This is a genomic window from Mannheimia massilioguelmaensis (assembly GCF_000940515.1).
In the GTDB taxonomy this organism is placed as follows: Bacteria; Pseudomonadota; Gammaproteobacteria; order Enterobacterales; family Pasteurellaceae; genus Basfia; species Basfia bettyae.
This window is the reverse complement of record NZ_CDQL01000002.1, coordinates 1-52,709: the sequence shown is the minus strand read 5'-3', so window position 1 is coordinate 52,709 and position 52,709 is coordinate 1. Positions and strand designations below refer to the sequence as shown.

The window sequence follows — 52,709 nt, the reverse complement described above, 5'->3', positions numbered from 1 at the left end:
GTGATTTAAGGGGCGTTTCTATTAGCTAAATTTTATCGGATATAACCGATTAAAATGATAATAATGCACTAAACTCAAATTCTCATTTTAAGCGGTTGCTATTCTCAATTTTGGCGGCTGGCTACAGTCATATGTCCTTTTTTCACATTAAATTGTGGTGCATCGTATGGGCAAGCCATACTACAATAACGACAGCCGATACATTTTTGTTCATCCACAATCACAAAACCATCTTCATTTTTATGCATTGCGGCACTTGGACAAACCTTAGTACAAGCAGGATCTGAACAATGGTTACAAGAAATCGACATATAATAAGTAAATACATCTTGGTTCCAACAGCCATTATTATCTTGCACCCAATTTCCACCCGCATATTCATAAATACGACGGAAATTCACATCTGTACCTAAATCTTTGTAATCTTTACACGCTAACTCACAAGTTTTACAGCCAGTGCAGCGTTCAGAATCAAAATAAAAACCATATTGTTCCATAGCTCACTCCTATAATTTTGCAACTTGAACTAAGTTAGAATGTTGAGGATTACCTTTGGCTAAAGGTGAAGGGCGTTGTGTGGTAAGGACATTAACGCAACCATGATGATCGACTTTATCTCCAAACATATTCGCTTTATGCCAAGAACCTTGCCCCATACCTAGCACACCAGGAATAATTCTTGGTGTAATTTTTACAGGTAACCGGGTTTCACCAATTTCATTAAAAACTCGTACTGTTTCACCATCTTTTAGAGCTAGTTTTGTAGCATCAATTGGATTTATCCACATTTCTTGAGGACAAGCAGCTTCTAAAATATCAATATTGCCATAACTTGAATGAGTTCTAGCTTTATAATGGAAACCTATTAGTTGGAATGGATATTTTTCACGTTTAGGATCATCCCAACCATTAAAACCACTGTGATATACAGGCAAAGGATGGATCACTTCATCTTTTTCTAATTCCCAAGTTGCTGCTATTTTTGCAAGTTGTTCAGAATAAATTTCGATCTTACCTGATGGCGTTTTTAATGGATTTGCTTCTGGATTTTCTCTGAATTTCTTATATGCAATAAAATGTCCAGAAGGGTCTTTTCGTTTATATACCCCCATCTTTTTAAGCTCATCATAACTTGGTAAAGCTGCATCTTTAGCTTGCATTTGGCTATATAAGAACTGTAACCATTGTTCTTGAGTTCGACCCTCTGTGAATTTATCAAAAACATCTTGTCCTAAGCGTTTGGCAATTTCACAACAAATATCATAAATGCCACGACGTTCAAATTTTGCAGAAGTAGAAGGCTGACCAAAAATCAAATACCCCATATTGCCTGCATAATCATTCGGGATCAGATCTTCTTGTTCGGTGGTCATTAAATCAGGCAGTAAAATATCCGCATATTTTGCTGAATCTGTCATAAAATTTTCAATGACGACTATCATTTCGCATTTCTTATCGTCTTGTAGTATTTCATGAGTACGATTAATATCACTGTGCTGATTAGTAATACAGTTGCCAGCATAATTCCACATAAATTTAATTGGAACATCAAGTTTATCTTTGCCTTGCACACCATCTTTCAAGGCTGTCATTTTTTCACCATGATCTATAGCATCAGTCCAAGTAAATACTGAAATTTTAGTTTTAACTGGATTTTCTAACACAGGTAGGCGGCTAATGGTCATATTAAATGTACTTTCACGTGCACCTGAGTTTCCACCTGAAATCCCCACATTCCCTGTTAAAATCGCCAGCATAGCAATGGCTCGAGAAGATAATTCTCCATTAGATTGACGCTGAGGTCCCCACCCTTGTGAAATATAGCAAGGTTTTGTAGTACCTATTTCTCTAGCTAATCGAATAATTTTATCGGTTGGAATACCTGTAATTTTGGCTGCCCATTCAGGTGTTTTAGCAATACCATCATCACCCTCACCAAGAATATAAGCTTTATAATGAGCATTTCTTGGGGCTGATTCTGGTAAGGTTTTTTCATCATAGCCTACACAATATTTATCTAAAAATTCTTGATCTACTAAATTCTCAGTAATCATCACATAAGCCATACCAGCAACTAATGCAGCATCTGTACCTGGGCGAATCGGCACCCATTCATCTTCCCTACCTGCAGCAGTATCTGAATAACGAGGATCAATCACGATAAGTTTTGCATTAGAACGTTCTCGGGCTTGTTCTAAGTGATAAGTAATTCCGGCTCCACTCATACGAGTTTCCATTGGATTATTACCAAAAAATACCACTAATTTTGAATTAGCAATATCAGAGGTGCTATTTCCCTCATTAGAACCATAAGTAAAAGGCATTGCTCGGGCAATTTGTGCGGTACTATAAGTACCGTAATGACTTAAATATCCACCATAGCAATTCATCAAACGAGAAAATGTGGAAGCATAAGGAGATGAACGAGTAATATTTCCCCCCACAATACCAGAAGTATAATTATTATAAACCGCTTCATTGCCATAATCTTTTACAATTCGTTTTAAATTATCTGCAATGGTATCTAAGGCTTCTTCCCAACTAATACGCTCAAATTTCCCTTCACCACGTTTTCCTACTCGTTTCATTGGATATTTTAAACGATCAGGGTGATTCATACGACGACGCATTGAACGACCACGTAAACAAGCACGAATTTGGTGATTACCATATTCATCATTACCTGTATTATCGGTTTCTACCCAATATACTTCATCATTTCTAACATGCATACGTAGTGCACAACGGCTACCACAGTTAACAGAACACATCCCCCAAACCACTTTATCCTCCTGCGTATTTTTGACAGGAATCGTGTCAGCTTTTACTTGAAAAGGAAGAGATAAACTTGAAGCAGCAGCCACCGTTAAACTAGTTGCTGACGCCGTTTTTAAAAAATCACGACGATTTAATTTTGGATTAAAATCACCCATATAATTTCCCCCACGAAAATTAACTGGTTATAGTTTAACCTTTATGAGGTAGATAAATATTGATACATATCAACATTAATTAATATTAATAAAATCAATAAGTTAAGTGATAACAAGAATTGTTTTTGATTAGATTTATGGCAAGTAAAATTTTTGGCGGAGGGTCATGGGAGTTGAACCCACCCAGGACTGCTGGCAGCCCTAACAGGATTTGAAATCCTGCCGCATCACCGGATACGACGACCCTCCTTTTGTGCAGAGAACTTTAGCTTAAATAGAGTGATTATTCAAGTAATTAAATCAAGGATAGCTTAATTACAAAATAAAACTTAAAATATAAACAAGATGACAAGATAAAAAAGGAAAGAAAATGACCGCACTTTTTCAACAACTGCCTTCTGTAGATAAAATACTTAAAACAGAGCAAGGGGAACAACTGATTCAAACCTTTGGGCATACTGCTGTGGTGAACTGTTGCCGTCATTTACTCTGCGTAGCTAGAGAAGAAATAAAATTTTCTCAAACTATACCGCACTTTTTTAGCTCATTGGATGACACCATTGCTGAGATCAAAAAGCATTTAACTAACCAACAACAAGTGCAAATTCAGTCTGTACATAACCTGACTGGTACGGTTTTACATACTAATTTAGGGCGTGCTTTATGGTCCGAAGCAGCACAACAAGCTGCTGTTACGGCAATGAGCCAAAACGTTGCTTTAGAGTATGATTTAGATGTTGGAAAACGAAGTCATCGAGATAATTATATCAGCGAGTTAATTCATCAACTCACTGGAGCGGAAGCAGCTTGTATTGTAAATAATAATGCAGCTGCGGTATTGTTAATACTTTCAACCTTTGCTCAAGGCAAGGAAGTTATCATTTCTCGCGGTGAACTGATTGAAATTGGCGGTGCTTTCCGTATTCCTGATATTATGGCTCAAGCAGGTTGTAAATTAGTTGAAGTAGGAACCACGAATCGCACGCATTTAAAAGATTATCGCAACGCAATTAACGAAAATACCGCATTTTTAATGAAAGTTCACACCAGCAATTACCAAATTTGTGGATTCACTAGTGAAGTATCAGAACAAGAATTAACAGAACTAGGCAAAGAGTTTAATATCCCTGTCATTACGGATTTAGGTAGCGGAGCCTTAACAGATTTATCTCAATATAATCTGCCTAAAGAACCAACTGTTCAAGAAAATCTTGCTCAAGGTGTGGATTTAATCTCATTTTCAGGGGATAAACTCCTTGGTGGTCCACAGGCTGGTATTATTGTAGGTAAAAAAGAGCTCATTCAACAACTACAATCTCATCCGTTAAAACGTGTTTTACGTTGTGATAAAGTAATTCTCGCTGGTTTAGAAGCCACCCTACGGTTATATTTGCAACCAGAAAAATTAGCAGAAAAACTCACCAGTTTGCATTTACTCACACAACCCATTGAACAATTAATTCATCAAGCAGAACAATTAAAAGCAACATTAGAAACACTACTAAAAAATGATTTTTCCCTACAAATTGAATCAAGTTCGGCGCAAATTGGCAGTGGCTCTCAACCAATGGCAAAAATTCCATCAATTGCGGTGACCATTTCGGAAAAAAATAATGGAAAATTAACCGCACTTTTAGCTCGTTTTAAATCTTTATCAACACCAGTAATTTGCCGTGTAGAAAATAATAAAATTTGGTTGGATTTACGTAGCTTAGCAAATATTGAAAAGTTATTAACAACCTTAAAAGAATTATCTGCTTAATATAGGAAAACATCATGATTATCGTCACATCAGGTCATGTTGACCATGGTAAAACAGCACTTTTACAAGCTTTAACAGGTTCAAATACCGCACATTTACCAGAGGAAAAGAAACGTGGGATGACCATTGATTTAGGTTATGCCTATTTACCTGTGCAAGATCGAATTTTAGGTTTTATTGATGTTCCTGGTCATGAAAAATTTCTTGCTAACATGTTAGCAGGCTTAGGTGGTATTCATTATGCTATGTTAATTATTGCCGCTGATGAAGGTATTCAAGCACAAACAGAAGAACATTTAGCCATTTTACGTTTACTGCAAATAGAACAGATAATGGTAGTACTCACAAAATCTGATCGTGCGAATTCACAACAAATCGACGATCTTATTCAGAAAATAAAACAAGATCATGATTTTTTGGCTCATAGTCGTTTTTTTATTACTTCAGCTAAAACAGGTGATGGCATTGAAGAATTACGAGATTATTTATTAACCTTGCCAAATATTGCAGATCAAAACAAACCATTCCGTTATGCGATTGACCGCATTTTTACCGTCAAAGGTGCTGGCACCGTGGTCACAGGCACAGCATTTACTGGTAAAGTTAAAATTGATGATGAATTATATTTATCTAACGGTGAAAAAGTCCGTATTAAAAATATCCATGCACAAAATAGCCAAAATAATGAAGGTATCGCTGGTCAACGTTTAGCATTAAATATTAATGCTGATTTAGACCGCACTTTGATTGAACGTGGCGATTGGTTATTTTCTCAAGCGCCATTAGAACCTACGGATCGTATTACCGTAGAAATTACCGCTGAAAATCTTCTTACCGAAAGTCAACCCGTTCATGTTTACCATGCCGCCACGCGTACTACAGGTAAATTAACTTTATTAACACAAAAATCACTTGCACCAAGTCAGCAAACTATTGCCGAACTAATGTTAGATAAACCTTTGTTTTTAGCTTATGGAGATAAATTAATTTTACGTAGTGCTGATGCCAAACAATTAGTCGCTGGAATAAAAGTTTTAGAAATTAATTCACCAAAACGACATAAACGTACTGAACAACGTCTCGCTTATTTAGCTCAACTACAACAAGCAAAAACCACAGCACAACGAATAAGTTTATACTTACAAGAAAAGGCCGTGGAGGCACGACAAATAGCTTGGATTGAACAACTTCAAGAAGTACAACTCAATGAAATTATTCAACAAAATGCTGAAGTTAAATTCCAAGAATGGTGTTTTAATGCTAACTATCAACAACAGAAAATTTTTGAAATTCTGACCGCACTTGCTGAATATCACAACCAACATGCCGATCAATTAGGTTTAGGTAAGGCACGTTTATATCGTATGGCTGCGCTTAATCAACCTGAAAAGCTGATTTATCATTTTATCGATGAATTACTTGAAAAGGGTAAATTACAACAAACTCGTGGTTGGCTACATTTACCTGAACATAAAATTCAGTTCTCAACTGAAGAAAGAGGGTTATGGCAATTGGTATTAGCTGAGTTCGAAAAACAAAATGGCCAAGCTATTTGGGTTCGAGATATGGCAAATGCACTTGGTTATGAAGAAAATTTAATGCGAAATTTCATGTATAAAGCAGGTAAATTAGGCTTTTTAACTGCTGTTGTGAAAGATCGCTTCTTTCTCACTGAAAATATTTATGGCTACGCTCGTTTAATTAAACAATTAGCGGATAATAATGGTGCGATCACCGTAAACCAATTACGAGATGAATTACAATTTGGTCGTAAGTTAGCAGTACAATTAATAGAATATTTCGATCGGTGTGGTTATTTACGACGTAAAGGCAATGTGCATATTTTACGTGATAAAGAAGTTTTTGAGCAGTAATACCTCTTTACAGGTAAAAAACGATAAAAAAACTTGACTAAAACGTTTCAACAAATAAAATTAATAGCTCTGTAAAATTTATTAATACAGATGTAAAATTCATATCGTTATAATACACGATATTTCCCCTATAAAAATTTAGGAGCTTAATATGTCAGGCTTATTTGAACAAACTCCTGCAAATCGTCGTCGTTACGGTTTAGCAGTATTCATCGGTATCATTGGTGGTATCATTTCAGCTTTTGTTAAATGGGGTGCAGAACATCCATTTCCACCACGTAGCCCAATTGATTTATTCTCAGCAGCATGCCCTCAACCAGTACTAGATGCTTTAAATTCTGGATCTATCGTAATGGATCAAGCATTACAACAATGTTCACGTGCATTCTTAAATCCTCCACATGTCTTCTTGCGTGACTACATGGGTATCGATCCAACTGAAGCCGTATTCACATTTGCTGATTATGCATTTAACTGGATTGGTGTAACTCACATCATCTTCTCTATTGTATTTGCCGTAGGTTATGGTTTAGTGGCTGAAGTATTCCCTAAAATTAAATTCTGGCAAGGTATCGGTGCAGGTTTAATTGCATGTATAGTGGTTCACTATATTGTTTTCCCTGCGATGGGCTTAGCACCATCTGTAGCTGATTGGCCATGGTACGAACATGTATCTGAAATTTTAGGCCATATCTTCTGGTTCTGGACAATCGAGGTGATTCGTCGCGATTTACGTAATCGTATCACTCATGAACCCGATCCTGAAGTTTCATTAAATCAAGCGTATCGCTAATTTAATCAAAATAAAAAACCCGATAGCGTATCGGGTTTTTTATTATCTCAAATTAATTATTAAAGACAGTTAAAATATCTAAAGGGTAACTTTCACCTTTAAGGTAATCCTGTAATGCTTCTATCACTAATGGATTACGTGCACATTGACCTTCTTGTTGAATATAATCGTTAAATTCCTCTAAAGTAAGCCAAAAACCTTGGGTAATATCGGCATCATGAGGCGTAATATCTAACCATTCTTCTAACTCTACAGTAAATACAAAACGTAAATAATCTTTTTGGCTACGAGGAGCATGCCATTGATAAATTTTTACTAAAGATTGCATCTCTGCTCTAATCCCCGTTTCTTCATAAAGTTCTCGACTTGCACCTTCAAGAATACTTTCATTTTCTTCTAAATGGCCAGCAGGCTGATTTAAGGTTCGTTTACCATATTCAATTTCTTCTACAAATAAAAATTTACCTTTGCAATGTACAATACAAGCCATAGTTACATGAGGTTTAAGCATAAATTTTTCCTTTTTTTACCGCACTTTTTATCATAAGTAATCACTTACTTAATGCTGAGTTTTAAGTTTTTATATAAATAGATTAATTCTGATTCAGAAAGTTGATAATATTCGCCATTATTAAGCTGTTCTACAGTAAACCCTGCAGTAGCATAACGAATTAAACGTAATGTAGGAAAGCCAATATAAGCCGTCATACGACGAACCTGACGATTTTTACCTTCACGAATACCAATCTCTAACCAACTCGTTGGAATACTCTTACGTTCACGAATAGGTGGATTTCTCGCCCATAACCAACTCGGCTCAGCTATCAATTTTACTTTTGCTGGTTTTGTTAAACCATCTTTCAGTTCAACGCCTTTACGTAGCTTATCTAAGTCCTGTTCTGTCGGCTTACCTTCTACTTGCACAATATAGGTTTTTTCCATTTTAAATTTAGGATCGGCTAATCGATGTTGAAGTTCACCATTATTTGTTAAAATCAACAAACCTTCACTATCACGATCCAAACGCCCTGCGGCATAAACTTGAGGAATATTAATAAAATCCTTTAAGGTTTTGCGGCCATTTTCATCAGTAAACTGCGTCAATACATCAAAAGGTTTATTAAATAAAATGACCTTAGTTTGCGCAAAATCAGGAGTGGGAGATTTCACCGAATGCGCCTTAACATTTTTGCCAAAATCTACCGCACTTTTACGGCGATTAGCTTTCGGCTTATGAAAAGGTTGATAAGATAGATAACGAGGTGAGGTTGTACGCATAATAGTCTCAAAAATAATAAAAAAGTGCAGTCAGATTTTTATCTAAATCAGTGCTCCGCACTGTAGCAAATAATGGCTTGTTGAGTTTTTAATTAGTCGGTGTAAGGCGTTATCGCATAAGGTGGACGCTGAAACAGGAATAAAAGGAATACTTTTGCAATTACTGCTTTAATAGCTTGCGTTGGCTTATTTTGTGATGGCTATTTAGTAATATACTATCTATATAGCTGAAAATTGCTTTGTTCTGCATTTTATTCTTCTGTTAATGGTGTGCGTCAGGAGACGCGTGCTATCAAGTGATTAATCATTCGGATCATCAACATAATCAATTTCTGCATAACCTGCAGATAAAGTAATTTGATGCAAAGTATTAGCAGGAATGGTATAGCTTTCCCCTTTTACATAGCGTGTTGTATTGCCGTTGATCGTTAAATCGCAATAGCCATTTACCACCATAGTAAATTGCTCTGCATGTTGATGTTCTGGAAAAGCAATCTTTTTTTCAGTTTCTACAAAATAAACTGTTCCCTGTGGAGTATGATCAACATAAACAAATAACCCATCAATGCCATAATCACGACGAGGAATTTTTTTGATAATTTGAGGAAAGTTAGATTGGAAATTTGACATAAAAATATCCTAAAGTTAATAAAAAACCGACTCTAATTTAGAGACGGTTTTTATTTTGTCAATTAGCGTTTGTTTTTCACTAATTTTTCTGTTAATTCGTAAGCACGAAGTTTTGCAAGTTCTTTTGAAAGTTTTGCTACCAATAAATCATGATCAGCATCTGTATGACGAGCCACGATATTTTCTTCAGCTTTACGTTTCGCATTTAAGATACGTTCTTGATCTAAGTCTGTACCACGAATCGCAATATCAGCTAACACTGTTACTGTTGTTGGTTGAACTTCTAAAAAACCTCCAGAAACATAAATAACTTCTTCGTTACCATTTTCCAAAGTTAATTTCACAATACCTGGTTTAATTGCTGTTAATAACGGCATATGTCCAGGTAAAACGCCCAATTCACCTTCAGTACCAGTTGCTTGAATGCTTTTTACAACACCTTCAAAAATTTTTTTCTCTGCACTTACGATAGTTAAGTTGAATGTTGCCATTGTTTTCTCCTTCAGGAATGAATATTCACTTGAAGTGATTACATATTTTTGGCTTTTTCGATAACTTCGTCGATTGAACCTGCCATATAGAACGCTTGTTCTGGAATATGGTCATATTCACCATCTAAGATACCTTTGAAACCACGAATAGTTTCTTTCAATGGTACATATTTACCTGGTGTACTATTGAACACTTCAGCAACAAAGAATGGTTGTGATAAGAAACGTTCAATTTTACGTGCACGTGCTACCACTAATTTATCATTTTCAGATAATTCATCCATACCTAAAATTGCAATAATATCTTTTAACTCTTTATAACGTTGTAAGATACCTTGTACGCCACGAGCTACATCATAGTGCTCTTGACCAACAACTAATGGGTCTAATTGACGTGAAGTTGAATCTAATGGGTCAACCGCTGGGTAAATACCTAAAGATGCAATATTACGGCTTAATACCACTGTTGAGTCTAAGTGAGCAAATGTTGTGGCTGGCGATGGGTCTGTTAAGTCATCCGCTGGAACATAAACCGCTTGAACAGAGGTAATAGAACCTGTTTTAGTTGAAGTAATACGTTCTTGTAATACACCCATTTCTTCTGCAAGCGTTGGTTGGTAACCTACAGCTGATGGCATACGACCTAATAACGCTGATACTTCCGTACCTGCTAAGGTATAACGATAAATATTATCTACGAAGAATAATACATCACGACCTTCATCACGGAATTTTTCAGCCATAGTTAAACCAGTTAAAGCAACACGAAGACGGTTACCTGGTGGCTCATTCATCTGACCATAAACAAGTGATACTTTGTCGATAACATTTGAATCTGTCATTTCATGATAGAAGTCATTACCCTCACGAGTACGCTCACCAACACCAGCAAATACTGAGTAACCATTGTGCTCAGTTGCGATGTTACGGATTAATTCCATCATATTAACTGTTTTACCTACACCAGCACCACCGAATAAACCAACTTTACCACCCTTAGCAAATGGGCAAATTAAGTCAATAACTTTGATACCAGTTTCTAATAATTCAGTACTGTTTGATTGTTCTTCATAACTTGGTGCTGCACGATGGATTGCCCATTCTTCTTCTGCACCAATCGGACCACGTTCATCTACGGGTTCACCTAAAACGTTCATGATTCGACCTAAGGTTTTTGTACCTACAGGTACAGAAATCGCTTTGCCTGTATTACTTACGCTTAAACCACGTTTTAAACCGTCAGATGTACCCATTGCAATACAACGAACTACACCACCACCTAATTGTTGTTGAACTTCAAGTGTTAAACCTGTTTCAACTTTTAATGCGTCGTAAACTTTTGGTACTGCATCTTGTGGGAATTCAACGTCGATTACCGCACCGATAATCTGTACAATTTTTCCTGCTGACATTACCGTTCCTCTAATTTAGTTAAATTGCAGCTGCACCAGCAACAATTTCATTTAATTCATTTGTGATACTTGCTTGACGAGCTTTGTTATACACTAATTGCAAGTCATTAATTAAATTACCTGCATTATCTGTTGCTGCTTTCATTGCTACCATTCGAGCAGCTTGCTCTGAAGCTAAATTATCAACCACTGATTGATAAACTTGAGATTCTAAATAACGAGTTAATAAGCTATCAAGTAATACTTTTGGCTCTGGCTCATATAAATAATCCCAACTTTGCTGTCTTGCCTCTAGGTTATCATTATCTAATTCTGGTAATGGAACTAATTGGTTAACCGATGGTTTTTGAGACATTGTATTAATGAATTTATTATAGGCAATATATATTGCATCAAATTCACCTTTTTTATGTGCATCAAACATACCATTAGCAATACCAATTAAATCTTCTACTGCTGGGGCATCCCCTAAACCAGAATGTTGAACTCTGATAGTTAAGCCAAGTGAACGGAAGAATGCAATGCCTTTTGAACCAATAAGGCCGAGTTCAACATCAACACCTTGTTCCTTCCATTTTTTTATCTCAGAAAGTACTGATTTAAATAAATTAATATTTAAACCACCGCACATTCCGCGATCACTTGAAACAACTAAAATACCTACTTTTTTAATTTCACGATTAATTAAAAATGGGTGTTTATAACCTACACTAGCTTTAGACACGTGGCTGATAACATTACGTATTGTTTCAGAATACGGACGAGAAGATGCCATACGATCTTGCGCTTTACGCATTTTCGAAGTAGCAACCATTTCCATTGCCTTAGTAATTTTTTGTGTACTTTGTACACTGGCAATTTTGGTTTTTATCTCTTTTGCACCTGCCATGTTATATCTCCGTTTCCGTTATTACCACGTACTATTAGCTTTAAAACTATCCAAAATACCTTTCAATGATTCTTTAATTTCATCATTGTAGTTACCTTGTTTGGTAAGTTCTTGCATAAATTCAGCGTTATTACGGTTTGCATAATCTAAAAGTGCGGCTTCAAAAGATAAAATTTTATCTTTTTCTACATCTTCTAAATAACCAAATTCAGCGGCAAATAAAACTACAGCTTGTTCAGCAACTGATAATGGTGAGTATTGTTTTTGTTTCAATAACTCTGTTACTTTTTCACCATGAGATAACTGTTTACGAGTTGCATCATCTAAATCTGAAGCAAATTGAGCAAATGCAGCTAATTCACGATATTGAGCTAATGCTGTACGAATACCACCTGCTAATTTTTTAATCAGTTTTGTTTGTGCTGAACCACCAACACGTGATACAGAAATACCAGGGTTAACCGCTGGACGGATACCTGCATTAAATAAGTTAGACTCTAAGAAAATCTGACCATCAGTGATGGAAATTACGTTAGTAGGAACAAACGCTGAAACGTCACCTGCTTGTGTTTCAATAATAGGAAGAGCTGTTAAAGAACCTGTTTTTCCTTTAACTTCACCATTAGTAAAACGTTCTACGTATTCTTCATTAACTCGAGCTGCACGTTCAAGTAAACGTGAGTGTAAATAGAATACATCACCTGGATAAGCTTCACGACCTGGTGGACGACGTAATAATAATGAAATTTGACGGTAAGCTACAGCTTGTTTAGATAAATCATCATAAACGATTAATGCATCTTCACCACGGTTACGGAAATATTCACCCATTGCACAACCTGCATATGGTGCTAAATATTGTAATGCTGCAGATTCTGAAGCTGATGCAACAACTACGATTGTATTTGATAATGCACCATTTTCTTCTAATTTACGTACTACGTTAGCAATAGTTGATGCCTTTTGACCAACTGCTACATAAATACATTTAATCCCAGAATCTTTTTGGTTAATAATAGCATCAATTGCTAATGCTGTTTTACCAGTTTGACGGTCACCGATAATTAGCTCACGTTGACCACGACCAATTGGAACCATTGAGTCAACAGCTTTATAACCTGTTTGTACTGGTTGATCAACGGATTTACGATCGATAACACCTGGAGCAATGACTTCAACTGGTGAGAATCCATCATTTTGAATTTCACCTTTACCATCAATAGGTTGACCTAAAGTATTTACTACACGACCTAATAAACCACGACCAACTGGAACTTCAAGAATACGACCTGTACATTGAACTTCCATACCTTCGGCTAAATCGGTATAAGGCCCCATAACCACAGCACCAACTGAATCACGTTCTAAGTTAAGTGCCATAGCATATACATTGCCAGGTAATGCTATCATTTCACCTTGCATTACATCGCTTAAACCATGAATACGAATAATACCATCATTCACAGAAACGATTGTACCCGTGTTACGAGCTTCGCTCACAACATTGAACTGAGCAATGCGTTTTTTAATCAATTCACTAATTTCAGTTGAATTTAGTTGCATTTTTTATTCCTCTTATAATTGCAATTCGCTAGCAAGACGAGTTAATTGACCACGGCTTGAACCATCAATAACCATATCATCTGTACGAATGATAACTCCTGCAATAAGAGAGCTATCTACGCTGCAATTTAATTTAACTTTACGAGCAAGTTTTTTCTCCATTGCTACAACAATTTTTTGTTCTTGCGTTGCATTCAATGGTTGAGCAGAAATAACTTGAACTTCAGCAGTTGCATTATGATCTTCTACATAAGCTTGGAATTCTTTTAAAACTGCTGGAAGCACAGTTAAACGCTTATTTTCAGCCATTAACCGAATAAGATTTTGCCCATATTGATCAAGTTGTTCTCCACATACAGCAATTACAGTTTCACTAAGTTTTTCAGCTGAAAGAGAACTTGTTAAAAATTCTTTAATCACACTATTTTCGGTGACTTCAGTAGCAAAAGTTAACATATCTGTCCATTTTTCTACTGCATTATGTTCAACTGCAAAATCAAATGCTGCTTTGGCATAAGGACGAGCTATTGTAGTTAATTCTGACATAAGCCCAACCTTCTTATAGTTCTGCAACTAATTTATCAATAATATCGTTGTTCGCTGCTTCATCCACAGAACGACCAACAATTTTCTCAGCGCCAGCAATAGCTAAAGATGCAACTTTTATACGTAATTCTTCTTGAACACGTTTACGTTCTGCTTCAACTTCTGCATAACCTTGTTCAATAATGTTCGCTTTCAGTGCTTCAGCTTCTACTTTAACTTCGTCTAATACTTCATTACGACGTTTATTAGCTAAATCTAAAATTTCTTGTGCTTGAATTTTAGCCTTAGAAATTTCTTGTTCAGCTAATATTTGAGTATTAGCTTGCTCTTTTTTAGCTGCTTCAGCTGAGGCTAATGCATTAGCAATTGTACTTTGACGCTCTTCAATTGCTTTAATAATTGGAGGCCAAACAAATTTCATGCAAAACCATACAAAGATGATAAATGCAATTGTTTGACCAATTAATGTTGCGTTGATATTCACAACGGCACCTCCTTTAAAGTTGGTTATTTACTCGATAATTTGAATTATACTGAGTAGTCCGTTTTAAAATTAACCCAACAATGAAGCAAATGGATTTGCGAATGCAAAGTATAAACCAATACCAACAGCGATCATCGCAATTGCGTCTAATAAACCTGCAACGATAAACATTTTAGTTAATAATGAATTCGCTAATTCAGGTTGGCGAGCAGCAGATTCTAGGTATTTACCACCTAAAATACCAAAGCCAATACCTGTGCCTAATGCGGCAAATGCAAGCATAATAGCTGATGCGATGATTGTTGCACTGATTACAGTTTCCATAGTTTTCTCCAGTTTGATTGAAAATAGCCTTTCAGCTGTTTGTTATTTAAAGTTTAAGTAAAATTAATGCTCTTCAGATTTATTATAGGCAATTCCTAAATAAACGACTGTTAACATCATAAAAACGAACGCTTGTAATACAATAACTAAAATATGGAAAATTGCCCAAGCCAGTTGTAAAGGAACACCTAAACTAGCAACAAACATATTTGCACTATACATTACAGCAATTAAAATAAAGATTAATTCCCCAGCATACATATTACCGAAAAGACGTAATGCCAATGAAATAGGCTTAGAAATTAAGGTAACAGATTCCAATAATAAATTAACAGGAACAAATGCAATGTGATTAAATGGGTGCATAGTGTATTCTTTAACAAAACCACTTACACCTTTGGATTTCAACGTATAGAAAATAATCAAGCAAAATACACCAATAGCAAGACTGAATGTAATATTCATGTCAGCTGAAGGCACTGCACGTAAATGATGAATACCTAACATTTGTGCAACTTGAGGTAAATAATCTACAGGTACTAAATCGATCAGGTTCATTAAGAAAACCCATACAAAAATAGTTAATGCTAATGGAGCAACTAATGTGCGATTTCCCGTAAAATTTTCTTTTACGACACCATCAATCCACTCAACTAACATTTCTACTAAACATTGCAATTTACCAGGAACGCCTTTATTCATATTTTTAGCAACTTTATAAAAAATAGCTAAAAAGATTATACCTGTTAAACAGGTAAAAAATAATGAGTCAATATTGAATGACCAAAACCCTTCATTTGATGTCAAAAATGTAAGGTGATGTTGAATATATTCAATCGAAGTTTGAGATGAACCTTCAGCAGACATATATGTATCCTACGAATTGTTGATAAATCGTTTATTTTTAAAAAATTATTTACTATTTAATAATGCAGGCAACAGATTATTTAATACAATAAAAATAAAATAACCTAAAAAAAGAGCCATACTTTTTAGTGCAAAAAAGTAAAATGCAATAATGAATAATATTACTGTTAATACTAATTTTAAAACTTCACTTTGATAAAGTACTTTGACTTTATTTTCAACAGGTTGATTTCCTTTTAAATATAAGGCATAACCTATAAAAGCTATTTGAGGTAAAACAGCAATTAATGCACCAAATAAAAATGAAAATACCTGATCTGTAAAACAAAAATAGGTAATCCATGTTCCAATAAAAATAAAAAAAAACTCAATCAGAAAAGTTTTTTTATATACGTTTTTTGTTTGTATAAAAACTGATGACATGTTTTGATTTATTTACTAGTACATAGAGAGTTTAATTATACGGACTAATTTTAGCAATGCAATCAATAACCATTAGCTAAGTGCATAAAATTAAACATTTTAAAAAAATATTTAAGTTTTTAAAAAAATAAAAATATTTTCTAAACACTTTTAACTAAAATTAAATGTCTTTCGCCCTCTAATTCTGGTACATGCAATGGAATAATTTTTTCAATTTTGAAATTTTTTGATAATTCATTTGCTTCATCAGCATGATAAATTCCTTTTAATGCGTAAAAAAATCCATTTTCTGTTGGTAAATTTTTACACCATTCAGTCATATCTTTTAAACTTGCAAAAGCACGGCTCAATACGCCATCAAATTTATCTTCAACTTTATATTCTTCAACCCGACTTAAAACAGGAGTAACATTCGTTAAACCTAATTCACGTACTGCATTGCGAATAAAACTGATACGCTTACCTAAACTATCTAATAATACAAAATTTTTAGTTGGATTAATGATAGCTAAAGGTAAACCAGGCAGTCCAGGCCCAGTACCAATATCAATAAATGATTGTCCTTCTAAATAAGGGCTGACGACTAGGCTATCTAAAATATGTTTAACTAACATTTCCATAGGATCACGTACGGAAGTGAGATTATAGGCTTTATTCCATTTATTTAATAATAAAACTAACTTAACTAATTGCTGTTTTTGTTGATCGGGAATAAAAAGTGCGGTCTGTTTTAACAAAATTTCTAATTTTTGAGCTAATTCCAATTCAAGATTATTCGCCACGTTTAAGCATTCCTTGTTTTTTCAAATTAACTAATAAAATTGAAATCGCTGCAGGTGTAATTCCTGAAATACGACTTGCTTGACCAATAGATACCGGTCTATGTTGCATTAATTTAGCTCTCACTTCATTAGATAAACCTAATACTAAATCATAATCAAAATTATTCGGGATAGCTGTATTTTCATGGCGTTTTTGACGTTCAATTTCTTCTTGTTGATGTTCAATATAACCTTGATATTTAACACTAATTTCAACCTGTTCAACTGCTTCTTTATCTTCCATTGCTGGTTTAAATGGTGTAAGCGTCGTTAAAATTTGATAATTTATTTCAGGACGACGTAATAAGTCTTCACCATTAGCTTCACGAACTAATGGACTCCCTAAAACTTTATTAGCTTCTTCTAAATATTCTGAACGAGGATGTAACCAAATACCACGTAAACGTTGTTTTTCAGCCTCAATATTTTCCATTTTTTGGTTAAAACGAGCCCAACGTTTATCATCAATTAATCCTAGCTCATGAGCAATTGGTGTTAAACGCATATCAGCATTATCTTCACGTAACAATAAACGATATTCAGCACGAGAAGTAAATACACGATATGGTTCTTTTGTACCTAATGTACATAAATCATCAACTAATACACCTACATAAGCTTGATCTCGACGAGGGAACCAACTTTCTTTTTCTTGTACAAATAACCCCGCATTAATTCCAGCCAATAAACCTTGTGCAGCAGCTTCTTCATAACCTGTTGTACCATTAATTTGACCAGCAAAAAATAAACCATTAATAGTTTTAGTTTCCAAGGTTGGTTTTAAATCACGAGGATCAAAGAAATCATATTCAATAGCGTAGCCAGGTTTTACAATACGTGTTTTTTCTAGACCAGGCATTGAATTAACAATTTTCATTTGAACATCAAAAGGTAAACTAGTTGAAATACCATTTGGGTAAACTTCATTAGAAGTTAAACCCTCAGGTTCAAGATAAATTTGATGAGAATTGCGATCAGCAAAGCGCATTACTTTATCTTCAATTGAAGGACAATAACGAGGACCAATACCTTCAATAATTCCCGTATACATAGGACTACGATCCAAATTATTACGAATTACTTCGTGTGTTTTTTCATTAGTACTTGTAATGTAACAAGGAATTTGCATCGGATGTTGATCAACAGATCCCATAAATGAAAAAATAGGCAATACTGCATCGCCATGTTGTTTTGCTAAAATATCAAAATTAATAGTACGTGCATCTAAACGGGGAGGTGTGCCTGTTTTCAAACGATCTACACGTAAACCAAGTTCTCTTAAACGTTGAGATAAGGTAATAGAAGAAGGATCTCCTGCACGTCCACCAGAATAGTTTTCTAAGCCAATATGGATCTTACCAGCCAAGAAGGTTCCAGCTGTTAAGATCACTGCTTTAGATCTAAATTTAAGCCCCATTTTAGTTGTAACACCAACTACATGATCCTGTTCTAATAAAATATCCGTGGCTTCTTGTTGGAAAATATCTAAATTTTCTTGATTTTCTAAGGCCATTCTTACCGCTTGGCGATAAAGAACACGGTCTGCTTGCGCTCGAGTAGCACGAACAGCAGGTCCTTTACTACTATTTAATGTTCTAAATTGAATACCCGCTTTATCTGCAGCAGTCGCCATTAAGCCACCCATAGCATCAATTTCTTTAACTAAATGACCTTTACCAATACCACCAATAGCAGGATTACAGGACATTTGTCCTAAAGTATCTACATTATGTGTTAATAATAAAGTTTTTAACCCCATGCGAGAAGGAGCGAGTGCCGCTTCTGTACCTGCGTGACCACCACCGATCACTATGACATCATAATTTTCTGTATAAAACATAATAACCTTGTTTTTTTAAATGCTTTTTAAGCCTTGATCTTGTAGATCCAATCTTTTTAGATAACTAGTTATTGTACTTAAATTTAAGATAGCTTGAAAGTAGATTCTAAAGATCCATATTATGGAGATCCAAAAAGATCACATACATATAATTAAAGATCTTATTTATATATAAAGATCTTATTATTACTATTATTATGATCATTGGATCTTGTGAGTAAGATCTTTTTTGCTTTTTAAATAAATAACTTAGATCTCTTTTAAAGTTGTTAAGATCTTTATATTAAAATATGAAATAAACTGTGTATAAATAGACGAGTTATCCACAAATAAAAGATGAGAGTAATTTATTAATAGATTAAAAACACTTTTTTTACAGCTTTACTGATAAGTTATCCACAAATAGAAGTTAATATAATTTAAAACTTTGGATTAATAATTAATTAAAAAAATTAGATAATAAATAGAACAAATTAAAAGGGCTGATCACAATATAATATTGAAATCAGCCCTTGAATTAAAAATTTAACTTTTTACAGTCAGATCAAAATAATGTCTTTTATTTATTAAATTATTTTTATAATTTAGCACTTAACATTGCTTCTAATTTTTCAATATCAGCCGCAAATTTACGAATACCTTCCGCTAACTTTTCTACTGCCATTGGATCTTGATTATGTTCCCAATAGAATTCTGCTTCTGTCATTGGTGCTGGGCGAGCTTTCACTTCACCTGTATAAGCTAATTTACGAGGTAGTGCTGTTGTACTTTCCTGTAATTGTTGTAATAAGCTTGGTGCAATAGTTAAGCGATCACAGCCTGCCAGTTCAGTGATTTCACCAATATTACGGAAACTGGCTCCCATCACTACTGTTTGATAACCATATTGTTTGTAATAGTGATAGATACTAGTAACGGAAACAACGCCGGGATCTTCAGAAGGAAGATATTCTTTCTTATCTGTATTTGCTTTGTACCAGTCTAAGATACGACCAACGAAAGGAGAAATTAAATAAACTCCTGCTTCCGCACAGGCACGGGCTTGAGCTTGAGAGAATAATAAAGTTAAGTTACAGTTAATCCCTTCTTTTTCAAGAACTTCAGCAGCACGAATACCTTGCCAGGTTGAAGCTACTTTAATTAAGATACGGTCATTTGAAATGCCTGCTTCATTATAAAGACGAATCAGTTTACGTGCTTTTTCAATGGTTCCTTGAGTATCATAAGAAAGACGAGCATCCACTTCGGTAGAAATACGTCCAGGAACAATTTTTAAAATTTCTAAACCAATTTTAACGGCTAAGATATCTTCAGCCTCAATAATTTGTTGTGCTTTGTCATGGGTTTGTTGCTTAGCATAGGCAATAGCTTCATCAATTAAAGTGGCATATTGAGGCAAAGCAGAAGCACTTAAAATTAATGAAGGGTTAGTTGTGGCATCTTGTGGTTGATATTTTTTGATAGCTTCGATATCCCCAGTATCAGCCACTACAACGGTCATACTACGTAATGTTTCTAATTGTGTTGTCATTATTTACCTCTATTTTATTGTGAATTTAGGATATTTTTATACAATAACACATAATTCTGTTAGTTTAATGTGATTTTTATCTTTAGTATTGATAGTTAATATCTTAAATATTTAATAGTACTAAGTCTTTTTATTAACTTCAGTGATTTAGATCACAAATAAATAGATTAAAAGGAATATTGATAATGGTAGTTCGTTGCAGTTGGGCAAATGGTATAGATATTTATGAAAAATATCATGATGAAGAATGGGGTAAACCTGAATTTGATAGTATTAAATTATTTGAGAAAATTTGTTTAGAAGGACAACAAGCAGGGCTTGCTTGGATTACTGTATTAAAAAAACGTGAAAATTATCGAAAAGCTTTTTATCAATTTAACCCTGAATTGATTGTTAATATGACCGATCAAGATATTGATAAATTGATGCTAGATAAAGGATTAATTCGTCATCGTATAAAATTAGAGGCTATAGTTAAAAATGCTAAGGCTTATATGGCAATGCAAAAGTGCGGTGAAAATTTTAGTAATTTTATTTGGTCTTTTGTAAATAACCAACCTCAAATAAATGATGTACCCACTTTAAATAGTATTCCTACTAAAACTGAAACTTCAAAATTATTATCTAAAGCTTTAAAGAAAAGAGGGTTTGTTTTTGTTGGTGAAACAACTTGTTACGCTTTTATGCAGTCTATGGGATTAGTGAATGATCATATAAATGATTGTTTTTGTAAAAATAAATAATCTACTTCATTTATATATAAACAAGGTTTTTTAGAGTATAATTAATCTAATTTTAGCTAAATAATTATATGGTTAACGAATGAGAAAGAATACTTACACTTTACTTTCCCTATCAATTTTTATCGCACTTTATAGTTCAGTAAGTAGCGCTGATTTACAACAACGATGCTTAGCTGGCGTTCCTCAATTTTCAGGTAAAGTTGTTCAAGGTAATATAAATGATATGCCTGTTTATATTGAAGCAGATAGAGCTGAATTAAACCAACCCACTAATGGTATTTATGAAGGTGATGTAGATATAAAACAAGGTAATCGTCATTTAAAAGCTGCTTCGGCAGAAGTTGTTCAGTCAGGTAAAGGTGATAATGTACAACGTTTTGCTTATGTAAAAGGCGGCTTTGATTACAAAGATAATATCATTAATTTAACAGGCGATGATGCTAAATTACATTTGAATTCTAAAGATAGTGATATTAATAATGCGAGTTATCAATTTGTAGGTAGACAAGGTCGCGGTACGGCTAAAAATGCAGAAATGCGAGATAATGTACGCTTATTAAAAAATGCAAATTTTACTTCTTGTTTACCTGATGATAATTCATGGGAAATTGAAGCGAGTGAAATGAAACAATATGTTAAAGAAGAATATGCTGAAATGTGGCATGCTCGCTTTAAAGTTGCTGGTGTGCCAGTTTTCTATACTCCTTATTTACAATTACCTATTGGTGATCGCCGTCGTTCTGGTTTACTAATACCGAAAGTAGGTAGCTCTAGTCGAGATGGTTATTGGTATGCTCAACCTATTTATTGGAATATAGCACCTAATTATGATTTAACTTTTACTCCTAAATATATGTCAAAGCGGGGTTGGCAATCAAATGGAGAATTCCGTTATTTAAATGAATTAGGTGAGGGTAAATTAGCAGGAGAATATTTACATAAAGATCACTATAAAGATTATTCAAATGATAATAAATCACGCCATTTATTTTATTGGGCGCATAATGCAAAATTATTTAATAATTGGCGTTTAAATATAAATTATACCCGAGTAAGTGATAAACGTTATTTTAATGATTTTGATTCTGATTATGGTAGTAGTACAGATGGTTATGCAACACAAACAGCACGTTTAGCTTATTATCAACCAAACTACAATTTTTCTATTTCAGCAAAACAATATCAAGTTTTTGATAATGTATCTGTAGGTCCATATAAAGCATTACCACAGATTGATTTTAATTATTATAAAAATAATTTATTTAATGGTTTAGCAGACTTTAAATTATTTGCTCAATCTGTTCGTTTTGATAATTCTAGTTCATTAATGCCTACTGCTTGGCGTCATCATTTAGAACCAAGTTTAAATTTACCTTTAGTAAATAAATATGGAAGTTTAAATATTGAATCTAAACTTTATGCTACTCACTATCAACAACGTAAAGGCAAATCAACTAATGCCGAAGAAATAGAACATTCCGTAAATAGAGTAATCCCACAAGTAAAAGTAGATTATCAAACAGTTTTAGCCAGTAATAAAACTTTTATTAATGACTATACTCAAACCATTGAACCTCGAATTCAATATTTATATCGTCCATATCGTAATCAAAGTAATATTGGTTCAAAACGTAATACAGAATATTTAGGTTATGGATATGATTCCGCTTTATTACAACAAGATTATTATTCATTATTCCGCGATCGCCGTTATAGTGGTTTAGATAGAATAGCATCTGCTAATCAATTTACTTTTGGTGGTACGACTCGTTTTTATGATGAACAAGCAAATGAACGTTTTAATTTATCGTTAGGGCAAATTCTTTACATGAATAATTCTCGTATAGATGATAATGATAAAAATAATACTTCTGGACGTTCTTCTTCTTGGGCATTAGAAAGTAACTGGAAAATTAATGAACAATGGAATTGGCGTGGCAGCTATCAATATGATACTCGTTTAGATGAAGTTTCATTAGCTAATACTAGCTTAGAATATAATCCTAAGAAAAATAATTTAATTCAGTTGAATTATCGTTATGCAAGTCAAGCTTATATTGATCAAAATTTAACGGCTGGTGCAAATCGTTATAACCAAGATATTAAACAAATAGGTGCAACCATTGCTTGGGAAATTACTGATAATTGGTCTTTTGTTGGACATTATTATCATGATATAGCATTAAATAAGCCTGTTGAACAATATGCAGGTGTACAATATAGCTCTTGTTGTTGGTCTGTTGGTATTGGTGCAAGACGTTATTTAACTCGAAAATCAAATCAAGAATATACCAGCAATAGAGATGTATTCTATGATAATAGTTTTGGTATTACCCTCGAATTACGAGGTTTAGGTAATGAACAACATAACACCATTGTAGATATGTTGGATAAAGGTATGTTACCTTATGTAAAACCATTTAATCTGTAATATTCTTTGTTTATAAAGGTGTTGATTTCAACACCTTTTTTCTTACCTATCAAATAATAAATTTTCTATTTTTAAACCGCACTTTTCTCAATAATAAAAATACACACTATATATAGTGTTATTAATTTCTATTAATATCTATATATTGATGTTAGAATAAAAACGATTTTTATTTTTATACAGGTGTTTTATGTCTAGAAGTCTTTTTGAAAAACGTTTGAATATTAAACCTTATGAATATCCAGAATTATTAGAATTTAAAGATGCAATTCGTCACTCATATTGGTTGCACACTGAATTTAATTTTACGGGAGATATTCAAGATTATCGTACAACGATTAATCAATCAGAACGTCAAGTTTTAACTCGTACTATGTTAGCTATTTCGCAAGTTGAAGTGAATGTAAAACGTTTTTGGGGAGATTTATATCGTTATTTTCCAAAACCAGAAATTGATGATGTGGGAGGTACTTTCGCAGAAAGTGAAGTACGTCATAAAGATGCTTACTCATTTCTATTAGAAAAATTAGGTTTAAACGAAATGTTTAGTAAAATTACAGAATTTAAACCTCTAATTAATCGTATTCACTATATGGAAGATTTCATGCGTGATAAAGATGAAAGTCAAGAAGGTTTTATTTTATCACTCATTTTATTTTCTCTATTTGTGGAGCATATTTCACTGTTTGGTCAATTCTTTATTATGATGTCTTTTAATAAGCATAAAAATCTATTTAAAGGAATTTCAAATGCCGTAGAAGCTACATCTAAAGAAGAGGAAATTCACGGTCGATTTGGTATTGCTTTATATGAAATTTTACGTGAAGAACACGCTGATTTATTTACTGAACAATTCTATATTGATCTCAAGTATCTTGCTAATCAAGCAATTGAAGCTGAACGTAGTATTTTAGCTTGGATTTTTGAAGCAGGTGATTTGGATTTTGTAAGTCGCAAGTTGGTGGAAAATTATATTACTAATCGTTATAACCAATCTTTAGAAACTTTAGGTATTCCAGCACCTTATACAGTAGATATTGATTTATTAAAAGAAACAGAATGGTTTGATATTGAAATTCTTTCTACTAAAGAAACAGATTTCTTTAACAAACGTAGTACTGATTACAGCAAAAAAATGAAACAAATTACCGCAGATGACTTATTCTAATTCCACTCGTCCAGACTTCCACTGGCTTAATGAAGATAGCCGTTTATTTTTACAACGTGGCTATTTATTGGAAGGAACAGCAGCGCTTGAACGTATTCGTTATATTAGTGAATATGCAGAACATAAATTAGGCATTGAAGGTTTTGCTGATAAATTCTATCACTATATGGCAAGAGGTTATTTTTCCCTTTCATCGCCAATTTGGTCTAACTTTGGATTAGATCGTGGTTTGCCTATTTCTTGTTTTGGTAGCTATATTGGGGATTCCATTCAAGACATAATGACCACGGTTGCTGAAGTCGGTATGATGAGCAAAATTGGCGGTGGAACATCTGCGTATTTTGGTGATATTCGTCCTCGAGGTAGTACAATTAAAAATAACGGAAAATCAGATGGTTCATTTAATTTCACAAAACTTTTTGATACGACTATTGATGTTATTTCTCAAGGCACTTCACGTAAGGGACAATTTGCAGGTTATATTGATATTGAACATGGTGATATTGAAGAATGGTTAGATATTCATACGGAAGGTAATCCAATTCAATTAATGTATTACGGTGTATGTGTGGGTCATGAATGGCTTGAATCAATGAAAGCTGGAGATGTTTATAAACGTCAATTATGGGCAAAACTTTTACAGCGTAAAACGGAAACAGGTATTCCTTATTTATTCTTTAAAGATAACGCTAATGCTGGTCGCCCCGATGTATATAAAGATAAAAATATGGTGATCCATGCTTCAAATTTATGTACAGAAATCATGTTGCCAACAAGCATTGATGAAAGTTTTGTATGTTGTCTTTCTTCCATGAATTTATTGTATTTTGATGAATGGAAAGATACTGATGCTCCCGAAACACTCATTTTTTTCCTTGATGTTGTAATGAGTGAATTTATAGAGAAAAGTGCTTCAATTCCTTATTTACATCGAGCTCATCAATTTGCAACTCGTCATCGTGCGTTAGGTTTAGGTGTGTTAGGTTGGCATAGCTATTTACAAGCAAATAATATTGCTTTTGATAGTTTTGATGCTATGCAAAAAAATAATCTAATTTTTAAAACATTACGGGATAAAACTTTAACCGCATCAAAAGCATTGGCTAAACGTTTTGGAGAACCTGAAATTTTAAAAGGTTATGGACGTCGTAATACAACATTAATGAGTATTGCTCCAACGAAATCTAGTAGCTTTATTTTAGGTAGTGTTTCACCATCTGTTGAACCGTTTAAATCAAATTATTATGTAAAAGATTTAGCGAAGATTAAAACTATTTATAAGAATCCATTCTTAGAATCATTACTAAAAGAAAAAAATTTGGATACAGAAGAAATCTGGGACAGTATTTTACATAATGATGGTTCTGTTCAACATTTAGAACAACTTTCTGAGCATGAAAAAGAAGTGTTTAAAACTTTTTCTGAAATAAGTCAGTTAAGTGTGATTCAACAAGCCGCCCAACGTCAGCAATATATTGATCAAGGTCAGAGTATTAATGTGATGGTTCACCCTAGCACCCCAGCACGAGATCTTAATCAGTTATATCTTACAGCAGAAGAATTAGGTGTAAAATCTATCTATTATCAATATAGTATGAGTGCCGCTCAAGTATTTAACCGAAACTTACTTAGCTGTAGTAGTTGTGAAGGTTAGCTAAAAAACAGCGTTGATCTGTATAAATGAAATAAAAACAACAGTGCCCTGTTTTACACAGGGCACTATATTTAATTTATTAACTAATCTAACTTTGGGAATAGACAAAGTGCGGTCAATTTTTGAAAATTTTTATTTAGTTTGATTTAAACCTAAAAAATCACCCACTTCATGTTCTAATTGGCTCATAGCAATTAATGCTTCTTGGGTTTGTTTGGCTTCTTCTTCATCAATAATGCTCATCGCAAAACCTACATGTACAAGCACCCATTTTCCTAATAAATCTTTTGTTTCACCTTCGCAAATAAGTGAAATATTCACTTCTCGTTGTACCCCACAAACATCCACTGTTGCAGGTTGAAGAGCATCTTCTCCCACATTAACAATTTGACCAGGAACACCTAAACACATATTTTCCTTCTTATTTTGCTTTTTATATAGAACTTATTTTACCATTGCTTTGAAAATATTACGACGATTTACATCTGTAGTTGCTTGTTTCATTGGTAATGATAATAGCATTTGTAAACAGTCTTTAGTAAGTTGTACTGCATAATCTTTACTCAATGAGCTATCTAAAGGTGAATGCAATGAACAACTTAAATATTGAGGAATATTTTCTAAACAACTTACGGTGAAGTTTAAGGTTTTATAAGGCAGAGGAATGGCTAATTTATCCCCTAACTCACGAATTTCCCATTGTTGACCAGGACCAGGTAAAACCACCACACTTAACATCCAAGGTGTTAATACGGAACCAATCCATTGATTTTCGAATAAAACGAATTTAGGGCAGAAACAAGGTATTTCTTCACGATAGAAAGGTAAACCTTGCATATTCAGTTTTACTTTTTCCATTTCTGCTTGAAATAATTCTGCTGGATTGTTTTCAAATCCATCCACTAATTCAGAAAGTGCGGTAGTATTTTGATTAATTTTATTATGGTTATACATAAATGTCCTAGTTTAGATCCGGTGAAGGTAATCCAAACGCTTTTAATTGTTCAGATAAGCAATTTAAAACTTCAGGAATCGCATTTTGAATGGTTGTTGTCAAACCAATATGCGGTTCTAATGATTCAGGTTGAATACCAATTAAGCAAAGATTTTTTGGATATTCATCTGTAAGCCATAAAGCAGATAAAACGTCACTAATTCCCAATTGATGTGGTGATATTTTATGCGAGAACATTTTAGGAACTTGTTCATCTTTTAAAATAATTACTTCACCTGGCAGTTTACCTGCCAACACGGCATCAATAATAATTAGATAATCTCGATTGGCTAAACTATCCATTAATTCCATACCACAAGTACCACCATCAACAATATCAAAGTGCGGTATAAAATTAGGATTTTTTTCGAGTTGCTGTACTACTCGTACACCAACTCCCTCATCAGAGAGTAGGATATTACCGATACCTAAAATTAAAGGCTTCATTATAGAACCTTCACTTGCGTTGTTTCGCCAGTTTCCGTATTAACCACATGTACCGCACAAGACATACAAGGATCAAAGGAGTGAATATGACGAACAATTTCTAATGGTTTTGTTGGATCTGCAACTTTAGTACCAATAACAGATAATTCATAAGGGCCCATTTCATCATTTTGGTTACGAGGGCCAGCAAGCCATGTTGAAGGTACAACCGCTTGATAATTATCAATTTTACCATCTTTAATCACAACCCAATGAGATAACATACCACGAGGTACTTCACCAAAACCCACGCCAGTAAATGTGCCTTTTTCAGGAATATTGGCTTTTAAGTAAGCAATTGTATCGCCCTTGCCAATATTATCTATGAGTAATTGCCATTGTTGAACTAGAATTTCATTTAAGGCTGCACAATGTACTGTACGTCCAATAATACGACCTAAGGTTGAGTGTAAGTCATTAATTTCTAGAGTTCGACCAGCAAGTTTGTCGTAAATTGCTTTTAATTCATTAAAGTGTTTGGTTGTTGTTTCATTTTTTGCGGCTAAGTTTGTTAATAAACAAGCAAGAGGCCCTACTTCAACAACTTTGTCATAGAATGAAGGCGCTTTTACCCAAGAATATTTCGCATTTTCATCCCAACCTGTATATTTAGGGCGAGTTAATCCAGCCCATGGTGCTAATGCTTTATCATCCTCATACCATGAATGTTTGCCACTTTCTTTAATTCCTTGTACCACAAAGTTATCTTTTTGTGTGGTAATTGGGCGGAACGTGTTCATATCAAAGTTTTCAATATAACCACCCGTTAAGGCAAATTTATCATTATTACCATCTAATGGATATTCTGGTGCAGCTAGATAATTACCAGAAGTTTTACCTATAGTTAGCCATTCAGGATAGAATGCAGCAAAAACAGCCGCATCGACTTTATAAACTTGATTAATAAAGTCGCCTAAACGATCAATACATGCTTTCACATATAATAAACGTTCTTGGTTTAATACTGCTGGAGAATCTAAGTTAATTGGGTTAGCTACACCACCAATCGCTAAATTTTGAATATGTGGTGATTTACTTCCTAGTAATGCAACTACTCGATTTGCATCTCGTTGGCATTCTAATGCTTGTAGATAATGAGCTACAGCAATTAAATTAACTTCTGGTGGTAATTTCATTGCTGGATGACCAAAGTAACCATTAGCAAAAATACCTAATTGTCCACTATCAGCTAATTTTTTAATTTTTACTTGTACATTGCGGAATTCATTTTCACTGTTTAATGACCAGGTTGAAATACCTTTTAACATATCAGAGGCTTTTTTAGGATCCGCTTTTAATGCCGCCGTAATATCTACCCAGTCCATAGCGGATAATTGATAGAAATGCACGATATGGTCATGAATACTGTGTGCAGATAGAATCATATTACGGATGTATTGAGCATTTGCAGGTACTTTGGCTCCAACGGCATCTTCTACTGCTCGCACACTTAAAATTGCATGTACAGTGGTGCATACCCCACAAATTCGTTGCATAATCATCCATGCATCACGTGGATCGGCACCTTTCACGATGTTTTCCATACCTCGCCACATGGTCCCTGTTGACCAAGCATTGGTAACTACACCATTTTCAATGTCACAATCAATACGTAAGTGACCTTCAATACGTGTAATTGGGTCAATTGTGATACGTTTTTTATCTGTCATGCTTTTTCTCCGCTAATTGTTTTTTGTGCTAAGTTTTCACTTAGCGCTGCTTTTTCAGCAATAATTTTTTCTGAGGTTTCGTGTTTGGCTTCTTTCAATACAGGAAGTACTGGGAATAAGCGAACAATTAAAATATAGGCACACACTTCAATAGAAACAAAACCGATAGATATTAATAATTCTTCAGCTGATGGGAAATATTTATAACCATTGCCTGGATTGTACATAATCATAGAATAGTCAAGACGCCATAATGCTGCACCTAATAACATACTCAACGCTGAAATAAATAACCAGCGACCATCTGAAAGACGCTCTCCTAAGAATAAAGTGAGTAATGGTAGGGTCATTAACCATACTTCAGCCCAAAACATCCATGCTTCAAATTTAAATAAACCTAACACATAGTGCAGTTTATGATGATAAATTAACTCACCAAAACGAATGACTAAGAATAAGGCAATAAGAATAGCAGCAACACGAGTAAGTCGGCTAAATAAATGACGTTCATCAGGGGCTTGATGCGCAAGGCTTGCTTTTACTAGAGAACCTTCAAAAATAACAATTGAGAACCCCATAATAAATGCCGTGAGTAATGAAAAAATAGGTAAACATTCATAACTTTGCCACGCAGGATGAACTTTGTGACCAGCAGCAATCATTAATGAACCCATTGATGACTGGTGCATCATTGGTAATAAAGCACCTAGAGCAATCACAAAGAACATGATTTTATCTAGTTTTTTGAAAAGCTTTTTAAAACCAAAGAAACCTAGCCAAACAGGAGCAAACTCTAGAGTAACTACACAGATATAAATAGTCATACATACTGCGGTTTCAAACAACACAGAATTAGTATTAAATTGACCAGGCAAGTAGAAATAAGGTAAATGCCAATAACGCCCCATATCAATGGTAATAGATAATCCACCTAGGCTATAACCGAATAAACTGGCGAGTAAGGCAGGGCGTACTAAACCATGATATTGACCTTTATTAAAGATATATACCGCCCAAGCTAAAGCCCAACCACCACAAGCAAATCCAGTACCGACTAATAAGTCAAAGGCAATCCATAATCCCCAAGGATATCCACCATTTAAAGAGGTTACAGAACCGATACCAAGAAATAAACGTTTTACAATTAACGCTAAACAAATGATAGCGAGAGGTGTAAAGAATAAAATGGAAGCAGAAATTAATTTACCTCCAACTGGACGAGCAGCATTACTCATGATGTTCCTCCTCGTGATGAGTTTCAGCACCTTTACCATGCATATTACGGTAAGTCATAAATGTTAATCCTGCTAAACCAACAAGAGGAAGTACCATGCCTCGATATAAAGTATGTTGTAGATGTGCAGCTCGACTACCTGTTGCAATATCATCTAATGCAGGTAGTCCAAGATTTTCAAATGGCACACCACTTAATACTAATACTTGTGTACCACCACCTTCTTTTTCACCATAAATATGTTGTTCATATACAGGAACTTTGGCTAAATATTTATCTTTACTATTAATATGTTGACGAGGGAATTTATATTCTGCCCCCTGTGTTAAGCTTAAACGGTGTTTAGCTTCAGCCATTAGTTCTTCTCTAGTACCAAAAATAATGGCACCTGTTGGGCAAACATCGCAACAACCAGGAAGTTGTTTATGATTAATACGTTCCACACCTTTTTGATTACATAATTCGCATTTACTAATTTCACCAAATGGATTGTTATAATCATATTTAGGCACATCAAATGGACAACCTACCATACAATAACGGCATCCTGTGCAAATATCGGGATCGTATCCAACAATGCCTGTTTTAGGATCTTTTGTTAATGCTTGAACGGGGCAAACGCTCACACAATTGGGATCAACACAATGCATACATTGTTTTTTAATATAGGCATAACCATTTTGTGTTTGATCTTTATTTAAACCATCGCCTTCTGACCATACTTGAATAATATTACGAGTAAAAGGCGTTAATTTATCATTATTAGACCATGTTTGATCACCTTTGGGGTTGGTCATTTTACTATTAATATGTTGGCATTCTGCTACACAAGCTTGACAACCTACGCATAATGTTGAGTCGTATAACATACCCAATGCACCAGGAATAGGATCCCGATTTTTTACTTCAGCTTGAGCAGAGTTAGAAGCCATCGCAGCGACACTTCCTAACATGCTTGCTTTTATAAAATCACGTCTATCCATGCTTAATCACCTAAATATTCTTTTTTAGCGGCTTCTTTACGAGCTTTTTCTGCTTCTAAATATTCTTTACGTTGTGCAGAAAGTTCTTTTAAGGTCACTACGGCAACTCCAGCTAATACCGCTGCTGCACCACCAATTAAGGCAATAGCTGTCATAGAAGCGGTTTCGCCCTCTTGATTACCTACATCAGGTTTTTGTACACGTGGTGTTGGATTTTCAACATTGGCAAGTTGGAAAATACCTTTGGTAAATCCAACGCCTTTTTCATTACATCCATAGCAAGGATGACCAATACCAACAGGCCAGTTATTACCACCGACATCGCAGAAATCTAAGCTCGAACAGTTACCATAAGTTTCAGGGCCTTTACAACCTAAGTGATATAAACACCAACCATGACGATGACCATAGTCGCCATATTCTTTAGCAAAACGACCTGCATCAAAGTGCGGTCTACGATAGCAGTTTTCATGAATTAAACGGTCATAAGCAAATAATGGACGGTTTAATTTATCCATCGCTGGTAATTTTTTGTAGGTTAAGATATAAGCAACCGTAGCTAAGAAATTATGTGGATTTGGAGGACAACCAGGAATATTAATAACAGGCATACCTGGTAAAACTTCTGATAAACTTTTGGCTCCTGTTGGGTTACCACCAGTGGATGGCACACCACCCCATGAAGAACAAGAACCAATAGCAATGATAGCCGCGGCATTTTTGGACGCTTCTTGAATATGTTCGACAATAGGTTTGCCCGCCACCATACAATAAACACCGCCATCTTTAACGGGGATTGAACCATCAACAACTAAAACATATTTACCTTTATATTTTTCCATTGCATGGTGTTTATTTTCTTCTGCTTGTTCACCAAATGCAGCAGATAAAGCTTCGTGGTATTCTAAGGAAATCATATCTAAAACGAGATTCTCAAGAGTAGGGTGAGTAGCTCGTAGTAAAGATTCTGTACAACCTGTACATTCTTGTGCACCAATCCATATCACAGGTGGTCGTTGAGGATTAGTGAGTGCGTGAGTCATTTCTTCCGCACTAGCTTTGGAGCTTAACCCCATGGTAGCAGCTAGCGCAGTACATAATTTCATAAAATCACGGCGTGAAACGTCAGCCATAGAATCGTTTAAAGCTGAAAGTAATCCGTCAGTTCGTTGCATGTTGATCTCCAATCACATATTTTTTGTATGGTCAAGTTTGAGAATAATACTCTTATGTAAAAAAAAAAACTTGAGCATTATCAAAAAAACAACAAATTTTTTACAAAAAATGTTCACATATCACATTTTTTATGATAATAATTATCATTTATAACAATAATATTTCAAAATCACTTAATACTTATCTTGTATTCCTTTCCCCATCTGTTGCATTCCTGTGATAAAATCTAAAACAATTCACAAAAACCTTTGATATATTTGATATGCAGTTACCGATAGAACAATACTCAACGCTTTTAACTCAAAAACAACAAAAACTAACCGCACTTTTAGCGCCATTTAATGCACCAGTATTAGATGTATTTGATTCGCCTACGCAAAACTATCGTATGCGAGCAGAGTTTCGAGTATGGCATGATAAAGGCGAGTTGTATCACATCATGTTTGATCAACAAAGCAAACAACGTTATCGAGTAGATCGTTTTGCTACCGCAAGTGTTCTCATTAACCGAATGATGGAAACATTAATTCCGCTGATTAAAGAGCAAGATATTCTGAGTAAAAAATTGTTCCAAATTGATTACCTTAGTACCTTAAGCAACCAAATTATTGTCAGTTTGCTTTATCACAAAACGTTAACGGAAGAATGGCAAGTCGCAGCACAAGCCTTGAAAGTGCGGTTAGAAAATGAAAAATTTAATGTGCAAATTATTGGCAGAGCGACTAAACAAAAAATCTGCTTAGATCAGGATTATGTAGATGAAATTCTCCCTGTGAATGGTCGAAATTATGTGTATCGTCAAATTGAAAATAGCTTTACGCAACCAAATGCTGTAGTCAATTGCAAAATGTTGCAATGGGCTATTGAATGTACCAAAAACAGTACGGGTGATTTATTAGAATTGTATTGTGGTAATGGTAATTTTTCTATCGCTTTAGCCCAAAACTTCCGTAAAGTATTAGCTACTGAAATTGCTAAACCTTCTGTGGCAGCGGCACAATTTAATATTGTGGAAAATGGTATTGATAATTTACAAATTATTCGTATGTCTGCTGAAGAATTTACTCAAGCCATGAATGGTATACGTGCCTTTAACCGTTTGAAAGGGATTGATCTCAAGGCTTATCAATGTAATACCATTTTTGTTGATCCACCTAGAGCAGGGCTAGATTCTGATACGCTAAAATTGGTACAAAATTACGATCGGATTTTGTATATTTCCTGTAATCCGCATACCCTGTGTGATAATTTACAGCAACTAACTCACACCCACCGTATTGAAAAAGCGGCTTTATTTGATCAATTCCCTTACACTGATCATATGGAAAGTGGAGTCTGGTTGGTACGTAAATCATGAAAATTCAACTAATTTGTGAAACAGAAATTTCCGAAAATTTTACCGCACTTTGTGTTGCTCAAGGTTTAGAACATGATCCTCAAAATACTCTTGCTTTGGTGCAAACGGAACAAAATGGAGAAGTGCGGTTAGAATTGCGAAAATTAAATGAGCCTAAACTCGGAGCCGTTTATGTGGATTTTGTGACAGGCACAATGGCACATCGCCGTAAATTTGGTGGTGGGCGCGGTGAAGCCATCGCCAAAGCAGTAGGTATTAAAGGTGATGAATTACCTACAGTGATTGATGCTACGGCTGGTTTAGGGCGTGATGCTTTTGTACTCGCTGCTATTGGTTGCAAAGTAAAATTAGTAGAACGCCATCCAGTGGTATCATTATTATTACAAGATGGTTTACGACGTGCTTATGCGGATCCTGATATTGGTGAAATGATGCAACAGAATATGCAATTATTATCCGTTCATCATATTAGTGAACTTAATCCAGAGGTTGATTTTGCTGATGTTGTTTATCTTGACCCGATGTATCCCCATAAACAAAAATCTGCTTTAGTGAAAAAAGAAATGCGTGTATTTCAACATTTAGTAGGTGCAGATTTAGATTCTGATGAATTGCTCATACCTGCCTTAAAATTGGCGAAAAAAAGGGTGGTAGTAAAACGCCCTGATTATGCGGAATTTCTTGCCCAACGCCAACCTCAATTTAGTCGAGAAACTAAAAATCATCGATTTGATATTTACTCCACGAATATCTAATAAACAGGAGGGGCTATCCTCCAATTTAATTATATTCCATAAAAGAATTCACCTGAGGTGAATAAATCCAGTTGATAAAGTGCGGTCTAAATTTCAAAAATTTTTAATGTTTGTTCCAATAAGAAAGGAAATTCTGTAAAGCCCTGACGAGCTAAAAAATGTCCTGATTTTTCTAAAGTAATATATTGAGCTTGTAATTTTTTTGCTAATTCTTCTGAATAATGACAATTTACTATTTCATCATCCAAAGAGGCGATAACAAGGCGACTAGGAATATTGCAGATGAGCTTAGCATAATTAATCGGTTCTGAAGTAAAGGCATTTAGCTCAGGTAAGTTTGTTAAATGACGATCAAATCCCGCAACAAGAATAACCCCTTTGATTGGGGTATTTTTTTGTTGTAAATAACCTAATGTAGCAATACATCCAAGGCTGTGCGCAATAAAGACAGTATTTTCATCTAATTGATGAATATGTTTTTGATGATAGCTTAACCATGCTGCTGGTTCAGGCTTAGATGAATTTGGCATATTGAAAATATCAACATTGATTTGATGGGGAATTAATTGGTTTTTTAACCATTGGAACCAATGTGATTGAGAGGTTGCTGTATAACCATGAGTAATATAAAGCTGTTTATGCATAATGGTTTTCCTATTTTTAGAATTATTTTATAAATTAATTTAATTTTTTCTAGTGTAATTTATATTTAGTATTTTATATGGGGAATAATTAGCTATTTAGATACAAAGATTATCAATATTATATTTTTGGTTTAAATAGCTAAATTTAATTAAATTTTTAGTTTAAAAAACTACAAAAATCACTAAAAATGCACAAAATGAAAACAAAAACACTATTGACTAGCTTTCTTTTTAGGCTATATTCCTATTTACTGGTTTAATTAATTTTTAAAAGGATTGTCATAATGACAAAGTCAAATTCTACTCGAGAAACTTTTTCAGGCCGTAGAGCCTTTATTATTGCTGCCATAGGATCAGCTGTAGGACTCGGAAATATCTGGCGTTTTCCATACACCACTTATGAAAATGGTGGTGGTGCATTTATTATTCCTTATCTAATAGCATTATTGACGGCTGGGATACCTTTATTATTTTTAGATTATGCAATAGGTCATCGTCATCGTGGTGGCGCACCACTTTCCTATCGCCGTTTTAGCCAACATTTTGAAGCGTTTGGTTGGTGGCAAGTTATGGTGAACGTCATTATTGGTCTTTATTATGCAGTCGTATTAGGTTGGGCTGCCACTTATACTTACTTCTCATTTACCACTGCATGGGGCGCTAAACCAATAGATTTTTTTGTTGGTGAGTTTCTTAAAATGGGAGATATTACACAAGGCGTAAGTTTTGAATTTGTTGGCATGGTTGTCGGCCCATTAATTGTTGTATGGTTAGTTGCATTAGCGGTACTTGCTTTAGGGGTACAAAAAGGGATTGCAAAATCTTCAGCTATTTTAATGCCAGTTTTAGTAATAATGTTCTTCGTTTTAGTGATTTCATCCTTATTTTTACCAGGTGCAGCAAAAGGATTAGACGCATTATTCACACCTGATTGGTCAAAACTTGCAGATCCAAGTGTATGGATTGCTGCTTATGGACAAATATTCTTCTCTTTATCTATTTGTTTCGGCATTATGATCACCTATGCTTCTTATCTAAAGAAAGATTCTGATTTAACTGGTGCAGGATTAGTGGTTGGTTTTGCTAATAGTAGCTTCGAAGTATTAGCGGGAATTGGAGTCTTTGCTGCCCTTGGATTTATGGCAACAGCATCAGGACAGGAAGTGAGCGAAGTAGCAAAAGGTGGTATTGGTTTAGCGTTCTTTGCGTTCCCAACGATTATTAACGAAGCACCATTTGGTGAAGTATTAGGCGTATTATTTTTTGGTTCCTTAACCTTCGCCGCCTTGACATCATTTATTTCTGTCATTGAAGTTATTATTTCAGCCGTACAGGATAAACTTCGCATTCGCCGTGCAAAAGTGACTTTTATTGTTGGAATTCCGATGATGATTTTGTCTGTATTATTGTTTGGTACAACAACTGGTTTACCAATGCTAGATGTAATGGATAAATTTGTTAACTACTTCGGTATTGTCGCTGTCGCTTTTGTATCATTAATTGCGATTGTTGCAAATGAAAAATTGGGCGTTTTAGGAAATCACCTAAATGAAACTTCATCATTTAAAGTTGGCTTTATTTGGCGCTTATGTATTGTTATTACAACAGGTATTTTGGCATTTATGCTATTCAGTGAAGGCGCAAAAGTTTTCACAGAAGGATACGAAGGCTACCCAAATTGGTTTGTTAATACCTTTGGTTGGGGAATGTCAATTTTATTGGTGATTGTTGCTGTATTACTTTCACGTTTAAAATGGAAAAATGAAATTCAAATTTCGGAGGAATAAAATGAGTACTACTGCAATTATTATGATGATTGTTGCCTTAGTTGTTATTTGGGGTGGGTTTATCCTCTCCGTAATAAGACTACCAAAAGAATAAAATTTTTAATATTTACACCGCACTTTAATGTGCCTCCATAAACTCCGGGCGGTTTATCAACTTACTTAAAGATTGAGCTCTGTATTATACAGGGCTCAAATTTTTTAAACTTGGCTTGATTCGTTCTTCATTGTAATAATGAATATGTTTACAGCCACCCATCAACAGATATCATTCTTAATCCCTTTTTATCAGGGCTGTGTCTTTCGACCGCAAAAACAAGTGGCAAATGCGATTGGGAAATCCGTCTTAATCCCTTTTTATCAGGGCTGTGTCTTTCGACTGGGCAAGCGGAGAATAATATGCTTGATAATTATGTCTTAATCCCTTTTTATCAGGGCTGTGTCTTTCGACTGGGCAAGCGGAGAATAATATGCTTGATAATTATGTCTTAATCCCTTTTTATCAGGGCTGTGTCTTTCGACGAAAGGGTTAGTTTAAAGTTTTGAAATACCCATAGTGTCTTAATCCCTTTTTATCAGGGCTGTGTCTTTCGACGCACACTTCTAGATACAATTATTTTTTCTTGGGAGTCTTAATCCCTTTTTATCAGGGCTGTGTCTTTCGACATAAATACGAAAAAGCAATGTTAGGCTACGACAGGTCTTAATCCCTTTTTATCAGGGCTGTGTCTTTCGACCAATTAGAAACTTAACAAAGTCTGCTATTAAGTCAGTCTTAATCCCTTTTTATCAGGGCTGTGTCTTTCGACAGAAAAAGGAAACAAATTATGAACACTATCATTAGTCTTAATCCCTTTTTATCAGGGCTGTGTCTTTCGACTTTAACAGGGTGTTGTAATGTACCTTCATGTAAAGCGTCTTAATCCCTTTTTATCAGGGCTGTGTCTTTCGACAGAATTATCAATTAACCTTGACGTTGTTTATGTTGTCTTAATCCCTTTTTATCAGGGCTGTGTCTTTCGACCGCGGAGGTTTATATTTTCTTTTTCTTTCAATAAGCTAAATATAGCGTTCCCAAAATATTCAACAAACAGAATAGTTGGGTATTGATTTGGCGAAATTTTCATCAAAATCATTATTCCTAACAATCAAAAAACTAAGTTTATTTTAGCAAAATTGAGCATTTAAAACGACCAATTTTTGCAAAAAATCTCTAAAGCCTGACTAATTTGTGTAAGTTAGTGAATTTGAGTATTAAATGGTAATGCTGTCCAAATAATCCCTTCAGGCAGAATCGCTTTACCGAGTTGCCACTGTTTTGCCCCGGTGGGTAGAGGATATACTCGCAAATCATCTTCTTTTTTATTGAAAATGGTGAGTACATCATTTAGGCAAGCTTTTAATTTCTCAACATTCCCTTCATACAAAAAAATACTATATTGAATTGGTGTGGAAAATTTCACCATACGTTTATGAATTTTTTGTAATCGTTTCGGGTTTGCAATGTCGTAACCAATTAAGTATTGCATAAATTTTACCTAAAAGTTAAACACTATTTCACTCATCATTGTGCGTTGGTTGAAATAGAAATTTTCCAGCCATTGCTGCCAATGAGGTTCAGATTGCGGAGCCATTTCATTCGGCAAATTCGCACGGCGTTGCGGTGTGTTCATCTCATTCATTTTGAATACTTTAACTAAGTCGTAGCAATTTTCGGTTAACATTTTTCGCCAGTTAGCCACTTGTTTTTCATAGGCTTGATAAAAATTTATTCTCCCTGTTTTACCAAGCAAACAGCCTTCTTGTGTGGTGGAAAAATACTCGGTTCGCAAGGTTTCATCACGGAAAAGCCCTAGTAGCCAGTTATCTACAAGTGGTCGGATTGGCTCAATTAAATCACAGGCTAATGATTCACGTCCGAAATCAAGTGAATGATAAAAACCGATATAAGGTTCCAGCCCAGCTCCATAAGCCGCAAGTACAGCTTCACTATGTAGCAAAGTATAGGTTAAGGAGAGTACTGCATTAAACGGATCTCGTGGTGGGCGACGATTTCTACCATCAAATTTTAAGGCGGGTGGTAAGTATTGGCTTAGTGCAGTGAAATAAACACTTGCTGCTCTGCCTTCAATACCTCGTAGTGAGGGAAGTGAGGTTTGTTCATTGATTTTTCCTATTAAATTGTCCAATTCTTCGGCTTTTGGCACAAGCAGGCATTTTTTATCTAAGCGGGCATTGGAAGCTTGCCACAACCAATTTTTCTGAGTAACTAATTTAAGTGTCACCAATTTTTTAGCAAAGGCTAAACAAAAGGTTTCATTTTGAGCGAGTTCATATTGGGCGATACGGCGTTCGGCATCGTTATGTGGCTGCGACATCAATAGTGTCGGTGTATTTTTTCTGCCAGAAAGGCAGATAATACCAATGCCTTTTTCCCCTAATTTAGCGAGTAGTGAGGCTTGTAGTGTAATGTCTCCTTTTAAATAAATGCGGTCAATAGGGGCAAGCGGAATTGTGCCAATGCGTTCATCGTTTTCATAACAAACTAAGGTTTCGCCACTGAGTTTAATGCTTGTGCCTTTGCGGTCAATATATAAACTAGACATAATACCTCCTAAACTAACATAAAAGGTTGGGTGGATTGCAACATTGCTTTGCCAAATAATAATGGTTCTGTGTTGTCAAACAGTTGGAAAATAAATAGTCTGTCTTCCTCGTTTTCCATTATTTCACTAATTTCATTTCTCAAGTGGCTTAATTCGTGAGTGGTAAGCCAACATTCATAAAAAGATTTTTGCCCACCAATGGCATAAGCTTCCACTTTTTTATGTACTCGATAAAGGCGTTTGTGATCGGCAATATCATAGGCGACAAGATAGCGGGTGCGAGCGGTGTCCATTTTTTCTCCTTAACCTTAAAGTTGTGAGATTGCATCCACGCAATATTAAAATTCAGAGTTATCGTCATTAACATAATCCCACATTGGAAATGGTGGCAATGATTCTGCCTCAAAATGTGTAAGTGCAATTTCAAACATTTCTTCTAAAATATCGCCCATAAAATTCTCTGTTGGCTTAACAATGAGTTTATTTTAGACTAGTAGATAAAATTAGGTGGGAATTGCAAATTTGCAAAAAATTAATGCAAACGCACCGCTTGTAATAATTGTTTGAACTCATCTCTTTCCACCAATGACATTTCATTATGGCGACTGTAATAATTATCCACATCATAGCCAAATCCCTCAGGATAGCCTGCTAACAATTCCTCATCGTCAATATAACGACCGTATTCATTATTTAATTTATTGCGTAAAGCCACTAAATTGTGGATCCATTTTTTGCCGTTTTTAATAAAGTAACGACCGTTATAAGCACGATCATCAGCTACTTCTACATAGCCTGCGATAAGAGCTTCAATTTCACTTAGGTTATAGGGAATAAATGGACGGTTTTGTGCCGCAGCGGTATTTTTTGCATAGCGAAACCGTACATTTTTATTCTCCTTATTGCTTAACATAAGGGTATTTTAGGGAAATAAAGAGAATTTAGATGGGATTGCAAATTTGCAAAAAAGCGGTCAAAAATGACCGCTTGTAAATCTTAAAAATGGGCGTAATATGAACAATATATGTTTTTATAAACAGTTGTAATTATGAACAATAAAATTGAGATTTACCAATCGCAAGACGGCAGCACGCAAGTGGCAGTGCAGTTTGATAAAGATACAGTGTGGCTTTCACAGGCTCAGATGGCTATGCTTTTTGATACTAGTACAGACAATATCAGCTTGCACTTAAAAAATATTTTTTCCGAAGGCGAGCTTGAGGAAGTTTCAACTGCCGAGGATTTCTCGGTAGTTCGTCAAGAAGGGAAAAGGCAAGTAACCCGCTTGCTGAAACACTATAATTTAGATGCCATTATTTCTGTAGGTTATCGTGTAAAATCGGTTTCGGCAACACACTTTCGCCGCTGGGCGACAGAACGTTTGAAAGATTACCTTGTCAAGGGCTATGCTCTAAATCAGCAACGCCTGCAAGAAAATGGGATAGAATTTGAGCAGGTGATCGGTTTGTTAAGCCAGACGCTGAATAATCAAGCTTTAGTTTCCAATGATGGGCAAACTGTGCTTGCGGTGGTGCATGATTATGCTCGCAGTTGGAGTTTGTTACAAGCCTATGACGAGCAAAATCTTAAAACTAATCATCAACGGCAAAATGAAATGGTTTCCCTAGAAATGGATAGCGTGTGGGCGGCAATTGCCCAGCTTAAATCTCGCTTGATTGAAAAAGGCGAAGCCACCGAATTATTTGGCAATCCACGCAGCGACGGCTTAGTATCGGCGGTAGCGACCATTGAGCAAGGCTTTGGCGATGAACTCTTTTATCCGAATGTTGCCAGCCGTGCCGCTAATTTGCTCTATTTCGTGATCAAAAATCACCCACTAACTGATGGCAATAAACGTACAGGCTCTTTCCTGTTTTTGTGGTATTTGCGGTTAAATCAGCATCTTTTGGCAAAACCAGTAGAACAGCTGATTAACGATAATACTTTAGTCGCTTTAGCGTTATTAGTGGCGGAAAGCCTGCCTGAGCAAAAAGAGCTGATGATTAAACTTATCGAACATTTTATTTTGCTGAAAGCCTGATTTGCAAAAAAGCGGTCAAAATGGCCGTTTATAATGTAGAATGGTAAATTAAATCTTACCTTGAATTTCCGACTGAATGGCTGAAATATCAATATTTTCTAGCTCAATCATCAATTCATATTGTTGATGTGATGACGACGGAATATAAGGCGTGTCATTATTACCAATAGAAAAGGCAGTTTTAATTTTTTTGCCTAAATGGTGGCAAGATTCCGAATAAATTTTCTTAGTTTCTTCGGCAAAATCCGTTTCAGCTTTGGCAAATTTTACTCGGCTTTCTAAACTATCTGCACTGCCTTTTAAAAGGGTATACACCGCCAAATAAAGCTCAAATACTTCTTGGCTAAATAAGGAATAGGCAATATTTTGCTGTTTGGCAATCACTAAACTTAATAAAAAGCTGTATTCTTTCGGCGACAGTTTAATTTCGGTATTACCGAATCGCACTTTTTGATCATCTATCGGGCTTAAAAAGGTTAAGCTCGGTTTAGCCAAAATTTGCTGAGCTTTGGCAACTGAATCGCTATAGGAAATTTTTCCACTTAATAATTCGTCTGAAATACCCAAACCCAACCGTACCCAAGGAATTTCTGCCAACATAACTTTCGCATTTTGTGCATCAAATTCTTCCCCTGAGCGATCATTCATAATTTTATGCGGATAAGGTTTTGGGTAATAAAAACTCGGCAGGTTTTCAAACTCGGCAGAAACTAAAACATGTGAAAGGCTGTCTTGCTCACGACCATACAACGACAACGCATAGCCCATAAAAAAGCCCATGGTTTTACGCCCACCAGCAATGGAAACGTGTAATTGAGTATGCGGATCTTGGCAAAGTTTCCCCACAAGGCTGACGATTTGATCCGCCGCCAGATTGTTTTCATCAGGCGAACGAATATCAGCAAGCTGATTGCCCTGTTCATCACGAATAATCTCAATGCAACTTTCATCAAAATGAATGTGTGAAATGCCGTATTGCTTGCCATAATCGGCGATAAACTCTTCCAACGCCCCTTTTTTCTCTTTCCGACCACCTTCTATGCCGCACAGGGTTTTCAACACCTGATTTTTGCCTTGCAGCGTGGTGATCACCCGAATTTCATCGGGAATAAAGCCTTTTTCTGTCACAAGGGCGTAAAGGGTTTCGGTCACAACCGCTGGGGACATTCCGGTAACGGAGAGCAGGATTTTTTTCGATTTTGTGTTCATTTGATTACTCTTCATCAATCCATTCCTGAATATGTTTTCCTAATGCTTGAAGCTGGCTTCCTTCAATGATTTTAATGTCTTCATCATTAGCTCGGTTACGAACTGCAGCAGGAACTTTATCTTTGCCGCATACAACCAAACAGCCTTTCGCCATTGTTCCCATATTATTTTTTAAGGATTTTATTTTATGGATAATATCTTGTGTTTCATCTTCCTCTCCTGCTCCGCCTTTATCCATGCGTTTAGCTTTACATTCAATGATATGTAACTTATTTTTAGCAATAAATGCCACATCAAATTCATTATTTCGCCCAGAATTGGTTTCTGAACTATTTTTTTGCTTTTGATCAAAAGCAGAGTTTGCATACTCCAAACTCATTTCAATATCATCAATATGATTAAGTTTTTTAACTTCTTGGAAAACAAAGCATTCAAGCCAACCGCCACCAAATAGTTTATAATTTCCTTTAAAATCAATTTTTTTACTATCAATTTCAACCAATCTTGTTTCTTCAGCAATGTCATAAATTAAATTATAAAGACTTGTATTACATTCTTTATCATTAAAATAGAAAACTTGGTTCTTGCTTGCTTCGTCAGCATAATAATTTAATGTGGAAATTAAGTTCTTATTTAAATGGTAATTTTTAATAAAGAAATCAAAAAACAATTCATTTGCTTTTTTATTAAATGTTCTTTCACTTTTTAGAGTTTTATATCCATATGCTAGCAAATAATTCTTAACTTTTAGCTCTAACTGCATATTAAAGCTGTTTTCTTTATTAGTTAAAAAAGAAAAACGGTGATTACTTGTATCAACATAGAATGCATCATTCCCTTTTCCGTATGCACTAAATACACTATAAGCTGCCAATGACATAGGTTTTGTTCCACCAGTCAGATTTAATGCAATACTCATATCAGAGATCTGACTTTCCCCGATATAATCTAGCAAAGCAGCGTGTATTTCTTCTTCACAATGCTCAAAATCATAAGGCTCACTAATCGGATAAGATTTTGTTTCAATTTTTAAGGTTTTGAAAATTTTCTCCAACTGTTCAGCTTCTTTTTGCATATCATCGCTAACAAATAGAGTAATTTTATTTGGTCTGAATCTCAAATCAGAAACAGGAAAAAGACTTGGTGCCGCCTGCCCCGAAACCAAACAAAAATGTACATCATACTTTTGCATAAAAACCCCTATAATTTTTCAATATAAAACGGTTGTAGAGAACAGCCTTGTTTAACAAGCTGATTGCAGGTAAGCTCTGTGCCACGCTGATGGCGTGCCACATTCATAGATAAAAAATAAAACTTCGCCCCTTTTTGGCACACTTCCGCCGCCAAATGGATCGGCAAAGTGCCGATCACAGTGTCATCAGCTTGTACATCAGCAATATCTAAATGCTCGGCAAAGCGATCAATTTGAATCGGTTGCTGTTTAGTCCATTCAATCGCACCAGTGTGACGGGAAATAAACCAAGTTGTCATAATGCTCCGTAGGGTGCGGTTGCGACCGCACCGAAAATCAATTTATCAATGATGCGTTGCAAACACACCCAACAAGCGGTCAATTTACTCGAAAATTTTGCAAATTTGTGGTTTTACAAATTTGCAATCTTATATTTTCCCAGCCCGAAAGTAGCGTTTTTGCCGCAGTGCAGCCATTGCCCGATGTAGAGCAGTTTTGCCCAATCGGGGGAGAGATTTTCCAACCGCCAGCGTCCGACCACGCCGCCTAATTTCATTTTCTGTTTTTGGCGGCTGGAATAGCGAGTCCAGTCTTGCCAATGCAGGTTTTTCCGGTCTTGAATCGGCTCAATTTCCGTAATCAGCCGTTCAAAATCCAACTGTAACGGCTGGGTGTGAAATTCCGCTAACAGCGAAATGCGTTTGGCAAGGGTGATTAAAAACCGTTCTTTGCTGATTTGGTTTTCCCGCAACGGTTTACCGTTGTCTTGAATGCGAAGTGGCGTAAGCAATTCCAGCTCAAAGGAAAGCGGTAAATCCTGCGGAATTGCCTGCGTTTGCGAATGTTCAACAATTTTTTCTTGGTAGAAAATTGAAAGTGCGGTCTGATTTTCGCTAATTTTTGCAAGGTTGGTTAAAATTGCTTTTCCACCAGCTAAATTGAAAGATAACGCTCGCTTAAAGGCGAATAAAATCAACGGCAGCTGATCCAGCGTCCTCCCGAACAGCACCAAATCAAAGGCAAAATCATCGCCCTTTTCATAGCGTTGTTCGCCCCATTCCAACGGCTCAATCACATAGGCATTCGGCACTTGGCTGAATTTTTGTAAGCTGTGATTGCTCGGAGCAGGCGTTTCAAAAATATTGGTGTAAGGGCAGGTTTGATAAAGCCAACAGCCATGGCAATCCTCCTGCTTGGTCATACAGCTGATTTTGCGAAGTGATCGCCCAAATGTCCCACGCAGTGCCGAACCAGCATATTCAGGTAGCTGAAACGGCTCGGTCACTTGGAAGCTCAGGCGATAACGGCTGACGGGTAATTCGGTTGGGAGCATTATTCAACCACCAATTTTTTAAGCAATTTATCCAGATCTTTATCCGCATTTTTCTTTTTAAGCTCAACACGTTTAAGAATAAGCTCTTTAGTAATATGCTCTGCCATAAACTGTTTATCTTCCTTGTTCCAATTTATCGCTTCATTTTCAATTAACAATTTCACTTCTTTTAATAAATCAGACGAACTGTCAATCTGTTTTTCATTGCTGGCATTGAATTTATTTTCCAATTCAATCACTTTTCTCTGATTTTCAGGCAAAGAATTTAAAGCATTTTGTTGCTTTTGAATTGCTTTTTCAAGTTCCAAGTCTTTTAAATAATTTTGCAATGAACTTTTAGGGTTTGAACACCATTTTTCTAACAATACATTGTCTTCTTGTTCATTGGCAAACTCTAATAACGCCCAACCGAAAGGCTGGATGGTTTCTGATTTTTCGGTAGAATCCGAAGCAACCCATAAAGTGTGGGATTCTTTGCTGATTTCCCCATTAACGGATAATGCCCTTAAATTATGCTCACGATACATTTTTACTTCCGAACCGCTACGCCCCAAACGAATCAGTGCGACATTTTCATTTTTTAAAACGGCTTTCACATTTTCAATGTAATTTCTGGCATTCATTAAATCATTATCGTTCAGAAGCTGAATCTCTTTTTCTAAAACAGGCAGATTATATGCATTTAATGCATTGATAATCTGTTTGTTTTGCAATGAAAATTTATTGTTTTCATTTAACAATGTTAAAGATGCCGAATAAGCTCTGAACTGCATTGCACTAATACATTCCCTGCGGTTATTAACGCCTTGAAATGCATTTTTATCCTTTCCAAGAATTTTTTTGACATTTACCGCATAAATCACTTTGGTAAGGGATATATCTTTATTGGTTGGAACGAAATCACTAAATTTGATTCTTTGTGAGATGATTTTTTCATCGTTTTTGGCATTGAAATCGCCAATATATCGATGAACTAAATTATCATTCAATGCTTTGAGCTTTTTCGCATAATCTTCTTTCTTTTCTGTTCTTTGCTTAACAGGGATTGAGAACGCTGTTTTATCGCTTTGATTTGCATTGTCCAATAAAGCGGTAATCACACTCCCTTTTACACTGCTTGCAGGAATATATGCCTGATTGCAAAAAGGTAAATATGCGTGTCGTTCAATAAGAAGAGCATTAAATACTTTCTTGCTGCTGTCTTCTCGTTGTACAACTTTTCCTAATTTCTTTTTCCATTCATCGGCAATTTTGGATGCAACAGGAATTTTTGTATAAGCATTATTAACGGCTAATCCAATAACATCTTTTTTGGCAAAAAAAGACTGAATTTGCTGAATACTTTCATCAGTGATATTTCGGCAAATATCTATTAATTGACGACGTTGAGATTCGGAAAGACCTAATTTACTCGCTTCAAAACAATAGATATTATTTTCTTTAATCACATAATTCGTCGGTTCAAAATCTTCGCCGCAGCCGATATGAATCGGGCTGATGGGCGTGAGATAAACCTTGTGGGTGGTTAAAAATTCGCTCATTTTATTTCCTTATGTTGCGGCATAGTCAGCGTCAAAATCCAAATAAACAGGCACCACTGGGGCGTAGCCTTGATGGACGGCATTCGGCTGGGCGTAGGAAACACTGCCTAAGCCATTGCCTAAAAAAGGGCGTTCCTGCCAAATTTCAGGGCGGAAAATCGCCGCACTTTTGGCGAGAATAATCGGTTTTTTAAACGGATTTTTGCCCAATGCGTCTAAGCCGCCGTGTCTGCCGAAACGGGTGTGCAGCTGGTAGAAGCAGTATTCTTTTTTCAAGCCTAAGCCTTGCGGGGCGGTGTTCGCCAGCGTTAAATAGGCGTTGGCATTTTGGGCGGAAAATTGCACCGCTTGCACTTCGCTGATTTCAAATTTGCCCAGCCCGACAGACGCATCACGCCCAAAGCCGAATTTGCCCATATCAATTAAACATTGCTTCACTTCATCAACGGCAATGCGACTTTCGTCAATCACGATGTAAAGATCCAATGCGGTGCCGTGTTCATACCAAATTTGCGGCATTGAATACGGGGCGAACATTCCGTCTTTGCCGGTGGTCATTGTTTGGCGGCTCAGGCTGTTATGGGGTTGATCCTGCTTGGTTTTGTTGATCACATCTTCGCTGTCCGATTTTGCAAAACTCTGCCAAAAATTGACCGCTTGCAGATGTTGCTCAAAGGCAATCCACGCTTTCTTTTTCAGTTTTTTGCGATCTTGCTCCGTGCCTTTTTGCCATAATTTAGACGGTAGCACCGGCAGGGGCAGATAGCCGTGTGGAAAGGCATCGGAAACCACGGCAAAGGGCTTGCCTTCGGTGTAGCCTTGCAATAACGCATTCAAGCGATCTTCGCCCAAATGATGCGACACCGCCCAGCAAAGCTGCCCGAACAGGCTGTCGCCCACCAACGGCGTGCCGAATGCCGTTTGGGTGTGTAGGGTAAAACGGTAAGTTTTCATACTGCCGCCTTATGCAAACGGATTTTCAGGCAAGGTTTCGGCTTTGCCGCCTACGGTCAGATTCTCAAACGCCACTTTACCGTAACCACGCGATCCCGAACCGCCAAGGCTGTCTAATTCCAATAAACGCAAGCCTTTTAGCACCAAATTCAGCAGCTCGTCACTGTCGCCTTCAAATTGACGCAGGGTGAGTTTGAAGTCAAATTCTGCCCCCGCAGGCACACGCTCGGTCTGGCGTGGGTTGTCGGCTGTGGCGGTGATGCGGTTGATGGTGTTTTCGCTTTTGGCTTCGGTCAGCGATAAATTATCGTCTTTAATGCGGTTTTCCCACTCGTCGTTCAAATTGCAATCCCAAAATGCCAAACGAGATACGCCCAATTCTTTCAGTAAGGCTTCCTTGTTTTCTCTATCGCTCGTTACACCAAATAATTTCAGGATATTTTTGACCGCACTTTGATCTTTTGCCGTGTCAATATCTTTTAATTTCAACGGTTCGCCCGATTTAATTTCGCCGCTTTTCCATTCTAATAACGAGCGGATTTTGCCTTTCAAACTAGAACCCGGAATATAAGGCGATTGGGTAATCGGGTTTTTAATCACGGTATTATCAATACCGCCGATGTGCATTTCGCTATCGCCAGCCCCGATATGCAAGCCTGTTTTCAACACTAATTTGGCGTTAATTTCAAGAATATTGGTCAGTTTCATTATTTTTCTCCTTAGGCGTTTTTACGGGTTTCTTCCAATTTGCAGTAGCCCATTACGGCTTCCATAAATAATTTGGCATCACGCAGGGTTTCCGCTGATTTCACTTCATCAATGCAGCGGTTAAATACATCGCTGAATTGAGCGTCAATATGCTTTCTGCCTTGGGCATAAGCGACTTTGGCTTTCAGCATTTTGATAAAAGGTTCCAACTCTTTATATTTCGCTTCCCGATTTTCACGAGCAGTTTGCACACGGTCGTTCCACATTGCCAATTCATCGTAGAATTTGCGTAATTGCGTGGTTCTATTTGCATCTTTTTTAGATTTAATCTGCTGTGCTGCATTTTCAGCAATGGTTGAAAAAATTTCGGCACTTTTGTTTTCGCCAAATTTGATATTCATAAACACCCCTTATTTACGGATTTGATAGAAATAGTTAAACAGTGGAATTTTGAACGCCGATTTATGCGTTTCAATCCCGATTTTACCCAATGAAGTTGAGATCTCTTCCAACGCTTTTTGGCGTTCTTTTTTCTCTAATTTATCCACCACATAGCGACTGGTTTTATAATAAAAACGGCTTCGCCACATTGTGCTTTCAATATGATCTTTGTCGGCGGCAAGATCGGCAAATTGCATTAACGAATAAAGGTAAGCTCTTGAAATATCATAATCTTTTGCCAGTCGCTCAATTTCATTTTCCAATTCGGTTAAATTTGCCCAATTCGCCCAAGGTACGGATTGCTGGTAAATCGTCACCGCATTTTTACCGCTTACGCCTTTAGCTTTTTCCAACGCCTCTTCCGCCAGTTCTCCCAGTTGCGGCACCGGCATTTCTAATTTCGTCATCACCATACCTGCCGAGAAGTGAATGCCCTTGTTTTGTGCCACATAATCGGCAAAGCGTTGTTGCATTGCAAACGCCAATTTTTGCGTTTCTTTCCAAGGCCCGATTAAGAAGAAATCATCGCCGCCTGCGAACACGGTGTACATATTCGGGAATTTCTCCGCACAAATCGCAGGCAGCCACAGGCTGAAAAATTGGTTCATTTGGCGGGAAAGGGCAGCCATTTTGGCAAAGGTCGGTATTTCCAAGCCTTTTTGGAAGATTGAACCTAAGTTATCCACATCGCCTTTTAAGGTCATCAGTGCGGTTTGCCCGATAAATTGTTGTGCTTTTTCGTCAAAAATCCGATCTTCGCTGGCGATAAAGTCAAAGGTTTTAATTTCGCCGATTTCAGGTGTTTCTTCGATGTTTTTATATTTATCGCCATAAGACGCATAATGGTCGTCTTCCTTAAATTCAGGAATGTAACCGTTGATATAACGCCGTGCGTAGCCGTGCCAAACCGCCTCATTCAGGGTTTTCGGAATAGAAAAATCCCAAACTCGATAAAGCTGTTGCAGGATGACCAACTCCCTAAATTTACCTGTTTCTGCTTCATTTTCGGTAAAAATAATGTTGTAGCCGAAAATCGGTAGACTTAGGCATTCGGTTTTACCAGTTTTGAAAATTTCTGCATCTTTCGAACAGATTAAAATCCGGTTTTTCTTTACCAGCTGTTCACCTATAGTGATTTGATCTCGTGAAATTGCTGATAATCCTGAATTTTTACTACTTTCGTTATATTCGGTTTCCGCTGGGAAATAATGGTTTAAGCGGCAAACACCGTGGGGGTAGCCGATGTTTTGTACCGATTCGGTGCTGTCGGTTAAATCAAAGCGTTGCAGTTTGATGCTTTCCAACTGCTTAAATAATTTATCCACCAACGCTTTAAAGTTGCCGCCGATAAAATCATTGCAGCTTGCGGGCAATGTTGCCAAACCTACCCCGACCAAACCGTAAGTGTGGGTGATAAACCATTGGTTGAGTTCGGTCTTCACCTGTTCGACTGCCATTTTGATTTTTTCCGTATTCGGGGCAACAATTAAGAATTTCCCTGCCACATTCATAATTTGGCTGGTGCTTGGCAATTCACAAGCCTGCAAAATTTTCAATGCCGCCAGTTCGGTAAATAATGAAACTTGGAACGAGCGCCCACGCAGCAGTTTCGCCGCCTGTTTGTTGGTGTCGCTACCGCCTGAAAAAATGAAATCCTGAATGCCGAAGAAATCGCCTTGAATCAGTAAAAATTTTTCATCTTGCCAATCTTTACGGTGGCGGAGTTTGTCTGCCTGTGTGGTATCGGTTAATTGCTTTTCTTCGTGCCAACGCCAAAGTGCGGTTGCCAGTGCCGCCGTGGTTTTACTGTGATCGTATAAGGAAACATTGGCTCTGGTTTTAAATGTAGAAGACGGAATTGCCGTAGTAAAACATTGATAGGCAGTATCAAAATGATCCAACCATAAATCCCATTGAGATTTATGTGAATCTGGAATCAGTTTTAACGCCTGTGCAAACTGCTGCCAAAGCTTCGAATATTCCTCTTGGGCCTTATTATTGCTATTTGGCTCAATCTCATTCCGTTTTTGTGGAAAAATGCTGTTAGCAGTTAATGCACGTAAAGGGTAGGCAAAATGATCCGCATTTTTATGTTGAGCATCTAAACTAATACTTTCCAATAAGGTTAATAAACGAGCTTGGTAATGGTTTTTCGGATCTTCGGTTTGGTTATATTGATCAAATGCTTCTCGTTCAAAACCAGACGCAACACGATCTGCGGTAGCAATAATCCATTGCAAGAATGTATCTGGTTTGTGATGAGCCGCAGCAGCATTGATCATCGAGTCGGTAATTCCCGAATCTGCATTATTTGGGCGTGAAGCAAAAGGATAGCTGTCGGTTTTAATTAAATCGGGCAAAAAATCTTCAATTTGATCCAATGCATAGCCGGTATAGGCGGCGTGAACATGGGAATGATATTTTCCCTCTAAATTAAAAGGGCAATACAGGGTTTTATGGGAATTTAATTGATCTTGTGAAAAGGGCAATTTGGCTCTTTCGGCAAACTTACCCAAATCGTGAATAAGTGCTGCAAAGGCAACTCGACAGGAAGATGAAAGTAATTGAGTCATTTTATTTCCTTACTTATGATTTCACTGTCTGTAGAATAACAGATAGCTAATATCTTACCAATAATTACAAATTTGTAATTTAGGCTTAGTTTGATAATTATCAAAGTAAATAATGAACTTTAATATGTAGTATGTCGGTAAAAAGGAAAAGGTAGTGAGTTTGCTAGAATCGGAAAATAGGATTCAACCTTATACACTAGGGGAAATAAAACATTTTTTACTTTGGATACGCAAGATTTAGTGATAAAGAAAAAATTATGCAGCACTGGGAGTTTAATCAGCTATCCGTGCAGAATATTTAAACTAAACATTGAGTTTTGATGAAAAATAGTACATTTGATAAAAAACTTTGAAAAAAGCACTTGCAAAGGTTTCTGAAATCCCTATAATACGCAGCACACAACGACGCACTGTTGTGAAACGATAAGAAAACACTGTGCGTCGTTATTTTTTGCTCTTTAACAATTTATCAGACAATCTGTGTGGGCACTTGTAAGATTTGGTTTTGAAAAAAATAAAGTCTTAAGGTGCTGAACAAAGTTAATTTAATTAGCGATTAAAGTCAGTATTT

Annotated in this window: 49 protein-coding genes, 1 tRNA gene, 1 pseudogene and 1 CRISPR repeat array; of the genes and pseudogenes, 12 read left to right on the top strand and 39 right to left on the bottom strand. The window is 35.9% G+C overall.

All coding sequences use genetic code 11. The annotated features are described in order from the left end of the window. Nucleotides 1-125: 125 nt before the first annotated feature. The 3 genes and pseudogenes from BN1226_RS00260 to BN1226_RS10720 all read right to left on the bottom strand — a co-directional run. A pseudogene (locus BN1226_RS00260) lies at nucleotides 126-497 on the bottom strand (4Fe-4S dicluster domain-containing protein); the annotation flags it as partial. Between the two features lie 9 nt (nucleotides 498-506). Then, nucleotides 507-2,933: a DmsA/YnfE/YnfF family dimethyl sulfoxide reductase gene (locus BN1226_RS00255; protein WP_044469516.1), complete on the bottom strand. Its 2,427-nt coding sequence runs from the start codon at nucleotides 2,931-2,933 to the stop codon at nucleotides 507-509. A 154-nt stretch (nucleotides 2,934-3,087) separates the two neighbouring features. After that, nucleotides 3,088-3,182, bottom strand: a tRNA-Sec gene (locus tag BN1226_RS10720). Nucleotides 3,183-3,303: 121 nt separating this feature from the next. Between BN1226_RS10720 and selA the strand changes: the two genes are divergently transcribed. From selA to BN1226_RS00240, 3 genes are all read left to right on the top strand, one after another. Further along, on the top strand, nucleotides 3,304-4,695 hold the full coding sequence (selA, locus tag BN1226_RS00250; RefSeq protein ID WP_044469515.1) for an L-seryl-tRNA(Sec) selenium transferase: 1,392 nt from the start codon (nucleotides 3,304-3,306) through the stop codon (nucleotides 4,693-4,695). 14 nt (nucleotides 4,696-4,709) lie between these two features. Continuing rightward, nucleotides 4,710-6,569, top strand: coding sequence for a selenocysteine-specific translation elongation factor (gene selB, locus BN1226_RS00245; RefSeq protein ID WP_044469514.1), 1,860 nt, complete (start codon nucleotides 4,710-4,712; stop codon nucleotides 6,567-6,569). Between the two features lie 151 nt (nucleotides 6,570-6,720). Then, nucleotides 6,721-7,362 (top strand): YagU family protein, encoded by a 642-nt coding sequence (locus tag BN1226_RS00240; protein WP_044469513.1) that lies wholly within the window; start codon nucleotides 6,721-6,723, stop codon nucleotides 7,360-7,362. 52 nt (nucleotides 7,363-7,414) lie between these two features. On the opposite strand, the gene BN1226_RS00235 is transcribed toward BN1226_RS00240, so the two are convergent. The 15 genes from BN1226_RS00235 to tal all read right to left on the bottom strand — a co-directional run bounded on the left by BN1226_RS00235 (nucleotide 7,415) and on the right by tal (nucleotide 20,461). Next, nucleotides 7,415-7,873 carry an NUDIX hydrolase gene (locus BN1226_RS00235; protein WP_044469512.1) on the bottom strand — a complete coding sequence of 153 codons (459 nt, stop codon included), beginning with the start codon at nucleotides 7,871-7,873 and terminating at the stop codon, nucleotides 7,415-7,417. Between the two features lie 44 nt (nucleotides 7,874-7,917). Next, nucleotides 7,918-8,640 carry an rRNA large subunit pseudouridine synthase E gene (locus tag BN1226_RS00230; RefSeq protein WP_044469511.1) on the bottom strand — a complete coding sequence of 241 codons (723 nt, stop codon included), beginning with the start codon at nucleotides 8,638-8,640 and terminating at the stop codon, nucleotides 7,918-7,920. Between the two features lie 300 nt (nucleotides 8,641-8,940). Then, entirely contained in the window at nucleotides 8,941-9,270 is a 330-nt protein-coding gene (locus BN1226_RS00225; protein WP_052506661.1) for a cupin domain-containing protein, read from the bottom strand. 62 nt (nucleotides 9,271-9,332) lie between these two features. Continuing rightward, nucleotides 9,333-9,761, bottom strand: coding sequence for a F0F1 ATP synthase subunit epsilon (locus BN1226_RS00220; RefSeq protein WP_044469510.1), 429 nt, complete (start codon nucleotides 9,759-9,761; stop codon nucleotides 9,333-9,335). A 38-nt stretch (nucleotides 9,762-9,799) separates the two neighbouring features. Further along, nucleotides 9,800-11,173 carry a F0F1 ATP synthase subunit beta gene (atpD, locus tag BN1226_RS00215; RefSeq protein WP_005760759.1) on the bottom strand — a complete coding sequence of 458 codons (1,374 nt, stop codon included), beginning with the start codon at nucleotides 11,171-11,173 and terminating at the stop codon, nucleotides 9,800-9,802. Between the two features lie 19 nt (nucleotides 11,174-11,192). Next, nucleotides 11,193-12,062 carry a F0F1 ATP synthase subunit gamma gene (atpG, locus tag BN1226_RS00210; RefSeq protein ID WP_044469509.1) on the bottom strand — a complete coding sequence of 290 codons (870 nt, stop codon included), beginning with the start codon at nucleotides 12,060-12,062 and terminating at the stop codon, nucleotides 11,193-11,195. A gap of 21 nt (nucleotides 12,063-12,083) precedes the next feature. Then, nucleotides 12,084-13,625, bottom strand: a complete 1,542-nt coding sequence (gene atpA, locus BN1226_RS00205) for a F0F1 ATP synthase subunit alpha (protein WP_005760792.1) — start codon at nucleotides 13,623-13,625, stop codon at nucleotides 12,084-12,086. A 12-nt stretch (nucleotides 13,626-13,637) separates the two neighbouring features. After that, complete coding sequence (gene atpH / locus BN1226_RS00200) at nucleotides 13,638-14,171, bottom strand: F0F1 ATP synthase subunit delta (protein WP_005760848.1); 534 nt, start codon at nucleotides 14,169-14,171, stop codon at nucleotides 13,638-13,640. A gap of 13 nt (nucleotides 14,172-14,184) precedes the next feature. Next, nucleotides 14,185-14,655 carry a F0F1 ATP synthase subunit B gene (atpF, locus tag BN1226_RS00195; RefSeq protein WP_044469508.1) on the bottom strand — a complete coding sequence of 157 codons (471 nt, stop codon included), beginning with the start codon at nucleotides 14,653-14,655 and terminating at the stop codon, nucleotides 14,185-14,187. Nucleotides 14,656-14,724: 69 nt separating this feature from the next. After that, nucleotides 14,725-14,979: a F0F1 ATP synthase subunit C gene (atpE, locus tag BN1226_RS00190; RefSeq protein ID WP_005760745.1), complete on the bottom strand. Its 255-nt coding sequence runs from the start codon at nucleotides 14,977-14,979 to the stop codon at nucleotides 14,725-14,727. Between the two features lie 63 nt (nucleotides 14,980-15,042). Then, a complete protein-coding gene (gene atpB, locus BN1226_RS00185; RefSeq protein WP_044469507.1) occupies nucleotides 15,043-15,846 on the bottom strand; it encodes a F0F1 ATP synthase subunit A in 804 nt (267 codons plus the stop codon). Nucleotides 15,847-15,891: 45 nt separating this feature from the next. Continuing rightward, on the bottom strand, nucleotides 15,892-16,269 hold the full coding sequence (locus BN1226_RS00180) for an ATP synthase subunit I (protein WP_044469506.1): 378 nt from the start codon (nucleotides 16,267-16,269) through the stop codon (nucleotides 15,892-15,894). Between the two features lie 140 nt (nucleotides 16,270-16,409). Then, nucleotides 16,410-17,051 (bottom strand): 16S rRNA (guanine(527)-N(7))-methyltransferase RsmG, encoded by a 642-nt coding sequence (gene rsmG / locus BN1226_RS00175; RefSeq protein WP_044469505.1) that lies wholly within the window; start codon nucleotides 17,049-17,051, stop codon nucleotides 16,410-16,412. Further along, nucleotides 17,041-18,930, bottom strand: coding sequence for a tRNA uridine-5-carboxymethylaminomethyl(34) synthesis enzyme MnmG (mnmG, locus tag BN1226_RS00170; protein ID WP_044469504.1), 1,890 nt, complete (start codon nucleotides 18,928-18,930; stop codon nucleotides 17,041-17,043). Before mnmG ends, rsmG begins: the two co-directional genes overlap by 11 nt. 577 nt (nucleotides 18,931-19,507) lie before the next feature. Next, complete coding sequence (gene tal, locus BN1226_RS00165) at nucleotides 19,508-20,461, bottom strand: transaldolase (RefSeq protein ID WP_005760753.1); 954 nt, start codon at nucleotides 20,459-20,461, stop codon at nucleotides 19,508-19,510. A gap of 185 nt (nucleotides 20,462-20,646) precedes the next feature. Between tal and BN1226_RS00160 the strand changes: the two genes are divergently transcribed. From BN1226_RS00160 to BN1226_RS00145, 4 genes are all read left to right on the top strand, one after another. Continuing rightward, nucleotides 20,647-21,204 (top strand): DNA-3-methyladenine glycosylase I, encoded by a 558-nt coding sequence (locus BN1226_RS00160; protein ID WP_044469503.1) that lies wholly within the window; start codon nucleotides 20,647-20,649, stop codon nucleotides 21,202-21,204. A 79-nt stretch (nucleotides 21,205-21,283) separates the two neighbouring features. Further along, nucleotides 21,284-23,635, top strand: coding sequence for an LPS assembly protein LptD (gene lptD / locus BN1226_RS00155; RefSeq protein WP_044469502.1), 2,352 nt, complete (start codon nucleotides 21,284-21,286; stop codon nucleotides 23,633-23,635). A gap of 190 nt (nucleotides 23,636-23,825) precedes the next feature. Then, nucleotides 23,826-24,803: a ribonucleotide-diphosphate reductase subunit beta gene (locus BN1226_RS00150; protein ID WP_044469501.1), complete on the top strand. Its 978-nt coding sequence runs from the start codon at nucleotides 23,826-23,828 to the stop codon at nucleotides 24,801-24,803. Beyond that, complete coding sequence (locus BN1226_RS00145) at nucleotides 24,790-26,457, top strand: ribonucleoside-diphosphate reductase subunit alpha (RefSeq protein ID WP_044469500.1); 1,668 nt, start codon at nucleotides 24,790-24,792, stop codon at nucleotides 26,455-26,457. Before BN1226_RS00150 ends, BN1226_RS00145 begins: the two co-directional genes overlap by 14 nt. A 132-nt stretch (nucleotides 26,458-26,589) precedes the next feature. Here the strand turns inward: BN1226_RS00145 and hybG are convergent, their stop codons facing one another. Genes hybG through hybO form a run of 7 tightly spaced genes read right to left on the bottom strand, consistent with a single transcriptional unit; the run spans nucleotide 26,590 to nucleotide 32,999 of the window. Next, nucleotides 26,590-26,868: a hydrogenase maturation factor HybG gene (gene hybG, locus BN1226_RS00140; protein ID WP_044469499.1), complete on the bottom strand. Its 279-nt coding sequence runs from the start codon at nucleotides 26,866-26,868 to the stop codon at nucleotides 26,590-26,592. Nucleotides 26,869-26,901: 33 nt separating this feature from the next. Beyond that, nucleotides 26,902-27,411, bottom strand: coding sequence for a hydrogenase-2 assembly chaperone (hybE, locus tag BN1226_RS00135; protein ID WP_044469498.1), 510 nt, complete (start codon nucleotides 27,409-27,411; stop codon nucleotides 26,902-26,904). 7 nt (nucleotides 27,412-27,418) lie between these two features. Further along, complete coding sequence (locus BN1226_RS00130; protein ID WP_044469497.1) at nucleotides 27,419-27,898, bottom strand: HyaD/HybD family hydrogenase maturation endopeptidase; 480 nt, start codon at nucleotides 27,896-27,898, stop codon at nucleotides 27,419-27,421. Then, nucleotides 27,898-29,607, bottom strand: a complete 1,710-nt coding sequence (hybC, locus tag BN1226_RS00125) for a hydrogenase 2 large subunit (protein WP_044469496.1) — start codon at nucleotides 29,605-29,607, stop codon at nucleotides 27,898-27,900. The genes BN1226_RS00130 and hybC overlap by 1 nt, the downstream gene beginning before the upstream one ends. Next, nucleotides 29,604-30,842 carry a Ni/Fe-hydrogenase cytochrome b subunit gene (hybB, locus tag BN1226_RS00120; protein ID WP_005760829.1) on the bottom strand — a complete coding sequence of 413 codons (1,239 nt, stop codon included), beginning with the start codon at nucleotides 30,840-30,842 and terminating at the stop codon, nucleotides 29,604-29,606. The genes hybC and hybB overlap by 4 nt, the downstream gene beginning before the upstream one ends. Continuing rightward, nucleotides 30,835-31,824, bottom strand: a complete 990-nt coding sequence (gene hybA, locus BN1226_RS00115) for a hydrogenase 2 operon protein HybA (protein ID WP_044469495.1) — start codon at nucleotides 31,822-31,824, stop codon at nucleotides 30,835-30,837. Before hybA ends, hybB begins: the two co-directional genes overlap by 8 nt. Nucleotides 31,825-31,826: 2 nt before the next feature. After that, the gene (gene hybO, locus BN1226_RS00110) at nucleotides 31,827-32,999 is read right to left on the bottom strand and encodes a hydrogenase 2 small subunit (protein WP_044469494.1); all 1,173 of its coding nucleotides are present in this window, start codon (nucleotides 32,997-32,999) and stop codon (nucleotides 31,827-31,829) included. Between the two features lie 263 nt (nucleotides 33,000-33,262). On the opposite strand from hybO, the gene trmA reads away from it, so the two are divergent. Beyond that, the gene (gene trmA / locus BN1226_RS00105; protein ID WP_044469493.1) at nucleotides 33,263-34,357 is read left to right on the top strand and encodes a tRNA (uridine(54)-C5)-methyltransferase TrmA; all 1,095 of its coding nucleotides are present in this window, start codon (nucleotides 33,263-33,265) and stop codon (nucleotides 34,355-34,357) included. Further along, the gene (locus BN1226_RS00100; RefSeq protein ID WP_044469492.1) at nucleotides 34,354-35,112 is read left to right on the top strand and encodes a class I SAM-dependent methyltransferase; all 759 of its coding nucleotides are present in this window, start codon (nucleotides 34,354-34,356) and stop codon (nucleotides 35,110-35,112) included. Before trmA ends, BN1226_RS00100 begins: the two co-directional genes overlap by 4 nt. An 86-nt stretch (nucleotides 35,113-35,198) precedes the next feature. On the opposite strand, the gene BN1226_RS00095 is transcribed toward BN1226_RS00100, so the two are convergent. Next, the gene (locus BN1226_RS00095; RefSeq protein WP_044469491.1) at nucleotides 35,199-35,756 is read right to left on the bottom strand and encodes an RBBP9/YdeN family alpha/beta hydrolase; all 558 of its coding nucleotides are present in this window, start codon (nucleotides 35,754-35,756) and stop codon (nucleotides 35,199-35,201) included. Between the two features lie 284 nt (nucleotides 35,757-36,040). Here BN1226_RS00095 and BN1226_RS00090 point away from each other — a divergent pair, with 284 nt between their 5' ends. After that, entirely contained in the window at nucleotides 36,041-37,543 is a 1,503-nt protein-coding gene (locus tag BN1226_RS00090) for a sodium-dependent transporter (protein WP_044469490.1), read from the top strand. After that, entirely contained in the window at nucleotides 37,518-37,637 is a 120-nt protein-coding gene (locus BN1226_RS10935; protein ID WP_156149876.1) for a methionine/alanine import family NSS transporter small subunit, read from the top strand. The genes BN1226_RS00090 and BN1226_RS10935 overlap by 26 nt, the downstream gene beginning before the upstream one ends. 174 nt (nucleotides 37,638-37,811) lie before the next feature. Beyond that, a CRISPR array of direct repeats spans nucleotides 37,812-38,564; the repeat unit is 37 nt; unit sequence GTCTTAATCCCTTTTTATCAGGGCTGTGTCTTTCGAC. Between the two features lie 214 nt (nucleotides 38,565-38,778). Here the strand turns inward: BN1226_RS10935 and cas2 (BN1226_RS00080) are convergent. From cas2 (BN1226_RS00080) to BN1226_RS00065, 4 genes are all read right to left on the bottom strand, one after another. Beyond that, nucleotides 38,779-39,069, bottom strand: coding sequence for a CRISPR-associated endonuclease Cas2 (gene cas2 / locus BN1226_RS00080; RefSeq protein WP_044469488.1), 291 nt, complete (start codon nucleotides 39,067-39,069; stop codon nucleotides 38,779-38,781). A gap of 9 nt (nucleotides 39,070-39,078) precedes the next feature. After that, a complete protein-coding gene (gene cas1, locus BN1226_RS00075; protein WP_044469487.1) occupies nucleotides 39,079-40,146 on the bottom strand; it encodes a CRISPR-associated endonuclease Cas1 in 1,068 nt (355 codons plus the stop codon). Between the two features lie 8 nt (nucleotides 40,147-40,154). Further along, on the bottom strand, nucleotides 40,155-40,439 hold the full coding sequence (cas2, locus tag BN1226_RS00070; protein WP_044469486.1) for a CRISPR-associated endonuclease Cas2: 285 nt from the start codon (nucleotides 40,437-40,439) through the stop codon (nucleotides 40,155-40,157). A gap of 239 nt (nucleotides 40,440-40,678) precedes the next feature. After that, on the bottom strand, nucleotides 40,679-41,059 hold the full coding sequence (locus tag BN1226_RS00065; protein ID WP_044469485.1) for a hypothetical protein: 381 nt from the start codon (nucleotides 41,057-41,059) through the stop codon (nucleotides 40,679-40,681). Nucleotides 41,060-41,194: 135 nt separating this feature from the next. Between BN1226_RS00065 and BN1226_RS00060 the strand changes: the two genes are divergently transcribed. Beyond that, a complete protein-coding gene (locus tag BN1226_RS00060) occupies nucleotides 41,195-42,187 on the top strand; it encodes a virulence RhuM family protein/type II toxin-antitoxin system death-on-curing family toxin (protein WP_044469484.1) in 993 nt (330 codons plus the stop codon). Between the two features lie 48 nt (nucleotides 42,188-42,235). On the opposite strand, the gene csm6 is transcribed toward BN1226_RS00060, so the two are convergent. The 9 genes from csm6 to cas10 all read right to left on the bottom strand — a co-directional run bounded on the left by csm6 (nucleotide 42,236) and on the right by cas10 (nucleotide 52,138). Continuing rightward, nucleotides 42,236-43,396, bottom strand: coding sequence for a CRISPR-associated ring nuclease Csm6 (gene csm6 / locus BN1226_RS00055; RefSeq protein WP_044469517.1), 1,161 nt, complete (start codon nucleotides 43,394-43,396; stop codon nucleotides 42,236-42,238). Between the two features lie 4 nt (nucleotides 43,397-43,400). Beyond that, nucleotides 43,401-44,588 carry a Card1-like endonuclease domain-containing protein gene (locus BN1226_RS00050; protein ID WP_044469483.1) on the bottom strand — a complete coding sequence of 396 codons (1,188 nt, stop codon included), beginning with the start codon at nucleotides 44,586-44,588 and terminating at the stop codon, nucleotides 43,401-43,403. 8 nt (nucleotides 44,589-44,596) lie between these two features. Next, a complete protein-coding gene (gene csx16, locus BN1226_RS00045) occupies nucleotides 44,597-44,887 on the bottom strand; it encodes a CRISPR-associated protein Csx16 (protein WP_044469482.1) in 291 nt (96 codons plus the stop codon). 113 nt (nucleotides 44,888-45,000) lie between these two features. Then, on the bottom strand, nucleotides 45,001-45,921 hold the full coding sequence (cas6, locus tag BN1226_RS00040; protein WP_044469481.1) for a CRISPR system precrRNA processing endoribonuclease RAMP protein Cas6: 921 nt from the start codon (nucleotides 45,919-45,921) through the stop codon (nucleotides 45,001-45,003). After that, entirely contained in the window at nucleotides 45,921-47,462 is a 1,542-nt protein-coding gene (locus tag BN1226_RS00035) for an RAMP superfamily CRISPR-associated protein (protein WP_044469480.1), read from the bottom strand. The genes cas6 and BN1226_RS00035 overlap by 1 nt, the downstream gene beginning before the upstream one ends. Nucleotides 47,463-47,471: 9 nt before the next feature. Beyond that, nucleotides 47,472-48,416, bottom strand: coding sequence for a type III-A CRISPR-associated RAMP protein Csm4 (gene csm4 / locus BN1226_RS00030; protein ID WP_044469479.1), 945 nt, complete (start codon nucleotides 48,414-48,416; stop codon nucleotides 47,472-47,474). 9 nt (nucleotides 48,417-48,425) lie between these two features. Then, a complete protein-coding gene (csm3, locus tag BN1226_RS00025; RefSeq protein ID WP_044469478.1) occupies nucleotides 48,426-49,124 on the bottom strand; it encodes a type III-A CRISPR-associated RAMP protein Csm3 in 699 nt (232 codons plus the stop codon). Nucleotides 49,125-49,135: 11 nt separating this feature from the next. Beyond that, the gene (csm2, locus tag BN1226_RS00020; protein WP_044469477.1) at nucleotides 49,136-49,525 is read right to left on the bottom strand and encodes a type III-A CRISPR-associated protein Csm2; all 390 of its coding nucleotides are present in this window, start codon (nucleotides 49,523-49,525) and stop codon (nucleotides 49,136-49,138) included. Nucleotides 49,526-49,534: 9 nt separating this feature from the next. Continuing rightward, complete coding sequence (gene cas10, locus BN1226_RS00015) at nucleotides 49,535-52,138, bottom strand: type III-A CRISPR-associated protein Cas10/Csm1 (protein WP_044469476.1); 2,604 nt, start codon at nucleotides 52,136-52,138, stop codon at nucleotides 49,535-49,537. Between the last annotated feature and the right edge of the window lie 571 nt (nucleotides 52,139-52,709).

Coding starts and splice junctions, on each gene's coding strand:
- BN1226_RS00090 (WP_044469490.1), top strand. CDS start 36,041: ATGACAAAGTCAAATTCTACTCGAGAAACTTTTTCAGGCCGTAGAGCC.
- csm6 (WP_044469517.1), bottom strand. CDS start 43,396: ATGAACACAAAATCGAAAAAAATCCTGCTCTCCGTTACCGGAATGTCC.
- hybO (WP_044469494.1), bottom strand. CDS start 32,999: ATGCAACGAACTGACGGATTACTTTCAGCTTTAAACGATTCTATGGCT.
- cas1 (WP_044469487.1), bottom strand. CDS start 40,146: ATGTCTAGTTTATATATTGACCGCAAAGGCACAAGCATTAAACTCAGT.
- BN1226_RS00225 (WP_052506661.1), bottom strand. CDS start 9,270: ATGTCAAATTTCCAATCTAACTTTCCTCAAATTATCAAAAAAATTCCT.
- cas2 (WP_044469486.1), bottom strand. CDS start 40,439: ATGGACACCGCTCGCACCCGCTATCTTGTCGCCTATGATATTGCCGAT.
- BN1226_RS00160 (WP_044469503.1), top strand. CDS start 20,647: ATGGTAGTTCGTTGCAGTTGGGCAAATGGTATAGATATTTATGAAAAA.
- lptD (WP_044469502.1), top strand. CDS start 21,284: ATGAGAAAGAATACTTACACTTTACTTTCCCTATCAATTTTTATCGCA.
- csx16 (WP_044469482.1), bottom strand. CDS start 44,887: ATGACAACTTGGTTTATTTCCCGTCACACTGGTGCGATTGAATGGACT.
- atpB (WP_044469507.1), bottom strand. CDS start 15,846: ATGTCTGCTGAAGGTTCATCTCAAACTTCGATTGAATATATTCAACAT.
- atpD (WP_005760759.1), bottom strand. CDS start 11,173: ATGTCAGCAGGAAAAATTGTACAGATTATCGGTGCGGTAATCGACGTT.
- BN1226_RS00100 (WP_044469492.1), top strand. CDS start 34,354: ATGAAAATTCAACTAATTTGTGAAACAGAAATTTCCGAAAATTTTACC.
- atpG (WP_044469509.1), bottom strand. CDS start 12,062: ATGGCAGGTGCAAAAGAGATAAAAACCAAAATTGCCAGTGTACAAAGT.
- BN1226_RS00060 (WP_044469484.1), top strand. CDS start 41,195: ATGAACAATAAAATTGAGATTTACCAATCGCAAGACGGCAGCACGCAA.
- trmA (WP_044469493.1), top strand. CDS start 33,263: ATGCAGTTACCGATAGAACAATACTCAACGCTTTTAACTCAAAAACAA.
- csm3 (WP_044469478.1), bottom strand. CDS start 49,124: ATGAAACTGACCAATATTCTTGAAATTAACGCCAAATTAGTGTTGAAA.
- cas10 (WP_044469476.1), bottom strand. CDS start 52,138: ATGACTCAATTACTTTCATCTTCCTGTCGAGTTGCCTTTGCAGCACTT.
- csm2 (WP_044469477.1), bottom strand. CDS start 49,525: ATGAATATCAAATTTGGCGAAAACAAAAGTGCCGAAATTTTTTCAACC.
- atpE (WP_005760745.1), bottom strand. CDS start 14,979: ATGGAAACTGTAATCAGTGCAACAATCATCGCATCAGCTATTATGCTT.
- cas2 (WP_044469488.1), bottom strand. CDS start 39,069: ATGCAATACTTAATTGGTTACGACATTGCAAACCCGAAACGATTACAA.
- BN1226_RS00145 (WP_044469500.1), top strand. CDS start 24,790: ATGACTTATTCTAATTCCACTCGTCCAGACTTCCACTGGCTTAATGAA.
- cas6 (WP_044469481.1), bottom strand. CDS start 45,921: ATGCTCCCAACCGAATTACCCGTCAGCCGTTATCGCCTGAGCTTCCAA.
- atpA (WP_005760792.1), bottom strand. CDS start 13,625: ATGCAACTAAATTCAACTGAAATTAGTGAATTGATTAAAAAACGCATT.
- hybA (WP_044469495.1), bottom strand. CDS start 31,824: ATGGATAGACGTGATTTTATAAAAGCAAGCATGTTAGGAAGTGTCGCT.
- BN1226_RS00220 (WP_044469510.1), bottom strand. CDS start 9,761: ATGGCAACATTCAACTTAACTATCGTAAGTGCAGAGAAAAAAATTTTT.
- BN1226_RS00255 (WP_044469516.1), bottom strand. CDS start 2,933: ATGGGTGATTTTAATCCAAAATTAAATCGTCGTGATTTTTTAAAAACG.
- hybE (WP_044469498.1), bottom strand. CDS start 27,411: ATGTATAACCATAATAAAATTAATCAAAATACTACCGCACTTTCTGAA.
- BN1226_RS00230 (WP_044469511.1), bottom strand. CDS start 8,640: ATGCGTACAACCTCACCTCGTTATCTATCTTATCAACCTTTTCATAAG.
- csm4 (WP_044469479.1), bottom strand. CDS start 48,416: ATGAAAACTTACCGTTTTACCCTACACACCCAAACGGCATTCGGCACG.
- mnmG (WP_044469504.1), bottom strand. CDS start 18,930: ATGTTTTATACAGAAAATTATGATGTCATAGTGATCGGTGGTGGTCAC.
- BN1226_RS00130 (WP_044469497.1), bottom strand. CDS start 27,898: ATGAAGCCTTTAATTTTAGGTATCGGTAATATCCTACTCTCTGATGAG.
- BN1226_RS00095 (WP_044469491.1), bottom strand. CDS start 35,756: ATGCATAAACAGCTTTATATTACTCATGGTTATACAGCAACCTCTCAA.
- tal (WP_005760753.1), bottom strand. CDS start 20,461: ATGACAACACAATTAGAAACATTACGTAGTATGACCGTTGTAGTGGCT.
- BN1226_RS00050 (WP_044469483.1), bottom strand. CDS start 44,588: ATGCAAAAGTATGATGTACATTTTTGTTTGGTTTCGGGGCAGGCGGCA.
- hybB (WP_005760829.1), bottom strand. CDS start 30,842: ATGAGTAATGCTGCTCGTCCAGTTGGAGGTAAATTAATTTCTGCTTCC.
- BN1226_RS00150 (WP_044469501.1), top strand. CDS start 23,826: ATGTCTAGAAGTCTTTTTGAAAAACGTTTGAATATTAAACCTTATGAA.
- BN1226_RS00065 (WP_044469485.1), bottom strand. CDS start 41,059: ATGTTAAGCAATAAGGAGAATAAAAATGTACGGTTTCGCTATGCAAAA.
- BN1226_RS00235 (WP_044469512.1), bottom strand. CDS start 7,873: ATGCTTAAACCTCATGTAACTATGGCTTGTATTGTACATTGCAAAGGT.
- BN1226_RS00035 (WP_044469480.1), bottom strand. CDS start 47,462: ATGAGCGAATTTTTAACCACCCACAAGGTTTATCTCACGCCCATCAGC.
- atpH (WP_005760848.1), bottom strand. CDS start 14,171: ATGTCAGAATTAACTACAATAGCTCGTCCTTATGCCAAAGCAGCATTT.
- hybC (WP_044469496.1), bottom strand. CDS start 29,607: ATGACAGATAAAAAACGTATCACAATTGACCCAATTACACGTATTGAA.
- hybG (WP_044469499.1), bottom strand. CDS start 26,868: ATGTGTTTAGGTGTTCCTGGTCAAATTGTTAATGTGGGAGAAGATGCT.
- BN1226_RS00180 (WP_044469506.1), bottom strand. CDS start 16,269: ATGTCATCAGTTTTTATACAAACAAAAAACGTATATAAAAAAACTTTT.
- selB (WP_044469514.1), top strand. CDS start 4,710: ATGATTATCGTCACATCAGGTCATGTTGACCATGGTAAAACAGCACTT.
- BN1226_RS00240 (WP_044469513.1), top strand. CDS start 6,721: ATGTCAGGCTTATTTGAACAAACTCCTGCAAATCGTCGTCGTTACGGT.
- selA (WP_044469515.1), top strand. CDS start 3,304: ATGACCGCACTTTTTCAACAACTGCCTTCTGTAGATAAAATACTTAAA.
- BN1226_RS10935 (WP_156149876.1), top strand. CDS start 37,518: ATGAAATTCAAATTTCGGAGGAATAAAATGAGTACTACTGCAATTATT.